This is a genomic window from Rhizobium sp. SVR5-9E (genome assembly GCF_056755095.1).
Genome location: NZ_JBNDHS010000035.1, coordinates 1 through 57,010, shown reverse-complemented (window position 1 = coordinate 57,010; position 57,010 = coordinate 1). Strand labels below are relative to the sequence as shown.

47 protein-coding genes and 2 pseudogenes are annotated in these 57,010 nt (G+C 58.0%); 17 read left to right on the top strand and 32 right to left on the bottom strand.

What is annotated here, in order from left to right:
• From ACPYOJ_RS17135 to ACPYOJ_RS17105, 7 genes and pseudogenes are all read right to left on the bottom strand, one after another.
• Positions 1 to 793 (bottom strand): annotated as a pseudogene (locus ACPYOJ_RS17135) (hypothetical protein); the annotation flags it as partial.
• 40 nt (positions 794 to 833) lie between these two features.
• A complete protein-coding gene (locus ACPYOJ_RS17130; protein WP_481417332.1) occupies positions 834 to 1,979 on the bottom strand; it encodes a glycosyltransferase in 1,146 nt (381 codons plus the stop codon).
• A 346-nt stretch (positions 1,980 to 2,325) separates the two neighbouring features.
• The gene (locus tag ACPYOJ_RS17125) at positions 2,326 to 2,526 is read right to left on the bottom strand and encodes a KTSC domain-containing protein (RefSeq protein WP_481417331.1); all 201 of its coding nucleotides are present in this window, start codon (positions 2,524 to 2,526) and stop codon (positions 2,326 to 2,328) included.
• A gap of 158 nt (positions 2,527 to 2,684) precedes the next feature.
• Positions 2,685 to 3,521 (bottom strand): glycoside hydrolase family 16 protein, encoded by an 837-nt coding sequence (locus tag ACPYOJ_RS17120; RefSeq protein ID WP_481417330.1) that lies wholly within the window; start codon positions 3,519 to 3,521, stop codon positions 2,685 to 2,687.
• A 39-nt stretch (positions 3,522 to 3,560) separates the two neighbouring features.
• Positions 3,561 to 4,685: a glycosyltransferase family 4 protein gene (locus tag ACPYOJ_RS17115; protein WP_168829705.1), complete on the bottom strand. Its 1,125-nt coding sequence runs from the start codon at positions 4,683 to 4,685 to the stop codon at positions 3,561 to 3,563.
• A gap of 242 nt (positions 4,686 to 4,927) precedes the next feature.
• Positions 4,928 to 7,234: a polysaccharide biosynthesis tyrosine autokinase gene (locus ACPYOJ_RS17110; RefSeq protein WP_481417329.1), complete on the bottom strand. Its 2,307-nt coding sequence runs from the start codon at positions 7,232 to 7,234 to the stop codon at positions 4,928 to 4,930.
• 9 nt (positions 7,235 to 7,243) lie between these two features.
• The gene (locus tag ACPYOJ_RS17105) at positions 7,244 to 8,146 is read right to left on the bottom strand and encodes a glycosyltransferase family 4 protein (protein ID WP_481417328.1); all 903 of its coding nucleotides are present in this window, start codon (positions 8,144 to 8,146) and stop codon (positions 7,244 to 7,246) included.
• Between the two features lie 553 nt (positions 8,147 to 8,699).
• Between ACPYOJ_RS17105 and ACPYOJ_RS17100 the strand changes: the two genes are divergently transcribed.
• On the top strand, positions 8,700 to 9,575 hold the full coding sequence (locus ACPYOJ_RS17100) for a glycosyltransferase family 2 protein (protein ID WP_481417327.1): 876 nt from the start codon (positions 8,700 to 8,702) through the stop codon (positions 9,573 to 9,575).
• Here the strand turns inward: ACPYOJ_RS17100 and ACPYOJ_RS17095 are convergent, their stop codons facing one another.
• The 4 genes from ACPYOJ_RS17095 to ACPYOJ_RS17080 all read right to left on the bottom strand — a co-directional run bounded on the left by ACPYOJ_RS17095 (position 9,576) and on the right by ACPYOJ_RS17080 (position 12,764).
• Complete coding sequence (locus tag ACPYOJ_RS17095) at positions 9,576 to 9,872, bottom strand: hypothetical protein (protein WP_481417326.1); 297 nt, start codon at positions 9,870 to 9,872, stop codon at positions 9,576 to 9,578.
• A 98-nt stretch (positions 9,873 to 9,970) separates the two neighbouring features.
• Positions 9,971 to 11,020: a hypothetical protein gene (locus tag ACPYOJ_RS17090; protein ID WP_481417325.1), complete on the bottom strand. Its 1,050-nt coding sequence runs from the start codon at positions 11,018 to 11,020 to the stop codon at positions 9,971 to 9,973.
• Positions 11,021 to 11,114: 94 nt separating this feature from the next.
• Positions 11,115 to 12,074: an NAD-dependent epimerase/dehydratase family protein gene (locus ACPYOJ_RS17085; RefSeq protein ID WP_481417324.1), complete on the bottom strand. Its 960-nt coding sequence runs from the start codon at positions 12,072 to 12,074 to the stop codon at positions 11,115 to 11,117.
• Between the two features lie 489 nt (positions 12,075 to 12,563).
• Entirely contained in the window at positions 12,564 to 12,764 is a 201-nt protein-coding gene (locus ACPYOJ_RS17080) for a hypothetical protein (protein ID WP_481417323.1), read from the bottom strand.
• Between the two features lie 563 nt (positions 12,765 to 13,327).
• Between ACPYOJ_RS17080 and ACPYOJ_RS17075 the strand changes: the two genes are divergently transcribed.
• From ACPYOJ_RS17075 to ACPYOJ_RS17060, 4 genes are all read left to right on the top strand, one after another.
• Positions 13,328 to 14,395 (top strand): NAD-dependent epimerase/dehydratase family protein, encoded by a 1,068-nt coding sequence (locus tag ACPYOJ_RS17075; protein ID WP_481417322.1) that lies wholly within the window; start codon positions 13,328 to 13,330, stop codon positions 14,393 to 14,395.
• A gap of 24 nt (positions 14,396 to 14,419) precedes the next feature.
• The gene (rfbF, locus tag ACPYOJ_RS17070; protein WP_481417335.1) at positions 14,420 to 15,196 is read left to right on the top strand and encodes a glucose-1-phosphate cytidylyltransferase; all 777 of its coding nucleotides are present in this window, start codon (positions 14,420 to 14,422) and stop codon (positions 15,194 to 15,196) included.
• Between the two features lie 31 nt (positions 15,197 to 15,227).
• The gene (locus ACPYOJ_RS17065) at positions 15,228 to 16,574 is read left to right on the top strand and encodes an NAD(P)H-dependent oxidoreductase (protein ID WP_481417321.1); all 1,347 of its coding nucleotides are present in this window, start codon (positions 15,228 to 15,230) and stop codon (positions 16,572 to 16,574) included.
• Between the two features lie 79 nt (positions 16,575 to 16,653).
• Positions 16,654 to 17,757, top strand: coding sequence for a glycosyltransferase family 2 protein (locus tag ACPYOJ_RS17060; RefSeq protein WP_481417320.1), 1,104 nt, complete (start codon positions 16,654 to 16,656; stop codon positions 17,755 to 17,757).
• Here the strand turns inward: ACPYOJ_RS17060 and ACPYOJ_RS17055 are convergent.
• From ACPYOJ_RS17055 to ACPYOJ_RS17025, 7 genes are all read right to left on the bottom strand, one after another.
• Positions 17,702 to 18,781, bottom strand: a complete 1,080-nt coding sequence (locus ACPYOJ_RS17055) for a glycosyltransferase family 4 protein (protein WP_481417319.1) — start codon at positions 18,779 to 18,781, stop codon at positions 17,702 to 17,704. The genes ACPYOJ_RS17060 and ACPYOJ_RS17055 overlap by 56 nt on opposite strands.
• A gap of 200 nt (positions 18,782 to 18,981) precedes the next feature.
• On the bottom strand, positions 18,982 to 20,514 hold the full coding sequence (locus tag ACPYOJ_RS17050; protein WP_481417318.1) for a putative bifunctional diguanylate cyclase/phosphodiesterase: 1,533 nt from the start codon (positions 20,512 to 20,514) through the stop codon (positions 18,982 to 18,984).
• Between the two features lie 368 nt (positions 20,515 to 20,882).
• Positions 20,883 to 22,343 (bottom strand): oligosaccharide flippase family protein, encoded by a 1,461-nt coding sequence (locus ACPYOJ_RS17045; protein WP_481417317.1) that lies wholly within the window; start codon positions 22,341 to 22,343, stop codon positions 20,883 to 20,885.
• 84 nt (positions 22,344 to 22,427) lie between these two features.
• Complete coding sequence (locus ACPYOJ_RS17040) at positions 22,428 to 24,305, bottom strand: FAD-dependent oxidoreductase (RefSeq protein ID WP_481417316.1); 1,878 nt, start codon at positions 24,303 to 24,305, stop codon at positions 22,428 to 22,430.
• 7 nt (positions 24,306 to 24,312) lie between these two features.
• Positions 24,313 to 25,452 (bottom strand): NAD(P)/FAD-dependent oxidoreductase, encoded by a 1,140-nt coding sequence (locus tag ACPYOJ_RS17035; RefSeq protein WP_481417315.1) that lies wholly within the window; start codon positions 25,450 to 25,452, stop codon positions 24,313 to 24,315.
• Between the two features lie 68 nt (positions 25,453 to 25,520).
• Positions 25,521 to 26,948: a mannose-1-phosphate guanylyltransferase/mannose-6-phosphate isomerase gene (locus tag ACPYOJ_RS17030; RefSeq protein ID WP_481417314.1), complete on the bottom strand. Its 1,428-nt coding sequence runs from the start codon at positions 26,946 to 26,948 to the stop codon at positions 25,521 to 25,523.
• 45 nt (positions 26,949 to 26,993) lie between these two features.
• Entirely contained in the window at positions 26,994 to 28,430 is a 1,437-nt protein-coding gene (locus tag ACPYOJ_RS17025; protein WP_481417313.1) for a phosphomannomutase, read from the bottom strand.
• Positions 28,431 to 28,966: 536 nt separating this feature from the next.
• Between ACPYOJ_RS17025 and ACPYOJ_RS17020 the strand changes: the two genes are divergently transcribed.
• The 3 genes from ACPYOJ_RS17020 (at position 28,967) to ACPYOJ_RS17010 (ending at position 32,265) form a co-directional block, all read left to right on the top strand.
• Positions 28,967 to 29,704, top strand: coding sequence for a sugar transferase (locus ACPYOJ_RS17020; RefSeq protein WP_481417312.1), 738 nt, complete (start codon positions 28,967 to 28,969; stop codon positions 29,702 to 29,704).
• A 242-nt stretch (positions 29,705 to 29,946) separates the two neighbouring features.
• A complete protein-coding gene (locus ACPYOJ_RS17015; RefSeq protein ID WP_481417311.1) occupies positions 29,947 to 30,531 on the top strand; it encodes a hypothetical protein in 585 nt (194 codons plus the stop codon).
• A gap of 483 nt (positions 30,532 to 31,014) precedes the next feature.
• On the top strand, positions 31,015 to 32,265 hold the full coding sequence (locus ACPYOJ_RS17010; protein WP_168829722.1) for a polysaccharide biosynthesis/export family protein: 1,251 nt from the start codon (positions 31,015 to 31,017) through the stop codon (positions 32,263 to 32,265).
• Between the two features lie 744 nt (positions 32,266 to 33,009).
• Here the strand turns inward: ACPYOJ_RS17010 and ACPYOJ_RS17005 are convergent.
• The 3 genes from ACPYOJ_RS17005 to ACPYOJ_RS16995 all read right to left on the bottom strand — a co-directional run bounded on the left by ACPYOJ_RS17005 (position 33,010) and on the right by ACPYOJ_RS16995 (position 35,824).
• On the bottom strand, positions 33,010 to 33,783 hold the full coding sequence (locus ACPYOJ_RS17005; protein WP_481417310.1) for a metallophosphoesterase family protein: 774 nt from the start codon (positions 33,781 to 33,783) through the stop codon (positions 33,010 to 33,012).
• Between the two features lie 1,246 nt (positions 33,784 to 35,029).
• Entirely contained in the window at positions 35,030 to 35,296 is a 267-nt protein-coding gene (locus tag ACPYOJ_RS17000) for a DUF2934 domain-containing protein (RefSeq protein WP_481417309.1), read from the bottom strand.
• Positions 35,297 to 35,425: 129 nt separating this feature from the next.
• Positions 35,426 to 35,824 (bottom strand): VOC family protein, encoded by a 399-nt coding sequence (locus tag ACPYOJ_RS16995; RefSeq protein WP_481417308.1) that lies wholly within the window; start codon positions 35,822 to 35,824, stop codon positions 35,426 to 35,428.
• A gap of 183 nt (positions 35,825 to 36,007) precedes the next feature.
• Here ACPYOJ_RS16995 and ACPYOJ_RS16990 point away from each other — a divergent pair, with 183 nt between their 5' ends.
• The 3 genes from ACPYOJ_RS16990 (at position 36,008) to ACPYOJ_RS16980 (ending at position 38,173) form a co-directional block, all read left to right on the top strand.
• Entirely contained in the window at positions 36,008 to 36,652 is a 645-nt protein-coding gene (locus ACPYOJ_RS16990) for a ThuA domain-containing protein (RefSeq protein WP_481417307.1), read from the top strand.
• 158 nt (positions 36,653 to 36,810) lie between these two features.
• Positions 36,811 to 37,968 (top strand): fumarylacetoacetate hydrolase family protein, encoded by a 1,158-nt coding sequence (locus ACPYOJ_RS16985; protein WP_481417306.1) that lies wholly within the window; start codon positions 36,811 to 36,813, stop codon positions 37,966 to 37,968.
• A 52-nt stretch (positions 37,969 to 38,020) separates the two neighbouring features.
• Positions 38,021 to 38,173: a hypothetical protein gene (locus ACPYOJ_RS16980; protein ID WP_481417305.1), complete on the top strand. Its 153-nt coding sequence runs from the start codon at positions 38,021 to 38,023 to the stop codon at positions 38,171 to 38,173.
• Between the two features lie 13 nt (positions 38,174 to 38,186).
• Here the strand turns inward: ACPYOJ_RS16980 and scpA are convergent, their stop codons facing one another.
• From scpA to ACPYOJ_RS16955, 5 genes are all read right to left on the bottom strand, one after another.
• Positions 38,187 to 40,325, bottom strand: a complete 2,139-nt coding sequence (gene scpA / locus ACPYOJ_RS16975) for a methylmalonyl-CoA mutase (RefSeq protein WP_481417304.1) — start codon at positions 40,323 to 40,325, stop codon at positions 38,187 to 38,189.
• A gap of 92 nt (positions 40,326 to 40,417) precedes the next feature.
• Positions 40,418 to 41,620 (bottom strand): MFS transporter, encoded by a 1,203-nt coding sequence (locus tag ACPYOJ_RS16970; RefSeq protein WP_481417303.1) that lies wholly within the window; start codon positions 41,618 to 41,620, stop codon positions 40,418 to 40,420.
• A gap of 327 nt (positions 41,621 to 41,947) precedes the next feature.
• Positions 41,948 to 44,236, bottom strand: coding sequence for a xanthine dehydrogenase family protein molybdopterin-binding subunit (locus ACPYOJ_RS16965; RefSeq protein ID WP_481417302.1), 2,289 nt, complete (start codon positions 44,234 to 44,236; stop codon positions 41,948 to 41,950).
• Complete coding sequence (locus ACPYOJ_RS16960; protein WP_481417301.1) at positions 44,233 to 45,228, bottom strand: FAD binding domain-containing protein; 996 nt, start codon at positions 45,226 to 45,228, stop codon at positions 44,233 to 44,235. Before ACPYOJ_RS16960 ends, ACPYOJ_RS16965 begins: the two co-directional genes overlap by 4 nt.
• Entirely contained in the window at positions 45,228 to 45,701 is a 474-nt protein-coding gene (locus ACPYOJ_RS16955; protein WP_481417300.1) for a (2Fe-2S)-binding protein, read from the bottom strand. Before ACPYOJ_RS16955 ends, ACPYOJ_RS16960 begins: the two co-directional genes overlap by 1 nt.
• A 307-nt stretch (positions 45,702 to 46,008) precedes the next feature.
• Between ACPYOJ_RS16955 and ACPYOJ_RS16950 the strand changes: the two genes are divergently transcribed.
• The 5 genes from ACPYOJ_RS16950 to ACPYOJ_RS16930 all read left to right on the top strand — a co-directional run bounded on the left by ACPYOJ_RS16950 (position 46,009) and on the right by ACPYOJ_RS16930 (position 51,295).
• Positions 46,009 to 46,560 carry a TetR/AcrR family transcriptional regulator gene (locus ACPYOJ_RS16950; RefSeq protein WP_481417334.1) on the top strand — a complete coding sequence of 184 codons (552 nt, stop codon included), beginning with the start codon at positions 46,009 to 46,011 and terminating at the stop codon, positions 46,558 to 46,560.
• 305 nt (positions 46,561 to 46,865) lie between these two features.
• Positions 46,866 to 48,080 (top strand): plasmid partitioning protein RepA, encoded by a 1,215-nt coding sequence (gene repA, locus ACPYOJ_RS16945; protein ID WP_481417299.1) that lies wholly within the window; start codon positions 46,866 to 46,868, stop codon positions 48,078 to 48,080.
• Positions 48,081 to 48,131: 51 nt separating this feature from the next.
• Complete coding sequence (gene repB, locus ACPYOJ_RS16940) at positions 48,132 to 49,178, top strand: plasmid partitioning protein RepB (RefSeq protein ID WP_481417298.1); 1,047 nt, start codon at positions 48,132 to 48,134, stop codon at positions 49,176 to 49,178.
• A gap of 150 nt (positions 49,179 to 49,328) precedes the next feature.
• Positions 49,329 to 50,654, top strand: a complete 1,326-nt coding sequence (repC, locus tag ACPYOJ_RS16935; RefSeq protein ID WP_481417333.1) for a plasmid replication protein RepC — start codon at positions 49,329 to 49,331, stop codon at positions 50,652 to 50,654.
• A 455-nt stretch (positions 50,655 to 51,109) separates the two neighbouring features.
• The gene (locus ACPYOJ_RS16930; RefSeq protein ID WP_481417297.1) at positions 51,110 to 51,295 is read left to right on the top strand and encodes a hypothetical protein; all 186 of its coding nucleotides are present in this window, start codon (positions 51,110 to 51,112) and stop codon (positions 51,293 to 51,295) included.
• A gap of 72 nt (positions 51,296 to 51,367) precedes the next feature.
• On the opposite strand, the gene queE is transcribed toward ACPYOJ_RS16930, so the two are convergent.
• From queE to queC, 3 genes are read right to left on the bottom strand one after another with little or no spacing between them, the layout of a single operon-like run.
• Entirely contained in the window at positions 51,368 to 52,105 is a 738-nt protein-coding gene (gene queE, locus ACPYOJ_RS16925) for a 7-carboxy-7-deazaguanine synthase QueE (RefSeq protein ID WP_481417296.1), read from the bottom strand.
• Positions 52,102 to 52,458: a 6-carboxytetrahydropterin synthase QueD gene (gene queD, locus ACPYOJ_RS16920; protein ID WP_481417295.1), complete on the bottom strand. Its 357-nt coding sequence runs from the start codon at positions 52,456 to 52,458 to the stop codon at positions 52,102 to 52,104. Before queD ends, queE begins: the two co-directional genes overlap by 4 nt.
• Positions 52,458 to 53,168: a 7-cyano-7-deazaguanine synthase QueC gene (queC, locus tag ACPYOJ_RS16915; protein ID WP_481417294.1), complete on the bottom strand. Its 711-nt coding sequence runs from the start codon at positions 53,166 to 53,168 to the stop codon at positions 52,458 to 52,460. Before queC ends, queD begins: the two co-directional genes overlap by 1 nt.
• A gap of 185 nt (positions 53,169 to 53,353) precedes the next feature.
• Between queC and ACPYOJ_RS16910 the strand changes: the two genes are divergently transcribed.
• Positions 53,354 to 54,796 (top strand): FAD-binding oxidoreductase, encoded by a 1,443-nt coding sequence (locus ACPYOJ_RS16910; RefSeq protein WP_481417293.1) that lies wholly within the window; start codon positions 53,354 to 53,356, stop codon positions 54,794 to 54,796.
• A gap of 138 nt (positions 54,797 to 54,934) precedes the next feature.
• Here the strand turns inward: ACPYOJ_RS16910 and ACPYOJ_RS16905 are convergent.
• The 3 genes and pseudogenes from ACPYOJ_RS16905 to ACPYOJ_RS16895 form a co-directional block, all read right to left on the bottom strand.
• Positions 54,935 to 55,140: pseudogene (locus tag ACPYOJ_RS16905) on the bottom strand (FadR/GntR family transcriptional regulator); the annotation flags it as partial.
• A gap of 205 nt (positions 55,141 to 55,345) precedes the next feature.
• Positions 55,346 to 56,338 (bottom strand): substrate-binding domain-containing protein, encoded by a 993-nt coding sequence (locus ACPYOJ_RS16900; RefSeq protein WP_481417292.1) that lies wholly within the window; start codon positions 56,336 to 56,338, stop codon positions 55,346 to 55,348.
• Between the two features lie 46 nt (positions 56,339 to 56,384).
• Positions 56,385 to 57,010 (bottom strand): NAD-dependent epimerase/dehydratase family protein (locus ACPYOJ_RS16895; protein WP_481417291.1); only part of this gene is annotated, 626 nt, incomplete at its 5' end.

The following is a 57,010-nucleotide window of genomic DNA, read 5'->3' as shown; positions in this document are numbered from 1 at the left end:
AGAACACAAACAGACCGACATAGGAGGCCGATGAGGTTGATAGCCAGATAAACACCAAAAGAAGCACGAGGGTAGCCTGTACCCATCCGCTGCGGACGTATGACTGAGGCATGGCGCGCCGGAAAAAGTAGATCGCCGAAAGGAAGGTCAGCGTCATGCCGCCGAAGGCGGATGCTTCGGGCATCAACCCGACGACTCGCTTGCTGCCCAGGATCTCGGCATCGGTCAGAAGCGAATATGTCGCCGTCCGGAAGGGTTCAAGCAGCGGACCGATTGGCGCGTACTGGCTGGCAAAATCGAGGGCGCCGGCGACAACCATGATAGCGCCCCCGATACAGAGCGCCCGAAGAGCATGTTGGCGGGCTGCGCGCTCGCGCAGGACGAAGGTGAAGGCACAAACCGTCAGAACTGAAATCGTCATATAGACCAGTTGCGATATGTTCTGGCTGGTGGGCTCCAAAAAGGCGGCTGTGGAAATCAGATCGACTTTCAGCGGAATGACTTCCACCTGCCGTGCGAACAGCCGGGGCATGAACATCGTCGTCACCAATGCAACGAGCCAGAACAAGAGGAGAACGGTCAAGCGCTGTGGCTTCACCACGATCGATGCCATGAAATCGATCGCCTTGTACGACAGAAATACGCGCGCAATCAGCAGCAGTCCTGCCATGGGCGCGGGCGTGAGGGTCATGCCCGCCGAAAGTGCGGGCGGAACAACCGCGAACGCGCCGAAGGGTAGGGAGATAAAAAGAAGATAAATGATCGCAACCGGGCCGATTGCGATGCAGGTCACGGCTCCGAGCCAGAATATAGCGATCGGAAGACTGTCCAATTCAGTTTAAGCTCTTGGGGTTCGCCGGGACCGGAAATTTCGCGATAACCGCACCGACGCTATCGTCGCGCAACTTGAACCTTTTGACGGGCGCCAGTTCGGAGCGATCCATGGCATTGTTCACGAACATCGTAAGTTCCTGCCGGAACCGCGCGGTATTGAACGACTGCGCGTGACGTTGGATCTCCTCCGGCTCGAACAGGTGCTGGTTTGCCTCGAAGGAAACAATCGCTTCGCAGAGCGAACTGCTTGTTTGCTCGGCGAAGAACCAGCCGGTCTTGCCTTCGATAACCGTTTCGAGAGCTCCACCGCGGGCGTAGGCAATCACCGGTCGGCCGCTCGCCATCGCCTCCAATGGTACAATGCCGAAATCCTCTATGCCCGGGTAGAGCAGCGCCTTGCAGTGCGACAGGTGATATTCCATCGTCGCGTCGTCCACCTTCTCGTGAAAGGTGACGCTGGGGCCGGCTTTCGCTTTCAACTGTTTGGTTGCTCCGGAACCGAGCACGATCAGCTTGCGGCCCAGTTTTGTGCAGGCTTCAACCGCGAGCTCCACTTTTTTGTACGGGGTAATCTGGCCCGCGCACAGATAGTAGTCATCGACCTCGCGGGCGATGCAGAAGCGCTCGACGCTGACCGGAGGGTGGATGACCGATGCATCGCGGCGGTAGAATTTCCGGATGCGCTGCGCGACAAAGGCCGAATTGGCAACGAAATGATCCACTCGCGTCGCGCTCGCCAGGTCCCATTGGCGTAGCATGGGAAACGTCATTTGCATGACGAACCGGGACACTCTTCCTGCATTGTTCTGATACTGCTGGGAGCAATCCCAAAGGTATCTCATCGGCGAATGGCAATAACAAATATGCACGGCATCCGGCCGCGTGACGATGGATTTTGCCGGACCTGCCTCGCTTGAAATGACAAGATCGTAGCCGGTCAGATCGAAGGCCTCGAGGGCGAAGGGCATGAGCGGCAGCATTTTTTGATAATGCTTTGCGCCGCCGATCTTTTGCAGGAATGAAGTTTTTATCGGGTGACGCAGAATTGTCGGCGAGATCGCTTTCCTGTCTATGACAAGGGTGAAAATGTCGGCGTCGGGGAAAAGCCTACACATTTCTTCAAGGACTTTTTCACCGCCGCGCATTCCTACTAGCCAATAGTGAACTAGCGCAACTTTCATCTTCCCCCCGAATCCACGCTACCCGTGACGACCGACGAACCAAAGATTTGTCAGTTTAACGTCTCACAAACAAAGTCTATTAACAAGTACTTTACAAAGCTTAAATTGAATTATTTTCTGCTTTACGTTGCTTTGTTACATTTACGACCGAATGGCTGCTTTGCGTCGTACATGGCAAGAAAGTAACTCATCTAGCGAGATGGCTCGGATATAAATCCGTAATACTTGTAATTATTCCAGAATACACAAGCCATGCACGCGCGATTTGCTTCAAAAGCACGGGAATTGGCTCATCAACGAATCCGCCAAGTTAAAGACTTCGATATTTTCCGCGGATCTCGTTGGAGTAAAAATGACCGGGAGACCTGGCCGCGGCCAATTTTTTCACGACGCTCGCTGGAACGTCCTGATATTCACGCCTTTGTCCGTTGGACATGAATATTCGCAGCCTTTGGGTTTTCTCGTCATATGCGATGGCATCGATGAGTTTCGAGTTGAGGGTTGTTTCCATCTTGCCCTGCAGAGTTCTCTCCATTAACGAGAAGGATAATTCCCGCCGGTTCAATAGCAAGAGGAGATGTTTTAAAAAGAAACTTTTGGCGAATAATATATCCTATCGGCGTACGCCGATATTATTCGACTATAGCGCTAAATACTAGCCTTCATTCTTCAACTTGGCGGGCAAAGTGATCTTTCAGACTCAGACTTGAACTTGTAAGCATGAATATAATCGATCGCCATGACAGACGGGTTCGGCGTCTGATCGATTGGCCAGCCTGAACCGAGCGCCAAGTTCGCCATCAACAGCAACGGCATCTTGTGAGTCTCGGGGGTCTTCACCTTCCAGATCTCCCCTCGATCGAAATAGTAGGTAATATTTTCCGGATCGACCTGGACACCATAGGTGTGAAACTCCTTGGTCAGGCTCTCCGGTTCAACTTTGGTGTGGTGCAACTCGTGATCGCTGCGCACGGGATTTTTGTGCCAGATATGGTAGGCGGATTGGAAGGAGGCGGGATCATGACCGTAGTACTCGATCACATCCACTTCCAAGCTCGGCTCCTGACGATCGCGCGGCTCGCTGGTGCCCAGCCAAAAGGCGGGCCAAACGCCGGGACCCGATGGAAGCTTCGTGCGGATCTCGAAGTATCCATATTGTAGCGCGAAGCCCTTAGTATTGGGGTCTGCCGAAGCCAGGAGCCCGGACCGCCATTTCCCGGTATCGTCCTTGCGGGCAGTGATATAGGCGATACCGTCTTTGAGCGTGAACGGAAAATTCTCCCCCGGATCGGTAAACTGAGCGTCACCGAAGTCCCCGTTCCATGGCGTATGCGCGATCCAGCGTTTGTCCCCGATGTCCCATGCGGCGATACTCAGGTCGTTGAAGTCCTCCATGAATGCCGGCTCCAGCGGACAAAGGTCGAGATGCCCAGCTTCGGCCGACGCGGCAGGTTTGGCGGCAACGATGGATACGGACGCCAGAAACACAAAACTCCCGAAACGCATGTCAGATACTCCCGTTAACTGAAGCGATATGATGGATCGTTAGCTCGCGATCTGAAGCAAATCCTTGGTTAGATCGACGTGGCGACGAATGTAGGAGCCACAGCCGAGCTCAGCCGATGAGGCACGTCTCTGGGCAGCGAGCGCGAGCTCTTCCATCAGTTTTGGCTGTCTTCCGACGCGTGTAACGGCGGATGCTATGGCTGCGGGATCGGACGGCGGGAGATAAACGACCGCGTCGTCGTCGAAATAGGCCCGCAGGCCGCCGGTGTCGGTTGCGATGATCGGCAAACCCATCAGGGCCGCCTCCTGCAGAACAGTGATCCCGCTCGCATGCTTGTTCGGTTTCAACGGAACAAGCATCAGCGTCGCCTCTTCGAAAAGGCGCTGTAGTTCCAGGTTGTCGGCGACCTCGAGGATCCTCACGTTTCGCGTGCCCGGGGAAATCTGCGGACGGGCAGTCGAGGAGACGATCGTCAGTTCCACATCGGATCGGCCGGCAAGTGCGCGAACCGCGACATCCCAATCACGATGCCGGTCGTTACCCAGGCTTAACACACGAATTGGGTGGGCCGGCCTGATCTCGATCGGCATTCGCTTTTCGTTCGGTATCCCGAAAAGCACGACTTCCACGCGCGTGTTGGGAAACAATTCCCGCGCTATCTTTGCGTTTTCAGGAGAATGCACCGTCAGGAGGTCGATCTCACGGATCAGCCACCGGTAAAGCATGCGATGCGGACGCGGAAGCCTCCTCCACCGGTCAAGTAGCCAGACGGCCTGGCCGATGATCTTTGGCCGCTTTTCCGATGGGGGCCTCGTGAATTTCAGCAAGGCCGAAACTGCCAGAAACTGGGACTCGGTATGTGTCCACACAACGTCCGCAGCAAGCATAGCCTTGGCGTTACGCCTGGCATGAATCAGGTCGAAGCCAAGGATTACCCGCAGCGCCAGGCGAAAAGCTTTACTGGCAAAACCCTCTGCCGCCGCGCTCGAGAAGCGGACGTCGCATCCCATGAGGTTTGCCCGGGCATAGCCGTACGGAGAGGGGTCGTTGATCCCGACAAGCGTCTTGTCCTTCCAGCGCCGGTTCCACTCGTGGGCATCGTGTCCTGCAGCCAGGTGTACAAATACGTTAATTCGCTGCTTCTTGGACGCAAGACTTTTCATGGCCACCGCGCTCCTGTTGCTAGCGAGAGAAAAGGCGTTACGCAGGCACACGGCGAGACTCACCTCGCCGTCGTCCAATGAGCCAACGGCAAAGGTGAGCCCCATCCCTCCCCCCGGAAACAAACTAGGCGTCAAAGCACCGGATCCCCTTCCGCATGCATCAACGAAGTCTAAATATTAAGGCGACTGCAAACTACAATACACTTTGATAAAGTCAATGCATACTGTTCCCTATTATCAGATCAGCTTCTGTAATAATTGTTATATCTTGAGTAATAGTATTCCGACGATCCATAAGCGCGATAGAGTTTAAGCCGCTTTGTATCAACCTTATTGAGAACGGCACCAACACATTTGCCGGTAATCTCTGTTTCCGTAAGAAGCGCGCTCTTCACCATGCGCCTTGATGTCCGTCCCCATTCGACAACCAAGACAAAGCTGCTGATACGCGAAGCGATCGCCCGGGCATCGACGACCGGCCCAAGGGGCGGCAGATCGATCACGACATACTCGTACTGTTTGGTCAGTTTGTTGAGCAATGCTGTCATTGCCGGCGACGCTAGCAAGTCGGCCGAATTGGGGATCCGCCGCTTGATGACCGAAGGCAAAAAGGCAAGTCCTGTCTTGGGGTCGGTCAAAAGCGCTCTTTCGATTGGGACGTTGTCCATGACGACGTCCACCAGACCGACTTCCGCTTCGCTGCCGAGAAGCCGGGTCGAGCCGGGGTTGCGCAAATCCGCATCGATCAAGACAACCTTTGTGCCTTGCGAAGCCAGCAGCGACGCGAAATTTATGGCAACGGTTGATTTTCCTTCACCCGGCAGCGCTGATATGAACCCTACGACCTTGCGGATGTCGTTCATGGCAGCAAGATCGATGGCGATTTTTGAACTTCTGAGCGTTTCGGCAAACATCGACATCGGGTTGCTCGTGGCATATTCCGTGATCGAGTTCAGCGATTGGATTTCACGTACCGAGTCTTCGCGGTCCCTCTGGTCGTCAGAGATGGTTCGCGTGACCTTACGCGATGGAATAATGGGCGCCGAGCCGAGATATTCGACGCCCAGTTCCTCACGCACCTGTTCCGCCGTCCTGAAGAAGCGGTCGCGAACTTCGCGGATGGCCCCTACTCCCGTTCCGAAAATGGCCCCTAGGAAGCCGGCGAGCGCGACAATCAGCGACTTTTGCGGATGGCTCGGCGCCGTCGGAACTTCGGCCCGCTCGATGATGCGCGCCTCCGTTGCGGGGAAGGATTGTTCCTGGACAGATTCGTGATACCGCTGCAGGAATGTCTCGTGCAGTTTGCGGTAGGCATCGGCCTGCCGCTCGAGCTCGCGCAGCTGGACCTGGTTCTTGTTTGCTTCCGTGGCAACGTTTTCGGCTTGAGTGACGCTGTTTGACAATTCGCGCTCGCGCGCTTCCGCGACACCCAGTTCGCTCTCATAGCTTTCGGCAATTCGGCCAAGCTCCGTAAACATCAGCCGTTGATACTCAGCCATCTCCTGACGCAGCCGCACTGCCTGGTAGTGGTCTTCCCCAAAGCGGCTGACAATGTCTGCTTCCAGTTTCGAGGCGAGTAGGTATTTTGCTCTGAGATCGTTCGAGATCGGACTTTGCAGGACCTCGGAGACAATCCCCTCGCTATTTCCCTTCGCCAGGATAGCCCTGATGCGCTCGAGGCGAGCTCGCGCCTGGGCGGTGTCGGAACGGGCGACGATCAATGCGCTGTTCAACTCAGACAGCTGCTGGTCGCTGACCAACTTTCCATCCGACGTCACGAGCCCCTTCTTCTCCCGGAACATCTGCACTGCAAGGTCGGAGTCGGTTGCCAGCTTGCCGAGATCCGCGATGCGTTCCTGCAGCCAATCGCTCGTTCGTCTTGTCGCTTCGAATTTCGAGTTGAGTTTGTCGACCATATAGACGTCGGCAAAGGTGCTCGCCACTTTAGCCGCCATTTCGGGTGAAGGCGATGTGTAGTAAAGGGAGAGAACGTAAGAGCGGCCAACGCGCGCAACCGACATGTTCTGTTCTACGATGCCTACGGCCCGGCGACGCCGGTTTTCTATAGACTCTTCTGTCGCTGGAGCAGGATCGAGAATGTGGATCGCCCGGCCAAGCGATACGATCGAGCCAATCGCAGCCCGTGCCAAACTCTCTTTCTGCTGCGCAAGAAATGCCGGATCCTCGGCGAGATCGAGCTTGTCGACGACGGCGTAGGCGATCGCCTTCGATTTTAGGAGTTCGACCTCACTGATGACTGAACTGTCATCTTCGAGCGAGGTGCCGATTGTTGTCAGCTGGCCGACGAGATTGCCCTCCTGCCTGTCGATAAGGACACTCGTGGAGGCGGTAAAGAGCGGCTCTGCCCGCTTAACATAAAAGATGCTGCCGGCCACAAACAACACCGTGAAAATCGCGGCAACGCGCCATTGGCGCCGCACGACGGCAAAGAAGCGCTCGATGTGCGCGTTGTCGTTACTGTCGAGCTCACGCGGCGCAAGCTTTTCGAGGCGCTGTGACAGGATCGATTTGCGGAGGCTCTCGTTCAACCGTGACTCCTAATCTCTACGTTCATCGACAAGAAGGTCCAGAAGCGCCTTGGCGGACGCGTCCCAGGAAAACAGCGCTGCCCGGCGAAATCCCTTTTGCCGAAGCTCCTCAGCCAAAACTGGACTGCCCAGCAACTGCGTAATCTGGGCTACCCACTCCCCAGGCACGTGCGGATCCGCACTCAGCGCAGCATTGCCGCAGACCTCCGGAAGCGCGCCACAGGGGGCGATGATCGCGGCACAGCCAAGCGCCATTGCCTCAAGGGGCATCAGCCCAAATCCTTCCGTCAGCGACGGGCAGGCAAAGGCTGTGGCATTTTTCAGCAAACCCGCCAATTCCCGGTCCGTCACCTTGCCGAGAAAGCGGACATTTGCGGGAATGCGATAACCGCGCCCGGTGAAGTCGGCAGCGCTTGCCGAGCCGAACAAGACGAGAGTGTGCCCGGCGAGCCGCTCGTCCTCAAAGGCCCTGAGAAGGAGACCGATATTCTTGTGCGGCTGGGTATTGGCAAGAGAAACCGTGAAATTGTCTTCCTGGAGCCCGAACTTCTCAAGCACAAACGGATCTGCTTCGAGTGACAGGACATGGTCACAACCGTTCGGAATGCAATTGATCTTGCCGCGCGGGGCAATTTTCAAGGCGACGAGTTCATTGAGTGAAAATTGCGAGACCGTCAAAACACGCCGGTGCAAACGGCCCATGATCGGCTGCGCCACCTTGTACCATAAGCGGAACAATGCGCCATAGGATCCCGGGGCGGTGTAGACTTGAGCATCATGCACCATGGTAAAGGCATCGCGCTTGAGAAGCGGCGCGGCGTTGCAAAGGCTGACAAGCGTGCCGCCTCTGGATGCCTTCAGCAGCTCGATCTGCTCCCAGTACTGGCCGCTTCGTGATCCGACCTCGCGCACGGAAATAAATCGAAAGTCGGGCGCAGCTCTAATACCCGGCGGATGGAGCAACTCAACAGAGAAGTTCGGGCATCCGCCTGCGCTGTATTGTGCCAAAATACGATCCAGCGCCTTGACTAGCTCGACGGCAGTCCGCTGTACACCAGAGAACTGCGCGCCCAGGAACCTACCATTGATATAGATCGGCCGTGTCATGCTGTAACAATCCGTGGCAGCGTCTTTGAGGTGTTTTGGTCAGTAAGGCAAAACAATCGGCAGCTCGTCTTTAGCATTTCATGCAAGCAAGCTCACCCCTAACGCTTGGTGCCGGAGTTTACCTAAGAACTCTCACAAAGGTAGTATTCCGCCATACTTTACCGTCAGCCGCGGCTATTAAGTCTAGATAATCATCATCTACAGAATATGTCCAATTATATTTATTCGAATTATCATCTGACTAATTTATCTAGACTTTTTTATCTTTTGCATTATCAATAAATACAGAAATGCCGACTGCGGCGAGCGATGTCGGAGTGAGTGGAATGTTTTCTGTAGATCTCACTGAGGGGAAGGCATGCGAATTGCCGTAGGTTTTGCCTCATCCAACCGCCGTCATATCTTGACCAAGACAGTTCTCGGGTTGTCGCGTCAAACGCGCCTTCCGGATCAAATTTTGATCAGCCCCGGAAAGCCGGAGGATGTCGATGAAGTGGCGCTGCGTTCATCGGAAATTCCGATTAGCGTGCTGAGCGGCCCGCCTGGCTTGCCCGCACAAAGAAACACAATCATCGAAGCATGCGATGCCGATATCGTGATTTTCTTCGATGACGATTTTTTACCGGCACCCGACTTTGTCGCACAAACGGCGCAGCTATTCGCCAAGGTACCTGGAATTGCCGTGGCAACCGGCACAGTGATCGCCGACGGTATCCTCGGCCCCGGTTGGGACTATGCCGAGGGCGAGGAAATACTCGAGAAGGCACCCACAGCCATCACAAACGAATTTGTCGACGTCCATAATGCATACGGATGCAATATGATCATCCGTATGGAGCCGGTCAGAACGAATTCTCTGCGCTTCGATGAAAATCTCCCCCTGTACGCCTGGTGGGAAGATGTCGATTTCTCACGTCAGCTGGCGCCGTTCGGGCGGATCGTCCGTGCCTCTGCTCTAAGGGGAGTACATCTCGGCTTCAAGCGCTCTGGCCGCACGCCGGGACGCAGGCTGGGCTACTCCCAAGTCGCAAATCGCGTTTATCTGGTTCGCAAGGGGACTGTATCCTCGCGCCACGCCTGGGCCGGGATCCTGCGCAATCTGCTGGCCAACCTTGCACACGTCTTCAGGCCCGAGCCCTGGGTCGACCGGCGTGGCCGCCTTGCCGGAAATATCCGCGCGCTCTGTGATCTCGTCAAAGGCGATATTAAGCCAAGCAAGATCCTGGAGCTCTAGCTAGTCAGGCCCCAGCCTTGAAGCCGAAGTGGCACTCTCTGCCGTTGCGGCAGAAAGATCGGCAACCGTGATCCAGACCCTGCCGTCGAAGGCGACTCCACCCTTCTCAACCTTTCGGCTCGCAATCTGCTCTATGACTTCGAGATGTTCGAGACAGTCGTCGCCCCGGCTTTCGGCGGGAATCAAATGCGCGTCGCCCCATACGCAAACCACGTAACGCGTTCGTCCGTCGCCCATGATGATCAGAGTGTGATCGCCATATTGCGTTATCTTGCCGGGCAAAGTCGAAAGCTGCATTCTAGCCTCCTCAAGCCAAGGGCAGCGTATTTCCGGCGGGATGCGAGATGATCGCTGCCGCTTGAAGGCACGCCCCTGTCCCAGTCTGTTCAGCGCGGTCAAAGCACCGGTGCGTACACGAAGCTTACGACCGACGTCGGATGGGGCGTTGCTTTCCACTGCTTACGCGATCGCACGAGACCATCCCAAGCAGCTTGCCCATGCTGGCGGTAATCATCGGGCCCCATCACGAACTTGCCCCGCCCTTCCCCATGTTCGAACGCTCGCGAGATCATAAGTTTCAACAGGTGCGATGAGGCGGTCGGATGTGCCCCTTCGGCTGCCGATTCCAGGTAGTAGCTGTTACGGCCAAATTCGATGCCGAGATAACGCGCGATCGGCAGCGATTTGTTCGCAAGGCAAACCGAAAACGTATACCTGGCGGTAGCCAACGTACGAAACGCGGAACGGAGCAGCAGACCAGCAAGAGAGGCTCTCACGCCCTTGCGGCAGAAAAGCCGATAGCGCAGGAGTTGAAGAGGAAAAAGGTCGACAAAGACGCCAGCACTCCTCTGCTCGTGAACCACGAGCTGGTCGTAAGTCGCCGCCGCCTTTTTGACATTCCGCCGCGCGTTTGTACTGACGGACTTGTAGTAATCCTCGAATGTCGGCCATTGGGAAAAGTCGATTGCCTGCACATCGACACTCCGGGCGTTCAGATTGCCGACGCCGGCAAGCCCGCGAATTTCCTCGGCGCGGCATGGCGCCAGCGTCCACTCGGATCCATACTGATAACGCCCAGGTCCCAGGTACTGCAATAATGCCTGCATGCATTCCGGCCAGAAGCTCTCAAACGCAGGCAGCAGCTGAATGGTGTCGGCAAATATGATGTGGCTTCGACCTTTTCCGACAGCACATTGGCCTATCTTGATTGGGTGCCGACCGACCTGCAGCATGAGTTCGAAGCGTTCAAGTCTGGAAAGGACATGATGCTCAAGCTGCCAAAGACTGGTTGCGGTGAAGCTGCATCGGAACGAGGCGTCGCAGGCCTTGGCAAAATCATCCCAAGCATCACCAGACGCCGCGAATTTTCGCGCGCATACCCTGACCGGTTCGCCCGATGTCTCCGAACCTTCGAAAGCAGCGGCAGAAATCTGATACTCGAACAACTACGCCCCCTACTACGCCCCAATTAGCTGCGCCTGCACTTCTCCCGAATTCTTGCCACCGGCTCTGCACCTTAAGCGAGAGGTCCCCACTCGCTCAGACGAAAGTGCCCCCTGTTTCCTTCTCCCAGCGAGCCAGAACGGGATCGAGGGACTTTGGAAAATTGAAACTGTTCCCCTCAAGCCACTTGGGATAGATATTCGTTGACCGAACAAGCTTCGTTACTCGGTCGGGATGAATCCCAACGTTGGCCACGCTTACCGGCCTGAGCATTGCTGCAACGACCGTGACGACGCCGCCGGGCAGCAGAAACTCACGCGTCTTCGGAAAGTAATTGCGAATAAGCGTCCCTACGATGTCTTCGAGGGTGTATCTATTTGGATACGCCGCGTTAAACAGGACGTAGCGTTCCGGCCGCCGATGCGCGAACGCGATCGCCTCCAGAAGATCTTCCACGTAAATGCACGCTTTGACCGTATCCTTGCGGCCCGGATAGACAAAAAATCCCTTCCGCAAGAGTTTCGCGAGACGCGTGAAGTTGCCGTCTTCTCCGGGCCCGAACACCACCGCCGGCCGAACGACGGTCAGCTTCCTGGCCTCATTGCGATGAAGCCAGTCTTCATGGACATGTTCAGCAAGGAGCTTGGAATAGCCGTAGGCGGAAACCGGGGCCGGAATGCTGTCTTCTGTTTTGATATCCTCGCTCGGGCCGTAGACCGAGATTGAACTGGTGAACACGATCTCGTCGACGCCGCAGTGCTCCGCAAGTTTTGTAACCTGCAGTGCGCCATTGATGTTGGTGTCATAGTACTCGTGGGTGGGATGCCCGGGCGTCGTGTGAACGGCCGCCAAATTGTAAAAGCGGTTAATCGGGCCCTCGAGCGCGAGATTGGACAGGTCGCGCACGTCAGCAAGCCTGTAGTCTACTCCGTCGAAGACGTGGCGCGGCGGCCTCTTATCGACCGAAATAACATGATCGCCGGCCGCCACGAGATGGCGGATGAGGTGTGTTCCGATAAATCCCGATCCACCGAAAACAACATGCCTTTGCTGCATCACCTACCTCGATCCCGTTTATCTTCAGGATTCATGCGAGTAATGCCCCGCATAAAGACCAACCGTACTAATCTCGAGCGAGACGCCTGGCGGCTAATTAATTGTTAATACAATACCGGTTGAAATGAAAGTAGTATAGATGATTTTTGGTTAAGTAGGCTAAAGTTCAGGATTTGGTTCCTAAATTTTTTTATCTACAAGACTTCATAACAAGATCTGAAATCACCTTCCTTGAAACAAACACACCGAAGTTCTTTGAAGTTCTTTTAAGTTGTTCTATTATCGTTGAAATAGATAAAACACGCAGATCAACGGCTTAAAACTCGCCCGACGGCCTTGGATACCGCGTTTACTTTTACATACGTAAAGACGTGAGATACTCGAAGAACCCGGCCGAGTGAGTGCCGAGTACATCGAACTAAACAACTCGCTAATTAAGTCTGGGGGGTTAGGGCGATGGCATTTACACGGCGGCGGCCGGCCTGCCTCTCAGACGTCGTCATGGAAGTCGGGATAGACATCCGGCCGGAATATGGCCACGATCGCGATGGCAAGGAGAATTGGTGTCGCCAAGATCCGCAGTGCGCGTCCCGACCGGCTGCGCAATGACTCCATCAGCGGATGCCGCCGCGGGACATTCTCTTCACTGGCGTGATGGTGCGCGGCCGATTGATGTTTGGCAGAGGACACTCTCGAACTCCTGATTGGAGTTGCAAGAGTATGGGGCCGGGCCTCCACCGCAAGCGCTGCCGGAAGACGTGGTTAGCAGGATCTTGCCATTCCACGACTGACTGTAAAATCTCACATCTATATTACTCACCGTTTCTAAAAAAACGGGCAACGTCTCAGTTATACAACAATTGACGATATAATCTCCAACAGCACTGACCGTCATGATTTTCACAAATTTCATGTACATAGGATCAGGTTACATACCACTTTCACTGTAGTAAAAAGTTACTACGGGCTCCCGTTGACTAAAATAATGCTGTATGTACTACTATTACAAAGTCTACCCATTACCCAATTTTTATTTGAAGATGGAAAATGGGGTTGGCTATATCTTTTCGACTGACATTGCAGTGCGTTGGGAGTCGTTGCGTCATGACTGCTATAGTCGCCTTCATCGAACAGTTTTCTCACTTGAATGACGTAGCGTGTACTAATGGTCTTCCCCCGCAAACACCGGGGAGCGGCGGCACGTCGATGGATGCTTGCATTTTCACACTTGAGGGCTCGGGAGTTCGGTAACGATGAGAATACTGATCATTGGCAATATGGGTTACGTTGGGCCGGTCGTCGCAAAGTACCTGCGCACGGCGCGTCCTGATGCCGTCATTCACGGGTTTGACAATGCGTACTTCGCCCACTGCCTAACCGGCGTGACGGTGCTTCCCGAACGAAGCCTTGACGAGCAGTTTTATGGTGACGTCCGAGCGATCAGCAAGGACATGCTGAAAGGGTATGATACCGTTATTCAGCTCGCCGCCATTTCAAACGATCCGATGGGAAACCAGTTCGAGGCTGTGACCAAGGAAATCAATCAGGATTCCGCGGTTATGGTGGCCAGATATGCGGCAGAGGTTGGCGTGAAGAACTTCGTGTTCGCGTCCTCGTGCAGTGTCTATGGCATCGCGCAAGGCGGGCCGCGCAAGGAGACCGACGAGCTCAATCCGATTACCGCCTATGCCAAGTCGAAGATCGGTACGGAAAAAGAGCTGGAAAATCTCCGGACGGATATGGTCATCACGTGCCTGAGGTTCGCCACGGCGTGTGGCATGTCAGACCGGCTGCGTCTGGACCTCGTGCTCAATGATTACGTCGCCTGCGCTCTGACTCGCGGCGAGATCACCGTTCTTTCGGACGGTACGCCTTGGCGGCCGATGATCGATGTTGCCGACATGGCGCGCGCCATGGAATGGGCGATCGACCGAGTGGCAGAAAACGGCGGACGTTATCTCGCGGTGAATGCCGGCTCGAACCGAAGCAACTATCAAGTCAAGGATTTGGCAGAGGCAGTCGCCGCGGCCGTTCCTGGAACAAGGATTTCAATCAATCACAAAGCACCGGTTGATAGCCGCTCGTACCAGGCTGATTTCAGCCTGTACGAGCAGCTCGCGCCATCGCACCAGCCTGTGGTCGATCTAAATCAGTCCGTACAAAATCTCATCGCCGGGCTGACACGCATGAACTTCCAGGACGGTGACTTCCGAAGCTCCAATCTGATCCGTCTCGTTGTTCTGCAAGGGCATATCGCCAGCGAACGTCTCAACCGTGACCTGGAGTGGCAGAACGTCGAGACCGTGAGAGCGGCTCAATAAGTGGCGTAGAGGGGTGGGGTTATGGTGAAGGTCGCAATGCTGGCCGGCGGGTTCGGCACGAGGCTCAGTGAAGAAACATCCATCCGGCCGAAGCCAATGGCGGAAATCGGCGGCAAGCCGATCCTATGGCACATCATGAAGATCTATAGCTACTATGGCTACAATGACTTCGTCGTGCTTGGCGGCTACAAGGTCGACTACATCCGGGATTATTTCCTGAGGTATTACGCCAGCATCACTGATTTCACGATCGACCTCGCAACAGGCAGCGTCGAATGGCTTGAGGCGAAAGCGGAGAAGTGGAAGGTCACGGTCATTGACACCGGGATCGAAACCCTGACGGCCGGCCGCATAAAGCGGGCCCGAAAGTATCTCGGCGAAGACACTTTCATGCTGACCTATGGGGACGGCGTGTCGGACGTCAACATCCACGATCTTTTCGCCTTCCATAAACAGCAGGGCAAGTGGTGCACCTTGACGGCGGTGTCGCAGCCGGGCCGCTACGGCGTGCTTCGTCTATCCGAGCATGGAACACATGTTGAGGCGTTCCGGGAAAAGGGCGCCACGGATGGCGGTATGATCAACGGTGGCTTCTTCGTCTGTGAACCAGAAGTCTTCGAGGTTATCGATGGCGATCATCAGATGTGGGAGGACGATCCAATGTCTCGCATGATCAAGGCAGGCCAGCTCGCGAGCTTCCGCCACACTGGCTACTGGGCAAGCATGGATACCCTCCGGGACAAAATGGCCTTGGAGGCGAAATGGCAAAGCGGAGCGCCATGGAAGGTATGGCGCGACTAGGTCAGAAATTGCAGGCTGGGGATCAAGTGTCATGATTATCGTTGATAACGCTCTAAAAAGACGTGAGGCCGAAAACCGTCCGGTCCTTGTGGGCATGGTCGGCGCGGGTGTCCAGGGAAAGGCGATTACCCGGACAATCGTGAATTCCACGCCAGGCATGCGCATGGCGGCGATTTCAAATCGCACGATAGAACATGCTGAGGAAGCCTTCACCGATCTTGGCATCGAGCCGGTCCGGTGCGAGACGCAAGCTGAGCTCGACGCGGCGATTGCCGCCGGGACGCCAGCCATCACGACCAATGCCGACTTCATAGCCAACGCGGCGGGCCTTGATGCCTTCGTTGAGGCGACCGGTTCGATGGAATTTGCCGCAAGGGCGGTCATTGCCGCAATCAACGGCGGCAAACACATCGTACAAGTCAATGCTGAACTCGACGGAACGATCGGCCCGATCCTCAAGAAAAAAGCGGACGAGCGGGGTGTCGTCTACACGGCGGCTGATGGTGATCAGCCCGGTGCGCAGATGAACCTTGTTCGATATGTCGAAGGGATCGGCTTGAAAGCTGTGCTGTGCGGAAACATCAAGGGGCTTTACGATCCGTACCGGACGCCTGCGACGCAGGCCGGATTTGCCGCTAAATGGGGACTGAAGGCCGCCATGGTGACGTCGTTCGCCGACGGCACCAAGATTTCCTTCGAACAGGCGGTGATTGCCAACGGAACCGGCATGAAGGTCGCCAAGCGCGGCATGATCGGGCCGGATTTTTCCGGCGGCGATCCCTATAAACCACTCGTGCCGCTGGAAGAAACGATTTCGGGTTTCAGTGAGTACCTCGACCAGATAGGCGACGGACCGGGCTACGTCGATTACGTCATGGGCGCGCGCCCCGGGCCCGGGGTCTTTGTGCTGGCTAAACAGACCGATGGCGATCAAAAGCAGGCGCACTTCCTCAATTACTACAAGATGGGCCCAGGCCCCTACTACTGCTTCTACGCGCCCTATCATCTCTGCCATTTCGAGGTGCCGGGGTCGATCGCCCGCGCTGTGCTCTTCGAGGATCCGACTTTAGCACCGAAAGCAGGCCCGAGTGTTGGAATAGTCGCGCTGGCCAAGAAGGATCTTACGCCCGGCGACCTCATTGACGAATTCGGCGGTTACGCGGCCTACGGCATGTTGGAAAACATCGAAACGGTCCGCTCCGAAGGGCTCATTCCGATTGGCCTGGCAGTTGGATGTACGGTGAATAAGTTTATTCCGAAGGATCAGCCCTTGACCTTCGCCGACATCGACAGACCCGAAGGACGTCTGATCGATCAGCTCTATGCGGAGCAGGACGCAGTGTTCTTCCCGCTGCCGGTCATGCAGGCGGCAGAGTGAAGTGAACGGAGGGCCTGTCGCCGATCGTTCGACGAGCCCTCGTTTGTGAAGTGTATACGGGTGAAAGGTGAGGAGCAATATGAGCGCGACGACTGCACCTCTGACGCCGGCGAACATGCCACTCGTGGCAATCGTTACCCCGGTTTACAATGGCGGCAAATATCTCGCCAGAGCAATGGCGAGCGTTCAGGCGCAGACCTACCCGAACATCGTCCATGTCGTTCTCAACAATGCCAGCACCGACGATTCCGCAAAGGTCATCGAAAGTTTCAAGGGTCAGCGCATTCCCGTGTTGGAATTTACTAACGAGCACGTGCTGCCGCTGCCGGAAAATTGGAACAAGGCCTTTTCGCATGTACCTGCCGACGCGGTCTATGCGAAGCTTCTGTGTGCCGATGACCTTGTGCGGGCGGATTGCATCGAGCGATTTGTCGACGTCGCGCAGTCCGATCCAGAAATAGAGGTGGTCCTGTGTCAGGATGTCTTCGCCGACCTCGTGAGACGGGCGCGCATGCCGCAGGGCACACTTGTGCACGACGGCAGGGAAATCGTTCAAGGAATGATGCGTGGCAGAACTGCCTGGCTCGCCTATCACCATTTTTTCATACGCATGCATGATGACCTGCGCGGAAATCTCATTGACGACTACTGGTCACCCGATCCGCATGTTGTGGTGCGCTGTGCCTTGCGCGGCAAGTTTGCCTACATTCCCGAGCCGCTGGTCTACAACCGGGCTCACGACGAGAGCGTCACCGGCAAGGAGCTTAAGAAGAAGGGCATAAAACGTGAACTGGTCCACATGCATGTGCTACACCACTACGGGCGCGCAGCATTTGACGATGATAAGGGCTATCGCCAATCCCTGCAAAACTGGCTCGGCCAGATGTGCCGGCTCACGGTCCGCTGGCGGCTGACAGGGCAAAGGGAACGGGCTGACGAGATGTTGGCCACGCTGGCTCAACATGGCTATCGCTTTACATTCATCGACTATGTCAAGAATCTTGCGTGGTGGCCGGTCAACAGTGTGATCTGGCGCATGATCGAAATGCCCACAGGTCCTCACATCGACGAACCGACGTTCATGGCCATGGCAAAGGATCAGCCAGGCACTGCGGAAATCATTCCCATCAAGCATCCTGACGCAAAATATCCAGATAGTCCCTTGCAGCCGAAAGCCATCTGAAACGCTCCGCTGCCACTCGACCGGCGGCGGACAGGCGGGCCTGCTCCGCCTCATCGTTCCAAAGCGCAATGATCTTGTCGGCCCAGTCGGCCGCTGAAAACGGGTCCGCATAAAGGGCGCCGTCGCGGCAATTTTCCGGCATGGCGCCCGCCTTGGCGCAGATCGTCGGACAGCCGAGCTGCATGGCTTCCAATGGCGGCAAGCCAAACCCCTCCGTCGTCGATGGAAACAAGAACATCCGCGCCCGCGCCATCAGCGAGACAAGTTCGACGTCGGAGATCCTGCCCAGGAATTTGACATTCGGAGGGACGGGGATGCCATGGGCATCATAATCTTCCCGCTTGGAGGATCCGAAGAGCACCAAGGGAAAGTCGGATGGCCCCTTGGAAAACGCCTCCAGCAGGGTCTTCACGTTCTTATGGGCGTAGATGTAGCTGTTTGCGAGCGCATAGCCCTTATCAGCCAAGCCATACTTGCCGAGAACGCCCGGATCGGCGGTAAAGCGCAGCACGTGGTCAACGCCGTTGGGCACCACATGGATATCGCTCCTGCGGGTGACATTGAAGTCCTGGATCTCCCGTTTGGCGTAGTTCGACACTGTGATGATCGTCTTATACCGACGCGAGACGACTGTGGTGATCAGATTGTAGAGCACGAAGCTCTTCAGGCTGTGTGATTTGCTGGTCGATCGGAACTGGGCGTCATGCACCACCACGCAGCCGTTGCTTTTGATGAGCGGCGCCGTGCCGGTAAAGTTCAGGCAGTAAGTGCCCTTGGCATACCAGGGAAGGGTGAACTGTTCCCAGAACGGACCTTTGAAGCGCCCCGTTTCGACAATCTTGATGTTGCGATAGCTTGCCTGCGATGCGGTACCCTTAGGGCCGACAAGCTCTATGGTGATATCCTGGTATTCCGGGCGTTCCAACAGCTGATCGAAACCCGTTGTTATTTCCCGCCCGACGCGGGGCATGCCTTCCAGCGCCGCCAGCAGGAACTTGCCATTGATCAGGATTTTCTTACGCATTTTACTCGTGTTCACAGTTGCTGTGAAAAACAATACTTTAAAAGCTTATACAAACACGATGGAAAAGCAACGCGACCAAAGGTATAGCTACCACTTTATTCTCACCCGATCTCAGTCTCCGCATCTCTTCGAAGGGGGCCGCCTGCGAGCGTACCTCGTCGCCCAGGTCGCGTGGTGACAATCCGGCTTTCTCTTGTGGGCTATCCTTGAGCCGCGATCGGCTCCGCCTGGGGCAACGGCTCGGGCTTGCCGAACAGGTAGCCCTGGAAGCGCGTCGAACCAGCGCCCCGCGCCAAGAGCTTGTGCTCGGATGACTCGATCCCTTCAGCGACCACTTCGAAACCGAGCATCTCACCGAGCCTGCCTATCCCGGAAACAAAAACCTGGGCGATCGCATCGTCGCCGAGCTTCTGAACATAGCTCTTGTCGATCTTGATGATGTCGAAAGGCAGTTCGCGCATCAAGGCGAAGCCGCTGTTGCCGGTTCCGAAATCGTCCAGCGAGAGCCGGAATCCCATTTCCTTCAACTGGCATACGGTGTTGATGACCGTCGGGGTCGCGTTCAGTGCCACCGTCTCCGTAATTTCGAGCACGAAGTTCTCAGCGCTGCAGCCGGTTTCTCGCAGAACCTCGCGCAGCATTGGCACGAGCTGATCGTGCATGAGCTGCGCCCCGGAGACATTAACGGCGATCGACTTGAAACCACTTCGAGCGTAGTCTTTGCAAACCCGCCGGAATACCCATTCGCCGAGACTGTCGATGAGGCCGGATTGCTCCGCAATGGGGATGAACTCGCTAGGCGGAATTACCACGCGGCGTACCGGATCGTGCCAGCGCACCAGCGCTTCGGCGCTAACAATGCTATTTTCGTGATCGACAATCGGTTGATAGTAAACGGCAAGATGGTTGAGGAGAATGGCGGCGCGCAGTTCCCGAGCCACCAGCCGCTCCCTGATCTGCGTGCGCTGCATATCTGAATCGAAGAAGGCAAACTGATTGCGGCCGTTGCGTTTGGCCTGATAGAGCGCGATATCGGCGCATGTCAGAAGGGCGTCGGCGAGGCCAGCATGAAGGGGCGCCTGCGCAAGGCCGATCGAGACGCCATCATAGCCGTTCTTCTCATTTTCCTTGCGCAACAATTCCGCTAGTTTTTGCATGAAATTCGTCGTGTCGCCAAGGATATGACGATAATCCGTGTCCTCGATGATGATCGCGAACTCGTCGCCACCAAGACGGCCAACGGTCCAATTCGTCCTTGCTGCCGCCACCTGAACGACCGTTTTGAGCACCTGATCGCCGGCCGCATGACCAAAGGTGTCGTTGATCTTCTTGAAATGATCAACATCGATCAGCATCAACGTGAATTCGCCCGGCGCCTGGCCGGCCATCTGTTGGCTGCGGATTCGTTTTAGCTTCTCTTCAAGAAGCTCCATGAAGCGATAGCGGGAGTAAGCATTCGTCAGGCTGTCTCTTTCGACCAGATGGGCACGCGCCTCGTCGCGCGCCTCGACCTGCCGGCGTGTCCAACCAAGTCGATGGGCGCCGGCGAGAGTGGCAAGCAATGCGATGACCAGGCCCCATGTCTCGACGCGCCACGCGATGGCAATGGCGTTGAGAACTGATCCGGGAAAAATGCCTGCGAGCAGCTGAACCGAGACCGAAACTGCCAAAGCCGCCGCAGCGATCAGATGAAGCGCCCGAATCTTTGCAATCTGGATGCGAAACTGGTGCATGGTGGAAGATCACCGTGAAGAGGATCGCGCGTGGACCGGCCTTTGCGCGAGGGTCGTTTAGCGGCAAAACCTTGCTTAGCGGTAAACGGAGTCGCGAGCGGTTGTTGGGCTCCGGCGCTGCGGCATAAAATTCGCGCCACAATGCGTGCGGTGTTTTGCCGCACGGTTGTATTGGAGCCCTGGAGGGAGCTCGCCGCACTGCAAGAGTGTAGGTTTCGGCGAGCTCCTGCCGACCACCGACGGCTCCCAGGGCCATATCGCTTCGGCTAGCATCCGCTAGAAGAGAACTGTCGCCATACACGGCCATGCCGCCATCCGGTTACGGCTTTGCCTCGCAGTGGCAGCCAGCAAAATGGCAGCCCATTCTTTCATGTTTCAACGCCCGCCACGGGCAGCTTGCCGTTGAAGCCGAGGATCCCAGCAGCCGACTTCAGGTCAGATAATGCCAAGCGAAAATCAAAAAGCAGCAGACTCACGAGGTACACCGGCAGGGAAAGAGCGCCCGCACCGATCAGGCGAAGCAAGCTTGCCTCAGGGCCCGCAAGCACCGCAAAAGCAGCACCGCAAGCGACACTTGCAAGAAGGGGGGATGCGATCACCCGCAAGAGCGGTAGCCGCGGGACTCCGACGATCGGCGCGATGAAAACGATCGTCCCCACAAAGTAAAGGACGTTGGTGGCGGCCAGACCAACCGAGAGGCCGAAGATACCGAACGGCCAAGCGAGCAGAACCACGAGGATCCGAAAGACCATCGTAACCCCCAGGCCCGTAACGACGAGCCCTCCGCGATTCCGGGCGAAAAGAACCGCTGTTTGGAAGGCGCCGAGGTTTCCGAATGGGGTAGCAAGCACCATGATCATAATGGAAGGTATCGCTTCCAGCCACTCGCGGCCGAACAGTATCGGCACGAGCGCCGGCATGGCCAGCGCGAGGACCGTCGAGGCTGGAAACACAATCAGCGAAAAGATCCTGTGCGAGTGAATGTAGTGCGCGCTGACTTCAGCCTTCGATCGGTTGATGGCAATGTAGTAAAGGTTCGCCCAGAGCGGGTTGCCGACGGCGTTTGCAGCAAAATAACCGATCTGGTTGGCGTAACTATAACCGCCCAGCGCTGCGGCTCCGAGCTTGCGAGAAACCTGCGAATTCTCAAACATGCGCGTCAAGAGATCCATAAGACGCGTAGACAGGATCTGGCTACCCATTCCAGTATGGGAAAAAAGCGATCTCAAACTAAACTGCAGCCGTGGCAGGAACGGTGAGGCCGCATTGAGAACAATGGCGCGCGTCGTGTAGGTCGTCACATAAAGAGTGACCATCGACCATACACCGAAGCCCAGCAGGGCCATCGATATGCCGACGACGGCGCCCAGGATGTTACCGGCAAGATCGGCGGCCGCATTTGGGACAAGGTTGCCCTGCCGCAGCAGCCGTGCATTCGGGATAACGCTCACGACGACCATAAGAAGTGTAAAGCTCAGCGCAAATATGATCTCCGGCAATCTCGGCTGGCTGGCGAAGTGGGCGACTGCAACGGAAGCCAACCACACGAGACCCATCAGAACGACGCCGCCCACGAGGAGCGCCCAGAAGGCGCTTGACCAGACGAGGTGGTCATCGGTTTTCTCCCGAGCCAGGCTATCTCCGAGACCGGCGTCAGATAGAAGCATCACAAACGATATGATCGGCAGTGCAAGTGCGTAGACGCCGAGTTCGCTAGGACCGAGCAGATTGGCCATCAGCGGCAGGAGGATCGCCTGTAGACCGATGCGCGTCACATTTGTGAGCACGCCGGAGAGAACATTTACTGCAAGGCGCTTACTCGTTGCCACCCCAACACCTCCGGTCGGAAACAATGCAGTTCTCGAGGTCAGCCACAACTAGGATAGGCGGTATCGCAGCGCACATCTTAGACCTCAACTCCCGGGTGTCAAAGCAGGAGGTCGTCGCGTCCGGCCGATCAAGCTCGTCAAATGCGCCGCCAATCGCAGGGACATTGCAACGGCTGGCAGCGTCGGATTCGCCTGACTCGAGCTTGGAAACACCGAACTGCCGGCAACGAAAAGATTGGCGACGTCATGGGTTCGGCAATCGCCGTCAACGATACCTTTGTGACGGTCCGATGACATGCGGGTCAAACCGATCTGATGATATCCGTCGATCGCCTGGGCGGCTATCCACTCCTCGAGAGTTTCCTCAGGTCTTAAAAATGTCAGCCGCCCCATGCCCGTTTGCTCAAGTCTTTCTCCAAGCAAGCGGTGGGCTCTCATGACCGAGCGAAAATCCTCGGGCGAATAGCGAAAATCGACGTCCAGACGATGGGAGCCATTCGCATCGGTCGCCGGGCTTAACGTGACGCGACTTCGCGAAAAGGGCGAATGTTCAGCGTGATAGCGCAATAGATAAGTATTTGTCGGGCTCACGAACGAGAATTGCGGATATCTCTCGGGCGACAGAAACTTACCAACGAGAAGCCGTGAGCTGCCGTAGAGGGTCTGCATCGGATGTATGGCGATATTCCTGAAATGTGCGCTCGAGGCCTCGCGCGCTGAAATCGAGTTGCGGAAGACCGGATCACGGGAGCGCCTTATTAGGTGACGCGCCATATAAAAGAGCGAGACGGCCCCATTTCCAACAATGACCTCATCCGGACGCAAGCTGTCGGGCCAAAAGGCAATATTGAGCAGGTGGTTCGCCTTCTGCACCCCGGCTGTCGGCACGAAACGCTCGCGAATAACGGTTCCGCTTCGCGAGGATTTGAAGAGGAACTTTGCTGCGCGGGCTGCCGATGCGAATGTGATCGTCGATATCTCTCCGGTCAGGTGGCCCATGTAAAACCGGCCCAGCGGACCATCGAGGCCGCCGAAGAGATCAGGCTTTTCCGTCTGCAGTTCCAGCAGCAGTCTCGTATTCTCGCGGCCGCCTCCCGCAAGCACGAAATGTGGCGCATGGATCAACCGGCTGGATCGTCCGGTGATGGCAGTTAGCGCCCTCAGGCGCCCGGTATCAACGTCGAGGTGCAGCTTGGTTGCGGTGCAATTCTTGACGATTTTCAGCGATGTCTCGCTCTGCAGCCTGTTGAAATTTGCGCGCGCGGTGTTCTGGGTTCGTGTCCAGCTTTCAAGCGAGAGTTCAAAGATATCATCGCCCGCATCATCCGGCCTCTCATTGTGGTCGGCCGTGAGCATTTTACGCGCGGCAGCGTAAAACGGCTTCAATGCATCGTGTCCGATCGGCCAGATGCTGTCGGTGACATAATCCCGTTGCTCGAAATCAATGTCGTTATACTCCACGCACCGCCCGCCCCAGCGAAGAGACGTCCCGCCCAGCGCGCGCACCACAGTCGCCTCCGAAGAGTGATGGTGCTTTTCGTTGTAAGACGCGAGGGAGGACAACTCCCGCGTCCGCCTGTCCGGCCGTTCTGCTCCCGACTCCAGAAGGAGCGTCCTGATCCCATTCGCCGCAAGCGTCAAAGCTACGGCCAAACCGACGGGACCAGCGCCGACGACGCACACTTCGCACCATTGGGGCGGCACACCATTCAGATCGGCAAACATGACCAGGCCCCCATCTGGCTGAACAACAACTTGCATGAAAGACGAGAGTTTCAACGATGCCAGAATATTTAGCAGTGAGAGCCAGACCATCCAAGCATAATTTTGATCATGAAAATATACGATCAAGTATTCTTGCCGCAGGCTGTGGTCAAAAAGCGACCTCCGTCTGATTGTCATGGCAACTATTACGTATCCGTTACAAAAACGACTATGAACGATAGAGTCGCGACCATCCATGACCTAGTTATTCCGCCGCCTCCTTGGTCTCTTGACCCAGACCGAGTTTCGCGGCGACAAGTTCGGCGAGCGCGAGTGAACTGGTCAATCCTGGACTTTCGATGCCGAAAAGGTTCACAAGCCCTGGGACACCATGCTCGGCGGGTCCGTCGATGCGAAAGTCCGGCTGAGACATTTCGGGGCCATGAATCTTGGGCCTCATACCCGCATATGCCGGCTGCAGCGACCCCTCCTGCAAACCGGGCCAATAGACCTTGATCGCTTTGTAGAACGCGGCGGATCGAGCAGGATCCACCGACAGGTCATCTTCGCGCTCGACCCATTCGACGTCCGGTCCGAAGCGGCAATTTCCTTGCATGTCGATCGTGGCATGAACGCCGAGGCCGGCTGCCTCCGGCAGCGGATAGACCAGCCTGGAAAAGGGCTGGCGCCCTGTGAGCGAAAAATAGTTGCCTTTGGCGTACCATTGCCGCGGAATAGCTTCGCTGGAAAGACCCGATGTTTGCGCCGCAAGGCGTGGCGCGCCATGGCCGGCCGCATTAACGACATAGCGCGCGGTGACCTCCATCGCATCGCTGCCGGTCGTCGTGACGGAGATCGAAGTACCATCCGGCTGCAGCCGGCCAACTTGCGTATGCAGGACAAGAAGGCCGCCCGCGGCTTGCAGGTCAGCCTCAAGAGCCTGCATAAAGGCATGACTATCGATAATGCCGGTCTCGCCGGATAGAAAACCGGCAACGCAGGCTACGTCCGGCTCCAGCTCCCGGATCTCTTCCCGCGTCTTCCAGGACAGGCCCTCGACGCCATTTTCAACGGCATTGTCGAAGATTGCCTTAAGCTTGGGGCGCTGGTCGTCCGAAGTTGCCAGCATGAGTTTCCCGCACCGGCGAAACGGCACATTGTGAAGCGTGCAATAGCGGTAAAGCATGCGTCGGCCGTGCACGCATGCAAGCGCGCGGATCGATCCCGGCGGGTAATACAGCCCTGCGTGAATGACCTCGGAGTTCCGCGACGAGGTCTCCATGCCGATGGCGCCGTTGCGTTCAAGCACCAGAGTTTCCAAGCCTGCCATGGCGAGGCGACGCGCAATGGCGAGGCCGACGACCCCGCCGCCGATGACAATGCAATCGACATTGTAGTCACTCATCTGCCTGCCTTCCGTGTTGCTGCCCTCGCGCGATTCCGTCGCCACCCCATAGCCACGTCGGTCGGCCGCTACTGGCGGCCGAACTCATCGACAATGCGGATGATATCGTCCTCACCGAGATAGGAGCCTGTCTGCACTTCGATGAGCTCAAGCAGGATCTTGCCCGGGTTGGCGAGACGGTGCACTTCACCGAGGGGGATGTATACGGACTCGTTTTCTCTCAGCATCTTGATCTCCTCGCCGATCGTCACTTCTGCGGTACCCTTTACGACGATCCAGTGCTCGGAGCGGTGATGGTGTCGCTGCAGCGAGAGCTTCTTGCCTGGCGTGACGAAGATGCGCTTGACCTGGAACCGCTCGCCGTTCAACACCGACGTATATCCTCCCCAAGGTCTGTATGAGGTCGGATGGGTCTCGGTGAGCTTGGCGGTGGGCGACTTTGCGGCGAGCGTCTTGACCAGGCTGCCGACATTCTGGCTGTCCTTCAGCCGGCCCACATAGACGGCGTCCTCGCTGGCTATGACGGCAACGTCTTCAAGTCCCTGCACGGCGAGATGCACACCATGGGTCATGACCAGCGAATTCCTGGTGTTGACCAGCGTGGTGTTGGCGGCCGCCAGATTACCCTCGGCATCCCGCTTGCCGCTTTTCCAGACGGAATCCCAGCTTCCAAGGTCCGACCAGCTGAACCGGGCGGGCACGACCGCCGCGTTTTCCGTCTTCTCCATGATCGCGTAGTCGATCGAGATGTCCGGGCACTGCGCAAAGCTCTGAGCGTCAAGCCGTGTGAAATCAAGGTCTCGCACGGCCTTCTTGACGGCTGCCTCGGCATTACGGAGAACGTCCGGAGCAAACCTGCGATACTCTGCAAGCAGCTTGCCCACAGGGAGCATGAATATTCCTGAATTCCACAGGAAGCGCCCGGCAGCCAGCAACCTCTCCGCCTCCTCGGCGGATGGCTTTTCCACAAAGGTCCTGACCCTGTGGGCACCGGAGGGCAGTGTCTCACCCGTCTCGATGTAGCCGTAGCCTGTCGCCGGCGTGGTCGGCGCGATGCCGAAGGTAACGAGCATGCCGTCCGCCGCCGCCTCGCGCGCAAGCTTGATGGCGTCGAAATAGCTCTCGTCGGCTACGATCTCGTGATCGGAAGCGAGTACCTGGATAATGACGTCCTCGCCATACTCTTCGGCGATCAGGCAGGCGGCTGCGGCGACCGCCGGCGCTGTGTTACGCGCGACGGGCTCCAGAAGAACAGCCGACAACTTAACCCCCTTTTCGCGCGCCTGTTCGGCGACCAGGAAGCGGAATTCCTCGTTGGTCACAACGACGGGCGCCTCGAAAAGTGCGCCGTCGGCGAGCCTTGCGAGCGTATCCTGGAAGAGCGTTTGATCGCCGATGAAACGAATGAACTGCTTTGGTGCACTGGAGCGGGAGAGTGGCCATAACCTGGTTCCCTTGCCGCCTGCCATGATCACGGGCACGACTCTTGCTGACATTGCATTTCCTTCGAGGTTTGATCCCTGGAGACGAGTGAGAATGCGTCACATTCGGGCGTGTCCCGCGCGCCCTTCAGCCCAGTTTCGTATGATATCCAGGCCACGGCTTAACAAGGCGTCGGCCCCACGGTCGGTCTTACTCTCAACGTAACAGCGCATTTCCGGCGCGTTGCCTGACGGCCTGAAATGAATGACGTCGCCGCCCGCCAGGGTTATCCGCAGGCCATCGACGTCGCTTTTGCCTACGCTGGATCCAAGCGGGGCAAGAAAAGCACTAATGGCGTCATCTGACGAACGCAGGTGACGCATCAGTGCGTCGCTGGTCTCCGTCGGAAAATTTTCCAAGCGGTCGGCCTTGGCGACGAAGAACTCGAACTGATCACCTATTTCGGAAAGCTTTATCTGCCGGCAGGCCATGAGGTTTAGAGCAGCCAGAATTGGGACAAAGCTGTCGCGCGTCGGAAGCGGTTTGAAAGGGCGGCCGTTGGCGATAAACGGACTGGCAGTCAGGAAGCCGCCATTCGCCTCGAAACCGACGACATTCCCGTCGCCGGCACGCACGGCCTCGTCCATCTCGGCAATTACATAAGGCGACCCGACGCGAGTGCGCACGACGCGCAGGTCCCGAGCATTCTCGATGCCGGAATTGGAGGTAACAGGTGTAACGACCGTTGTTGCACCAAGGAATCTCGCGGCAACGATCCCTAGCAGATCACCGCGCAAAGGAGTTCCGTCTTCGTCGGCAACAAGCGGCCGATCGCCGTCGCCGTCAGCCGATACGATCGCGTCCAGCTCTAGGCTACTGACCCACTCTCTCAGAAGCGTCAGTGTGTGCGGAGAGAGCGCTTCGGTATCGACCGGAATGAAGCTTTCGAAACGGCCAAGGGGGACCACCGTGGCGCCGTAAGAGGACAGCACATCAACAAGCAGGTCGCGCGCAACGGTACTGTGCTGGTAGACGCCGATTTTCAATCCGGTCAGAGCGCCCGGCGGCAAAAGATCGCGGTTCCGCGCGGCGAACAACGACGTACACGCTTCGGCAGCGCGCAGGTTACTTACAGGCGAAAGTGCTCCGCGCGGGAGTTCCACCCGTGCCGCTTCATCGCCAATCGCCGCCTCGTCGGACTTATCGATCTCTCCGTCCGGGCGGTAGAACTTGATGCCGTTACGGTCCGCAGGGATATGCGAGCCTGTGATCATAAGCGCGGGCGCCCCCAGTTCAGCGGCAAACAGTGCCAGCGCCGGTGTCGGAACCGCTCCACAATGGATTGGAATCAGACCCTCGGCCCGAAGCGCGGCATCGCAGATATTCGCGATTTCCGGACTTGATTGGCGATAGTCCTGGCCAACGAGAACTTCGTCGCCGGCGCCTAGATCGCCCCGATTGAGCATATGTCTCGCAAAACCAGTGGCGTAGATATAGGCGCCGCCGCCAAGCAAGTCTTCGACAAGGCCCCGAACACCACTCGTACCAAACTTCATGCGACGCCCTTCAACACACGACTTCGCCAATGCAACGCAGCAAGCATTGCGGGTACATTTGCTATCTCAGTTCGTTATTTTCTCCACCCTCGAAATCCTAAACAAGTATTACCTGAGCATCAAGTAATATTTTTCTTATCCAAATTTCTAAGGATACAGTCCGCTTTAGGTGATTGATTGTAACGCCTCCGGATGATGGCGGCGCCGATAACTCAGCCGGAGAGCTGCGGCATCATCCAGATGGCTCATCAAAAATGATTATCAAGCAGGATGATAAAATATTTAGCCAATCAATGCATTTATCGTTTTAAGTAGATCACAAAAGCTAGATTTTGCCGATCATGTAACACTTCTGTGACGCGTATCTGGTAATGTTTGTGCTTCTCTCGTGAACTATCCTATCAAGACGTCCATATTTCAGTGCCACAATCCAGTCTAGAAGCGCTTTAGACCAATTTTTAACTAATCATTAAGCAAGCTATTTACTTTTGAACAAGTGTTGCTATGCTTTTTTCTATCACGCATTGGGGATAGTCATGGAGTTCGCACACCGCGTCGTCGGCGTCGCAGTGCCGTTGAAGCGTGAAGAGGGGAAGGGCGCGACCTTTGTCGGGGTCGCGCGGCCCTTCATTCTGCCTCAGAATGTCGCTGCGTTTGCGCCAAAGAAGCGCTTTCAGCTTGGGGTCAAGCGGCTTCTCGATATTGTAGTATCGGCAGCGGCACTACTTGTTTTACTACCCGCTTTTCTTTTGATCGCATTGGTCCTCAGGCTCGATAATCCTGGACCAGTGTTTTTCAGGCAGATGAGATGGGGACTGAACGGACGACAGATCGAAGTCCTGAAATTTCGGTCCATGCGCGCCGATAGCTGCGACAGGAGCGGCGTCACTCAGACGGTTGCCAATGATCCGCGGCTGACGCGTGTGGGCGCAATCCTACGGCGGACGAACATCGACGAGTTGCCGCAACTTTTGAACGTCTTTCGCGGGGACATGTCGCTCGTTGGTCCGCGATGCCACGCAATCAACATGCTGGCGGCCGGGCGGCTCTATGAGGAACTCGTTCCGGAATATCATCGCCGCCACGCTGTTCGGCCGGGCATCACGGGATTGGCCCAGCTCAGGGGGCTGCGCGGACCGACAGTCCGGCCATGCAAAGCGCGCGCCCGTATCGTGAGCGACCTTTATTACATAGAAAACTTCAGTCTGTGGTTTGACATCAAGATTATCGTCGGGACGATCATTAACGAAATTCGAGGCGGCAGCGGCTTCTAGAGCAACGGCAACCCCGCAAGACTAATAGACAGCCCAGGAGCCGTCGGCCCTGGGCTTTCTTGTTTCGATACGCAAAGCGATAGTATCGCGGAAATCGGCTAGACGTTCATCTTGCGTGTTGCCGCTGCAGAATTTCTGTGAACTCAGAATCCGGGAGCTTGTGTATTAACATTTAAACCTGCCAATGATAGCAGGATAAACCCGCGTGGCGGTTCCGTCGATTGCGCCGCAGTTTGGTTCCCATGAAGTCTAACGAGAAACTCGATCTATTCGCAGAGCTGATACGCGGGCATAATGCGCTGCGAACGCGCGACGGGCAGAAATCCGTTCTGCTCGATGAGCTTGCCGATATAGTCGGGCGCCCGCCGGAGGCTTTCGGGCAAGCTGAAGCCCAAACCGCCGCCTGGTTTGTCAGCGGCTATACCCGGCTCTCGCAAAGCGAATCCCTCCCGAGCCGGCATTGGGACCGCCCATTCAGGGACGCGTCCGATCTTTTCCGGTGCCTCAGTGCCTGCAGGTTGCTCCTTGAGAGTGCAGGCGTGGCGCTGCAGGCCGAAAGCAGCGCCGAGGCAATCGAGCGTGCTCTCTACGCGGAGTACTTCCAAGTCCGCTGCAGCCGAGCGGCCGAGAAGCGGTATTATTCGAAGTGGCGGCGACTGATCCGGCGCGGCGCATGGCAGCGTGAGGCCGACCATATTCAGCAGGTCGCGGCGCTGTTCAACACGGATATCGCGACATTGCTTGGAAGTGGCGGCAATCTGGCCCATCCGAAGGCGAGGATTGCGGCTACGGCGCGCTTCTTCATCGCAATTGAGACGTCCCGATAGCCTCCTACAGGGCAGCCAAAGGCGGCGCATAGCGCTAGCGCACTGCTCGCGTGCCTAGCACATTTTCGTATATCAGGCGCCAATACTGCACACCCATCACGGCGATCACCCGGCAACGGTGTAGCCGTCCTCCGAGCTTGGTGACGGTCGCTTCAGACCCACCGAAGATCCAATTCCTTGCGCGCCCCAGGATAATCCAAGCATTATCAATAGACCCGGATGATGTACACGCGGCAAGCAAATATTCAACGCCTTCCTGCAAACAATAGTCTTGTCTATTTGGAAAAATTGACGGCCAAAATCATTGTACTTTACGTTATGAGATATATGCCAAATACATTAATCGTTGCATTTTAGCTTTTTTGCGCCAGAATAGAGTAGCGCGCATCGATAAATAGATGGAAATACTGTGCACACCTAGTGAATGGACGTATCCATAAATTAGATCGAGGCAGCCTTTATTTTGGTAGCGGAGTTCCGGACATGAGAGCAAGTCTTTCCCAGAGTCTGAACGCCACGCGGAAACGTGTTTTGCTGGCATGTGCTGCAATGGTCATGACCATGCCGCAGGTGTGGGGAGCAGATGATTACGTCCTCGGGGTTATGGACAAGGTCACGATCCGCGTGGCCGAATGGCAGACAGCGGAAGGCACGATCCGTGACTGGTCTTCGGTGGCGGGCGTTTATACCGTTGGTCCATCCGGTGCGTTGTCTCTCCCATTCCTCGGCGAGGTGCCGGCAGCTGGCCGGCCCACCAGCGCGATTGCCGAGGATATCGGGAGCGGTCTCGAAATTCTCTTCGGTCTCAAGAACCGGCCTTCCGCCTCCGTCGAATTGGCTGAGTTCCGCCCCATCTTCGTCTCCGGCGATGTCGAGAAGCCCGGGGAGTATCCGTTCACCCCAAAGCTGACTTTGTCTAAAGCCATGACACTGGCTGGGGGACTGCGCCGCACGGATGGCCGGTTTGGGCGGGACCTCATTTCCGCCAAGGGCGAGGTTTCCGTCGACATGGCGCAGAAGGGCCGTCTCTTGGCCCGCCGCGCGCGGCTTCAGGCGGAAATCGCCAACCAGGATGTCATCACGCCTCCGAAGGAGCTCAAAGACTTTCCAGATGCAAAAACACTGCTTGAGAGCGAAGCCGCACTCATGGACTCCCGAAAGAAGCGGCTGGCGCTGCAGCTCGAAGCTTTGGATAATCTGAAGAAGTTGCTCTCGAGCGAGATTGTTTCGCTGCAGAAGAAGACCGAGAGCCAGACGCGTCAGCTTGAATTGGCGAGGGAGGATCTAAACAAGGTCGAGGACCTGGCCGAACGTGGACTGGCGCTCAGTGCGCGCAAGCTGGCATCAGAACAGCGTGCGTCCGACATTGAGTCGACGCTGCTCGACATCGACACAAGTTCGCTTCGTGCCAAACAGGACATAAGCAGGGCCGACCAGGACGAGATTACGCTGCGCAACGACCGTAGCGCCCAGCTCGCTCAGGAACTGCAGGATACCGAAGATGAAATTGACAAAGTCAATCTTCAGATTGCAACGAACAAAGGCCTGGTGTCCGAAGCGCTTGAGCAGTCCGTCGATGCCTCGCGTTTCGATCCCAATATCCAGGGGGCGAACCTTAGCTACGCGATCGTGCGAGAGGTGAAGGGTCAATTCAAGGAGGTCGAGGCCGAGGAAAACACCCTCCTGCAGCCGGGAGACCAAGTTAAGGTAAAAGCTGAACTGCTTGCCCAGTGAGGCTCGGCCCGGCGAGCGGAATCGCGGTTTCCTGAGAGGCTGACCAAGTTCAAGGCAAATCGTTGGGTGTGAGCATGCGGTTGTGAGCGCCCGTGATCTAGGCTTCTGCCAAGGCCTGACTTTTCGAAGTCCTTTCACGACCTGGCATACAAACATCCGCTTCGCGATAGAGAGTGGTTGAGCCACTCCGGCTTCAGGTAAGCCAGAAAACTACTAAGCAAAACTTCTCGATCCGCACTGAGGCCGCGTCAATATAAAGGGCCCGCCGGGGTGTAGACGAGCCCTCGGGGAATAACATATTGGCTTCTAGGGCCCCGACCCGCTAGAAATGTAGCAACAATCCAAATCTTAATCAATATTAATTGACTTTACATATACTAAAATAACCTTTTATCCACAGAAGGAATCTACAGACATCATTTCGGCAATACCTAATTATCGCTTGCTGGCCGTGTATCGCTGGCTGATGCGCTCATCGCTATACTTAAAATAAGCCCATCGCGCCGCCGCAATGGCGCCAGCCCAGATTGCTATCGAAAGAGCCGCCAATGCGATCAAGGATTTGAGCCGTACAGTCATGTCGTATCCTGCCCTCTGGCAGCGGCACTGTATGGGGGACTTCCTAGCAAATGGTTGACGGCAGAGCTTTTGAGTTCCCAGGGTGCAATGCAGATTGCCATTCCGGCGAGCGCCGCAACCGCCGAGCGTCGGCGAGACGGGCGGTAAGAACCGACAGCGTCGGCTCTATGAGGACACCCTGTTCGTGTCAACGAATGAAACTTTGCCATTTAACAGCTTGAGCACCGTAAGGCGACCTGTTTCATAGACCCCCGTGTCAATGCCGATACGCTGACGGCCGAAACTCGGCTCCATGGTTACCGTATGACCGTGCACCACCGTAAACTCGAAGCCCGGGCCCTTCGAGAGAAACGGCTCTCGTATCCACGTCAGGTCGTAATCGCTTTGCTCGTTGAGCGGTACCGATGGCCGAATGCCGGCGTGAACGAAGACGACATCGTCAACTCTTGCGAGGATGGGTAGACCCTTGAGGAATTCGATATGCTGATCAGGAATGACCTGCCGGACAGCTTGGGCAAGACCTTGTGCGCCACCGGCAGACTTTAAAATATGATCTGCATCAATCCCGTAGGACATGAGCGTTTCCCGACCGCCGAAATCCAGCCAGGCTAGCTTTCGGGATGGATTGAGGCAAAACTGAAGAAATTCCTCGTCGTGATTTCCACACAGGAAAACGGACTCGAATGACGAGCTGGACCGACTGCACAGAAAATTCATGACAGACTTGGAGTGCAATCCGCGGTCTACATAGTCGCCGAGGAAGATCACGAGCGACCGGCCACCGATGACAGCAGCGTCTTTCTCAATTGCTGCGTAGGCCGCACGTAGCTGTTCATAGCAACCGTGGATGTCCCCGACTGCGTAAACGGCCGCATAATCCTTGCTGTCAAAACTGAGATGCGAACGTGTGGAGCCCCGTCGCTGCTTGCCAGTCTGCACTTTCGATAGAAGTCGCCTAGCAGCCCGCAGCATATCGCTCGTTTCAAATTCGACCCATTACAAACTTTGAACAGCCTATGGAAGATTCTTGAAAAAACCAAGGACATTTGCCGCTCGGCCCTTTCCGTCGCCTATCGCTCAATGAATAACGGGAGAATTCTATCTCTACCGCATACGCCCTGCACAAGCTTTGAAGCACAAGCTGACATGGCTTTGGAAAGAGAGGCCGATGACACTCCGTCTTAAATGCTTCCTGGCAATAACTGCAGCTTCTCTGCTTACGTGGGCTGGGATGCTGGGTATCGTAATATCGAGAGCATGGATCTGATCTATACTGACCACATCACGCACAGCGCCTCGCATTCTGCTTGAGCGCTCCGGTACGCTTCGCGTTTAACGCGAGCTCAGCGTCGCGTCGACCTACATGCCCTTATCGAAAATGATAACGAAGTTGATCGATGTCATTTGGTTGCCATGGAATGAACTTCTGCCTTTGTCTTGTTGTATTTATCGGATGAAATCTCAACCGTGGCGGTAAATAGCGCGTTCAAAAAAAGATATCGGGCTGAGATGTAACGTACTTGAAGTCATTTTGTGACCACCTTGGTCGTTCAGCTGTGGTACAAAAATAACGCTGTACGAAAAAAGACAATCGCCAATGTCAATAATAAAAACGTATAGAGTTCGCCTGAAGTATGTACTTAATATTGATTGGTTTTTGGCTTTAGGTTCAGCTTTCGCTTTATAATAATTTCTGTGGGTAAAAAGATGGCGCCAATTGACGTAACTTTACGAATCGTTAATCAAGGGCTTGATTGCAACGTATCTTCGGTACACACTCGCGTTAGTCTTCGCGAGGGTTTAAATCCGATGCACCTACTCGATACCAATTTTGACAATGTCAAGTTTACTAAGCGGCTCCTTCACACGCGAGCCGTGTTCGAGCCGAGACTTCTGGAAATTATCCGCTCCGCCCAAGCTCAAGGTTATGAGGCTGCGGAAGTAGCAATGGCCATAGCCGACGCGGCAGACGACCTGATCCTGGCCTTGGCTTCCGAACACAAAGCGCAGCATTAGCCGCGAGATCGGCTAAACTCGCTCCCGTCGCCCTCCCACTATTGCGACGCAGACCGGGCGATTGGCCGGCGCGGTTTATTTGTGCCGCCTTGCCCCTTCCAGAGAAGGACAGCGCACGCCGATACACGGACGGGCGGGGTTTTTCTCACAGACCGCGCGCAGCGTATCGCTAGCGCTTGGCCATGTGACGGAGCGGTTTCCGGACAGCGCCCGCAGTGCAAACCGCGTCATTATCACTGACGCGCATGAGGCGGCCGCTGGCACGCAACCTGTCGATGAGGTCGGTCCCATCGGGAGAAGCCCTTGTCATCTCGAGCTGTTCGAATTCGGCGGCCGCTTGGCCCCAATTCTCCCCGTCGCGTCCATAGGGGCGCCCTTCGGCCCCCCAAATGGCGTACGCCCGCTGGCTGATCCAATCTTCCTTATTACGAACCATGACGCCCCAACCCGAAACGTAAATAGCATGATTAAAAGCTACGAGATTTCGCTTACGGAGTGGTTACTTCCTCAAGAGAATTTTGAAGCGAACTGCTTCTAGGCCGCGTCGAAGAAAACCACCTTTGCTTCAGTCCTTCCTCTCGGCAAGCTCAATAAGGATGCCATCGGGATCGCGCAGAAAAGCGACCTTGTGCAGAACTTCTGAATTGTAAGCGAGACGCGGGCGCTCTTTTACCTCAACGCCCGCCGCTTCAAGCTTCGCAAAGGTTTCGTCGACGCTGCCGAACAGAAACGTCAGGTGGCGTAGACCGGCCACCCCTTCCGGCACGTCCGTCGCGCGTGCTGCCCCATGGAGAGGCGCGAACATTTCCAGCATGCCGCCCCCGGCGTCGAGGAACGCCACGTGCGAGCCGTCCGGCATCACCTTGCGCAAATGCAGGCGAAGGCCAAGCACGCCACAATAGAATCCGATGGCGCGATCCATGTCGCTCACCGTCATGCCGATATGTTCGAAAGATTTTAGCATGCAGACTCCTCCCACAGATAACGCGGGAGCTGACAGCCATGCCTTGCCGCCGTCAACCCCATCCGCGTGTCGGCGCACCGGCGCGTTCGCTTGCGATCCTCGACCACGGGCGTTATCTGGTTTGAGTGGCCGCAACGCCACTGTGCTACGAAATCCTGCGGCATCCGCATAGGGAGACAGAGCATGCGCAAAGCGATCATCGTCTGGGGCGGCTGGCAGGGTCACGAGCCGGAGCAATGCGCGGCCGTCGTCGGCGAGCTGCTGCGCGAAGACCGATTTTCCGTTGACGTGACCAGCGATCTCGACATCTTCGGCTCGCCGGTGATCGCGAAGGCGGATCTCGTCGTTCCGATCATTACCGGCGAAAAGCTGGAGAAGGCCCACGCGGATGCTTTGGCGGAAGCCGTTCGCGGCGGCCTTGGTCTCGGCGGCCACCATGGCGCGCTTGCTACTTCTTTCAAGGAAAGCGCCCCCTTCCGCTATGTCTCCGGGGTCACCTGGGTTTCACATCCGGGTAACATCATCGACTTCCGCGTGAACGTCAGCCGGCAAAACGACCCCTTGATGCATGGCATACCGGATTTCGACTATCGCTCGGAGCAGTACTACCTGCACTACGATCCCTCCGTCGAAATCCTCGCAACAACGACGTTTACCGGCGAACACGACGCTGCGACCCGCAATGTCGTGATGCCTGTCGTGTTCAAACGCCATTTCGGCGTAGGCCGCGTCTTCTATTCCGCGCTTGGCCATGCTGCAGCCGAGTTCGACCATCCATACATGCCTCTCATCCTTCGCCGCGGCCTGGCCTGGGCTGCGCGGCGGTAGCCTCTGCGGCCGATGCCGAACAGCATAGAGTCCCGCGACCGTCGTTCCCGTCGCGGTTTGAGCTTGCCCCGCCGGGAGAGATGTGATCGATATCGCGCGCTGCCGAAGGCGGCAAGATAAGGATCATCTGTAGAAGTTCGATCGCGATGGAGGTTATCATGTCCCAGCTTCTCGACCCCGCCTCATCAGGTGGCTTGTTTGTTGGCCGCGCCTGGAACCCGGAGGCGGCTGGCCCCGCGATCATCACGCTTCGGGATGGACAGATCGTCGACATCACATCTAGGGAAGCGCCGACATTGAGTGCGCTTTTGGAGAAAGCCGATCCGGCAGCTTTCGTTCGTGAGGCCAAGGGCAAGACGCTCGGCTCCGTTGACGCGATTGCGGCAAACAGCACCGGCAGTCCTGACGCTTCAAAACCCTATTTTCTGGCGCCGGTCGATCTTCAGGCTGTGAAGGCCTGCGGGGTGACCTTTGCACAATCGATGATCGAGCGCGTGATCGAGGAGAAGGCTGCAGGCAATCCCGATCGCGCGGCCTCGATCCGCGACCGCGTCGGCGTGCTGATCGGCGGCAGCCTTGCCAATATCAAGGCGGGCTCGCCGCAAGCGGCCAAAGTCAAGCAGGCGCTGATCGATGAGGGGATGTGGTCACAATATCTCGAAGTCGGCATCGGACCGGACGCCGAAGTCTTCACGAAGTCGCCGGTGCTCTCCTCCGTCGGCTGGGGTGCCGATGTCGGCCTGCATCCGATCTCCACCTGGAACAACCCGGAGCCCGAGATCGTGCTCGCGGTCAACAGCCGCGGCGAGATCAAGGGCGCAACGCTCGGCAACGATGTCAACCTGCGCGATGTCGAGGGCCGTTCCGCACTGCTGCTCGGCAAGGCGAAGGACAATAACGCCTCCTGCTCCATCGGTCCCCTCCTGCGCCTGTTCGACGCGAGCTATGGCCTTGACGACGTGCGCAAGGCCGAGCTTGATCTGAAGGTCACCGGCCAGGACGGGTTCGTGCTTCACGGCAAGAGCTCAATGTCGAAGATCAGCCGCGACCCGAGCGATCTCGTCAAGCAGACCTGTGGAGCGCACCACCAGTATCCAGATGGCTTCATGCTGTTCCTCGGTACGCTTTTTGCACCGACACAAGATCGGGACGCTCCCAATCAGGGCTTCACGCACAAGGTCGGCGATGTGGTCGAGATTTCTTCCGCCGGTCTCGGATCGCTCGTCAATACCGTTCGGCTCTCGACCGAATGCCCGCCATGGACGTTCGGCATTTCGGCATTGATGGCGAACCTCGCCAAGCGGGGCCTGCTTTGATTATGCCAGGCGCCAAATGTCCTCAGCGGCGCAATCAGGTTAGGACGCCTTGATGGATGATAACGTCATCAAATTTCAAAGGCCGAAGCCGCCCCGCAAGCCGAATCCGGCGTTGCGAAAGCTTCTCGTGGTACTGACCATCCTTATTCTGTTCGGCGCCGCCTGGGGCTATTTCACATTCTTCGGCGGACAGCCGGCGCCCTGAGCTGCCGGCGGCTTCAGGTGTTTCGCCTGATGCCCTGAAGCAGATCGAGCACCGAGTTTGCCGCGTCGAGCACATGGGTTCCCGGCCCGAAGATGGCGGAAACGCCGTTTTCGGCCAGAAACTGATAATCCTGCCGTGGGATAACGCCGCCGCAGATGACGATGACATCTCCACCGCCGTTTGCTCGCAACGCTTCGACGAGCTGCGGCAGCAGTGTCTTGTGGCCGGCCGCAAGCGATGAGACGCCAATGACATTGACGTTTTCTCCGATCGCCATCCGGGCCGCCTCCTCCGGCGTCTGGAACAGCGGACCGGCAAGCACGTCGAAGCCTATGTCCCCGAAAGCCGACGCGATCACCTTCGCGCCTCGGTCGTGGCCGTCCTGGCCGAGTTTGGCGACCATGATCTTTGGCTTGCGCCCAAGCGCGCCGGTTACCTCCGACATCCGGCTTTTCAATACGGCGAGTTCCGGCTCGTCGCGATAGGCCTCGCCATAGACGTCCTTGATGACCTCGGGTGTGGCGACGTGATCGCCGAAGGCCTTACGCATTGCATCGGAGATTTCACCGACGGTGGCGCGCGCCCGCGCTGCCTCGACCGCCGCAGCCAGCAGATTGCCTTGGCCGCTCCGCGCAACCTCTGAAAGCGTGCTAAGTGTCTGTGCAACCGCGGCGCTGTCGCGTCGCCGCTTTGTTTCCTCGAGCCTTTTTATCTGCGCGCTTCGCACCGCGCTGTTGTCGATCTCGAGAATATCGATCGGGTGTTCATTCTCGAGCCGGTATTTGTTGACCCCGACGATCACCTCGTCGCCCTTGTCCACCGCAGCCTGCCGCCGTGCGGCCGCTTCCTCGATCAGCCGCTTCGGCAGGCCGTCTTTGATGGCGCGCGTCATGCCGCCAAGCGCTTCGACCTGCTCGATCAGCGCCCATGCCTTTTCGGCAAGGTCGTTCGTCAGGTGTTCGACATAATAAGAGCCGGCTAAAGGATCGACGACTTTGGTGACCCCTGTCTCGTGCTGCAGGATGAGCTGGGTGTTGCGGGCGATGCGGGCCGAAAACTCTGTCGGCAGTGCGATCGCCTCGTCGAAGGAATTGGTGTGCAGCGACTGGGTGCCACCGAGAACCGCCGACATCGCCTCGAAGGCGGTCCGGATGATATTGTTGTAAGGATCCTGCTCCTGCAGCGACACGCCCGACGTCTGGCAATGGGTCCGCAGCATCAGCGAGGACGCCTTTTTCGGTTCGAACTCTTCCATGATCCGCGCCCAGAGCAGCCGTGCGGCGCGCAGTTTCGCGGCTTCCATGAAAAAGTTCATGCCGGTCGCGAAGAAGAAGGACAGCCGTCCGGCGAAATCGTCGACGTTGAGGCCCTTGGCGATTGCGGCACGGACATATTCCCGGCCGTCGGCGAGCGTGAAGGCAAGCTCCTGCACCAAGGTCGCGCCGGCCTCCTGCATGTGGTAGCCGGAAATCGAAATCGAATTGAACTTCGGCATTTCCTTCGCCGTATATTCGATGATGTCGGCGACGATCCGCATCGAAGGTTCTGGCGGATAGATATAGGTGTTGCGGACCATGAACTCCTTCAGAATGTCGTTCTGAATGGTTCCGGAAAGCTCGGCCGGCGAAACGCCCTGCTCCTCGCCCGCGACGATGAAGGAGGCGAGGATCGGGATCACGGCACCGTTCATGGTCATCGATACCGACATTTCATCCAGCGGAATGCCGTCGAAGAGGATCTTCATGTCCTCGACCGAGTCGATTGCGACTCCTGCCTTGCCGACGTCGCCGATGACGCGCGGATGATCGCTGTCATAGCCGCGGTGAGTGGCGAGATCGAAAGCGACCGATAGACCCCTCTGACCGGCAGCGAGGTTACGGCGGTAAAAGGCGTTGGAGTCCTCGGCCGTCGAGAAGCCTGCATATTGCCGGATTGTCCAGGGTCTGCCGGCATACATCGTCGCTCGCGGCCCGCGAGTGAAGGGCGCAAATCCCGGAAGGGAATCGAGATCGCTCACTCCTTCGAGATCGGCGGCGGTATAGAGCGGCTTGACGACAATGCCCTCGGGCGTATGCCAGGTCAGCTTCTCCTGCGAGCCGCCAATCTCCTTTTCGGCGAGTGCGGCCCAATCCGCGAGCGTCTTCTTGGTCATGTCATCCTCCGGCATTTCCTTGCGCCGCACGCTATCACTGGAAGAGCATGCCGCGCGATAGGGCCTTAGGATAATTCACGCGTGGCGGCGCGTCACGCCACCCGGTACCTCGGAATGCGCGGCAGGAAGATCGTGAACAGGCCGAGCAGCGGCAGATACGAGCAGATCTTGTAGACGAAGGCGATGCCGTGGCTGTCGGCGAAATCGCCGAGGAAGGCAGCGCCGAGGCCGCCCGCGCCGAAGGCGAAGCCGAAGAACACGCCGGCAATGAGCCCGACGCGGCCGGGCACCAACTCCTGTGCGAAGACGACGATCGCCGAGAAGGCGGAGGCGAAGATCAGGCCGATGACGACGCTGAGCACGCAGGTCCAAAAGAAATTCGCATAGGGCAGCAGCAACGCGAAGGGAATGACGCCGAGGATCGAGAACCAGATGACGAAGCGCGCCCCGAACCTGTCGCCGATCGGCCCGCCGAGGAAGGTGCCGACGGCGACCGAACCCAGGAAGAGGAACAGCATGACCTGCGCCGACTGGACGCTCAGCTGGAACTTCTCGATGACGTAGAAGGTGAAGTAGCTCGACATGCTGGCCATGTAGACATTCTTCGTCGCAGTCAGCAGCACGAGGATCAGCAGCGTCCAGACGACCCGGCTCTTCGGCAGCGGCAGGGCGCGGCTGACGGCCGGCCTGCCGGCGTTCTGGCGGCGGTGGCTTATGTACCAGTTGCCGACGCGCGCAAGCACGATCATGCCGACGACGGCGATGACGGCGAGCCAGGAAACGCTGTGCTGGCCGAGCGGCAGCACGATGAAGGCGGCCAGCAGCGGACCGATTGCCTGTCCGGCATTGCCCCCGACCTGGAAGAAGGACTGCGCGAAGCCGTGGCGGCCGCCGGACGCAAGCCGCGCGACGCGCGAGGATTCCGGATGGAAGACAGCCGAACCGAAGCCGATCAGGCTGGCGGCGACCAGCAGCAGTTCGAAGCTTCCGGCATTGCCAAGCAGCACGAGACCGCAGAAGGTGCTCGCCATGCCGACCGGCAGCGAATAGGGCATCGGCCAGCGGTCGGTCACGATGCCGACCATCGGCTGCAGCAGCGAAGCCGTCACCTGGAACGTCATCGTCAATAGGCCGATCTGGACGAAGTCGAGATCGTAGTTCGCCTTGAAGAGCGGGTAGAGCGAAGCAAGCAGCGACTGCATGATATCGTTCAGCATGTGGCAGAAGCTGACGGCCACAAGGATCGACATCGTCGTCTTCTCGAAACGGGGCGCATTCTCGCTCAACACGGCCATAAGCATTTCTCCTGCGGCCGGTTCAACGCCATGCCGCCATTGCTTTACATAAGATGATTTTGGCGATCGGAGCCTGGGGGCTAGTTTTCGGCGGCGGTCGCGTAAACAGCCTTTATCGCAACCTGCGCGTCAATTACAGGCCTGTTTTCGCAGGATCGGTACGCCAGCCCATTTTTTATGCAGTTGATCCGTGTAGCGAGCCCGTCCGGAGCGTAAGAGTGCGCGCCGCACGATCTCACCCTGGCTCGGCCCCGGAGCGGGAGAGCCTTCCCCGGCCATAGCCGGAGAAGGGATAACGCCTGAATGCAAGTCTTCCGCGCTCAACCGTCAGATCAGCTTTTCCAGCGTGATCGGCAATTCCCGGATTCGTTTGCCGGTTGCGTGAAAGACAGCGTTGGCGATTGCTGGCGCGACACCGACGATGCCGACTTCGCCGACGCCCTTGCCGCCCAATGCCGAGGCATTGTAATCCGGTACGCCGACCGAGATCACCTGGATATCCGGCACGTCCGAATTGGTCGGCACCAGATAATCACCCATGTTGTTGTTGACGGTGCGGCCGTTGCGCAGGTCGACAAGGCCTTCCTCCAGAAGCGCCTGACCGATGCCCATGATGATGCCGCCGCGCCACTGGCTTTCCACCAGCCGCGGATTGTAGAGCCGGCCGCAGTCGAAGGCCGAAACCATGCGGGAAACCCGCACCGTGCCGAAATCCTCATCCACCCGCACTTCGGCAAAATGAGCGCACCAGCTGTGCATAGAATAGTCGCCCATTGTCGGCCCCTGCACCTTGGCCATCGTCGTCCAGGCCTGATGATGCTCCTGGGCGGTGGCGCCATCCGGCAGCGTGTTCCGGCGGATTTCGATCTCGTCGCGGCCGAGCGCTGCCATCAGTTCCGGCAGGGTGAGCGACGGACCTTCGCCGCGCGGTGCGGCAATCCGCCCGTCGCTGAAGGTCAGCGTGTTGGCACCGGTCGCGCGCAGCGGCGACTTTGCGTCGCTGAGCGCCAGCCCGATCAGCTCGTCACGGGCGGCGGTTGCCGCCTTGTGCACGGCGCCGACGATGGAACCCGCCAGCATCGAGCCGCCGGCGATCGCCGAACCCGGCAGACGGGAATCGCCGAGATGGACCTCGACCTGGTCGACCGGAATGCCGAAGACCTCGGCCGCGGTCTGGGCGAGGATGGTATAGGTCCCCTGCCCCATGTCGATCGCTCCGCTGACGACCCCGACGCGGCCATTCCTGAGAATGCGGATGATTGCCTCGCTCGGCGCCTGGATGACCGGGAACGTGCCGCAGCCGATGCCCCAGCCGATCAGGGTCTTACCATCACGCATGGAGCGCGGCGCATGACTGCGCTTCGACCAGCCGAAGGCTTCGGCGCCCTCGATCAAGGCTTCGCGGAGCCGGCGGGTCGCCCACGGCTTCCCGGACTGGTAGTCGTGATCGGCATCGTTCTTCAACCGAAGTTCGAGCGGGTCCATGCCGAGCTTGTAGGCAAGCTCTTCCATGGCGCTTTCGATGCCGAAGGAGCTCGGGTTCTTGCCGGGGCCGCGCAGCGCCCCGGGCGTCACGGTATTGACCGGCACGACGCGGTGCTGCGACGAGAAATTCTCGACCTTGTAGAGGATCGGCGTCGCGGCACCCGTCTGCTCCGGCCAGACAGCGTAAGTCGACGTTTCGCTCGCGCCGCGATGGACGATGGCCTGAAGGATACCATCCTCCGTCGCACCGAGCCTGAGCGTCTGGCGCGTCGCGGCGCGCCCGCCATAGCTGGTGAAGTTCTGCGGGCGGGTGACCGCAAGCTTCACCGGCCGGCCGAGCTTTCTCGCCGCGAAGGCTGCCACTGCGCCGTAGGCGAGCACCGCACCCTTGGAGCCGAAACCACCGCCGATGAAGGGGGAGATAAGGCGGACATTTTCATAGGGGATGTTGAACCATTCCGCATAGGTACGCGCCATGCCGTGTGACCATTGGCTGGGCTCCCAGACCGTCAGCTGGTCGCCGTCCCATTTCACCGTCAATCCGTGCGGCTCCATCGCGGTGTGATACTCGCGGGGCGTGGAGTATTCCGCCTCGATCTGGACGGGTGCGGTGGCAAGCGCGGCTTCGGCATCGCCCCAGTCGGAACTCAGGTGATCCATCACGGTGCCTTCGCCCGCCCTCGGATCGAAGAGGCTCGCGACATGAGGGGCTTCCTCATAGGTGACGCTCACCAGCTTCGCGGCCTCGAAGGCCTGTTCCCGGCTTTCCGCGACCACGGCTGCGATTGTCTCGCCGTTGAACCGCACCTCGCGCGGCAGCGGAATATAGGGCTGGTTTTCCGGCCGGTTGCCAAACCAGTCGGTCGCGACGGTCATGCCAAAATCGTCGTCCGGCGTCAGCACCATCAGCACACCCGGCGCGGCAAGCGCGGCGGAGGCATCGATCGAGACCACGCGCCCGGCCGGAATGGTGCTCTGAACGAGGACGGCATGGGTCAGTCCTTCGACCGGATATTCCAGCGCATAGGTCGCAGCACCCGTGACCTTCAGGCCGCCTTCGAAGCGGGATTGACGGCCGCCGATCATGCCGTCGGAGGCGTCGCCGCGTTTGCGGGGTTCCATGATGGTCATGCGAGGGCTCCCATATTCTGGGCCATTGTCAGGATGGCGCGGGCGACGACGCGCGGCGCAAGTTCGATCTTGTAGTGGTTGCCTCCAGAGGAGACGGCGCCGTCCACGGCGAGCCGGCTCGCCCTCTCGACGCCTTGCGTGTCGAGAACCTTCCCGGTGAGCTCTTTTTCGACGGCGCGTGCCCGCCAGGGTTTTGTCGCAACGCCCCCAAGCCCGACGCGAATATCACGTACCGTCTTACCGTCCGCCTCGAATTCAAGGCCGACCGCGGCGCTTGCCGCGGCGAACTCGTAAGACTGCCGGTCGCGAACTTTGAGATAGGTCGAGTTCCGAGCGGCAGTCGAGGCTGGAATGGTAATGGCGGTGATGATCTCACCGCGCTCAAGCGCCGTTTCCTCGTCCGGTGTAACGCCGGGTATGAGGAAGAAATCGTCGACAGCAACCTTGCGACGACCCAACTCGACCACTGCGTCGAAAGCGACGAGCGCCACGGCGAGATCGCCGGGATAGGCCGCAATACAGGCTTTGCTGGTGCCGAGAACCGCGTGGTTGCGGGTCACGCCGCCAATCGCCGAGCAGCCGGAATCGGGATTGCGTTTGTTGCAGGCGGCAAAGACGCCCGGCTCGCGGAAATAGGAACAGCGGGTCCGCTGCAGAAGATTGCCGCCGATCGTCGCCATGTTGCGAAGCTGGGCGGATGCGGCAAGCGACAGCGACTCCGACACCGCCGGGAAAGCGGCGCGGATATCCTTGTGGTCGGCCACGTCGCTCATTTTGGCGAGCGCCCCGATCGTGGCGCCGGCGGCATCCACGGTGATCCCGCCGAGGCCGGCAAGATGCGTGATATCGACGACCGTTTCGGGGTTGCTCACGCCGCATTTGGCGAGGTCGAGCAGGGTCGTGCCGCCGGCGATGAACATCGCACCCGACTGGGCGACTGCCGCGCTCGCCTGATCGGCCGAGGACGCACGGAGATAGGAAAAGTCTTTCATCAGGCTATCTCCACCGCTTCGCGCACCGCCGCAACGATGCTGTTATAGGCTCCGCACCGACAGAGATTGCCGGACATGTATTCGCGGATTTCCGCGTCTGAACCCGCATGACCCTCGCGGATGCAGGCGACGGCGGACATAATCTGCCCCGGGGTGCAATAGCCGCACTGGAAGGCGTCGTGTTCGATGAAGGCCGCCTGGACCGGATGCAGGTTACCGTTTTCGCCCGCAAGACCTTCGATCGTCGTGACCTCTCGGCCCTCGACCTGCGCGGCAAGCGTCAGGCAGGAAAGGACCCGCTTGCCATCGACATGACAGGTGCAGGCGCCGCACTGGCCCTGATCGCAGCCCTTCTTTGTGCCGGTCAGCCCAAGATGTTCACGCAGTGCATCGAGTAGCGTTACACGGGGTTCGACGGCTAACTCGTGAGACTTGCCGTTGATATCAAGCTTGAGATTGATTGTCCGGGTCATGGTATTCTCCTGGCTCGCCGGAGGGATTGCATCGTCATCAAAAGTTGCCGCTCTTGAGTGGGGAGCTCCTGCGAAAGCTAAGACTGGCCCCACACGCTGCGGCGTTCGTGTTCACCTACGGCGCCTTGTGCAATCGAGACATGACATTTCGCCTCTTTCTGCGATAACAAGTGCACGGCACTCCAGTTAAACGGAGGCGCCTCCGAATAAACTAGCGGCATGCGCGGCAGCGTCAAGCCCTTATCTGCAGGAGAGGCTTTTGGGTGGAAAGGAAGTAGGCGAAGACGACGCAAAGCCCGAAAGGCGTATGCGAGCCGATGCGCTGCGCAACCGCGACAAGCTGATCGCCGTTGCAGCCGTCGTCTTCGCCGATCACGGCGTCGAAGGTTCGCTGGAGGAGATCGCCAGACGCGCCGGCGTTGGCATCGGTACGCTTTACCGGCATTTTCCCACCCGCGAGCATCTGGTTGAGGTCGTCTATCGGCGGGAGCTTGAGAATCTCGCGACAGCTGCAAGCGAACTTCTGGCCGAACATCCTGCCGACGTTGCGCTCGAAGAATGGATGAACCGCTTCGTCAGCTACATTGCCGCAAAGCGCGGCATGGCGCAAAGCCTGCGTGTTCTGCTCAATTCCAACTCCGAGCTTTTCGCCGAAAGCGCCGGGCTCATCTCCGGCGCCTTTCGGCAGCTGGTCGACAGCGCCGCCGCCAAGGGGTTGATCCGGAGCGATGTCAACAGCACCGATCTGCTCCACGCGCTCTCCAGCATCTACTCCATTCCCGACTCCCCGGAATGGCGGGAACGTTCCCGGCGCCTTGTTCGCCTGCTAATGGATGGACTTCGACGGGGTGTAGAGTAAGATCAACGGTGCCTACCGAATCCGATTCGGACCGGTTTGGAGTCGCCGCGGCACTCCGCTAATGCGCTGATATGGTTAATCTTCGCGGCATTACGGAAGAAAACCCGCCCTTAGGTTCCGCAGCTCATACTCGGACTCCAGACACTCCTGAAACTGGCAATGACGCCAAGAATGCCCTCGGGCGCCTCTCAACGAAAAGCGTTAACTCCTTGTTAACCCTAATTGCCTTGCAAGAAAATGAGAATCGGCGTCTAAATGCGCTTTCATAGCCTGCGCGCTGTTTAAATCGCATTTTCGAGATTTCCATGAACATGGCACCCACAATTGATAAAGCAATTTCTGACGTCGATCAGCTGATCATCGGCCAGGCTCAGGAACTGTCAGACAAGCTGAAGCAGCATCGATTGGAAATGTTTCCGCCCCGGGCCATGAAGGGCCTGCGCGAATTTCAGCTTGCGGAGGCTGCCCGCTTTCTCGGCGTCACGAGCGGCTATCTCCGCAACCTCTCCCTCGAAAGCAAGGGTCCCCTCCCCCAGGTGACGCCATCCGGCCGCAGATCCTACACTGCTGCGCAGATGGACGAGATGCGGTTGTTCCTGGATCAGAACGCCCGGGGCAGCACCCGCTACGTTCCGCACCGCAAGGGCAACGAACATCTGCAGGTCATTGCCGTGGTGAACTTCAAAGGCGGCAGCGGAAAGACCACCAGTGCGGCCCACCTCGCCCAGCATCTGGCGCTCACCGGCCATCGTGTTCTTGCGGTCGACCTCGACCCGCAAGCCTCGCTTTCGGCAATCCACGGCTTCCAGCCGGAATTCGATGTCGACGAGAACGAGACGCTTTATGCGGCAATCCGTTACGACGACCAGCGGCGGCCGCTGAAGGAAATCATCCGCAAGACCAATTTCCCCAATCTCGACCTCGTACCCGGCAATCTCGAACTGATGGAGTTCGAGCACGATACACCGCGCGTTCTTGCACAGGGCAAGACCAGCGATTACGGCCGCATCTTCTTTGCCCGCCTGGATGAGGCGCTGTCCTCAGTCGCCGACGACTATGATGTCGTCGTCATCGACTGCCCTCCCCAGCTTGGCTTCCTGACGATGAGCGCAATCTGCGGCGCGACCGCCGTGCTCATCACCGTGCATCCGCAGATGCTCGACGTGATGTCGATGTGCCAGTTCCTGCAAATGTTGGGCGAAGTGCTGAACACGCTGAAGGGCGCCGGCGGCAACATGAATCTCGACTGGCTTCGTTATCTCGTGACCCGCTACGACCCGCAGGATGGCCCGCAGACCCAGATGGTTGCCTTCATGCGCTCCATGTTCCGCAATCACGTGCTCACCAATCCCATGCTTCGAAGCGTGGCGATTTCGGATGCGGCGATGACGAACCAGACCCTGTATGAGGTGGAGCGCAACCAGTTTACCCGTGCCACCTATGACCGCGCGATGGAGGCCATGAGTGCGGTGAATGGCGAGGTTGCTGAGCTCATACACAAGGCATGGGGACGCAAATGAACTATCCCCGATTTACCGCGGTAAACCGCTTGACCGTCCGGAGGAAACCAAATGGCGCGTAAGAATATTCTCTCGGGCCTCATGGACGATTCCAAGACGTTTACGGCCGTAAACCACGAACCCAGCAGCGACGCAGAGAGGCAGCAGATCACCTACAAGGGTATCGGCGCGCTGGGTGCCGTTACCCGCAGTATCGACGCCCTCGCCGCGAGAGCCGATGCCGCACGCGACATCGAAGACAAGCTCGCCCACGGCGAAACTGTCATAGATCTCGACACCGCGCTCATCGAAGATTCCTTCGTCAGCGATCGCCTCGCGCATAACGACGAACAGTTTCGCGAACTGGTGGAAGCCATACGCCTGCGTGGCCAGGATTCGCCGATTCTCGTCCGACCCCACCCTGAGAAGGATGGGAAATATCAGATCGCATTCGGCCATCGCCGCGCACGCGCCGCAAAAGAACTGGGCCGGCCGGTTCGCGCCGTCGTCAAGAAGCTCGCCGACCGCGACCACGTCATTGCTCAGGGCCAGGAGAATTCCGCGCGCGCGGACCTCTCGTTTATCGAGCGTACGATGTTTGCAGACAAACTCGACACGCTCGGTTTCGATCGGGAAACCATTATGGCCGCGCTCAGCGCCGATAAGACCACGGTCTCCAAGATGCTCTCGGTTACGCGACGCATCCCGACCGAGGTTCTTTCGGCAATCGGCGCCGCCCGCGCAACCGGCCGCGACCGCTGGCACGATCTTTCGGTGAAATTCGAAGAGGAAAACGCTCCGGAGCGAGCAAGGCTGTTTGTCGAAACGCCGGAATTCGAGGCCGCAGAACCGGACGCACGCTTCGACATGCTTGTTGCCTTTCTCAGCAGGACGCCATCGTCGCCCGCACAAAGCGTAACACCAGCATCTGCCATCAGCCAATGGCACCGCAAGGATGGCTCCGTGAAGGCGAAGATCAAGGACGACGGAAAGCAGTTCACTATCGCGCTCAAGGCGAGGGAGGCATCAGCCTTCGGCGCCTACATCGCGGACAATCTGGATCGTCTCTACGAGGCGTTCGAGACGAGCAAAGATTCACGAAAGAACGGAGATCAATAGCAAAAGAAAAGGCCCCCGAAACGTTGCCGCCGCGGAAGCCCTCTCTGATCTAGACACCCAGAGAATCACATTTCCGCACAACATAGTCAAGAGTCTCCGGCACCTATTTTCGGTGAGCTGATACCTTTTGCCTTGAAGAAGGCGAAGAAAATGGAAAGCGGAAGTGTGACGACGCCCTTTGGGCGGCGGCCGATGACACTTGGCATGCTCACAAGCCAGGTGACAAGCCGGGACGTCGGGGCAAGTGCCTCGGTCGACAAGTGGAAAATCTATCGCGCCCTGTGCGAAGCAAAGCCTCTGCTCGAAATCTCGGACAGAGCTCTGACCGTTTTGAACGCACTGCTCAGCTTCTATCCGAAGAGCGAACTTTCGGCTGATAACAGCCTTGTCGTATTTCCTTCCAATGCGCAGCTGTCGCTCCGATGCCACGGAATGGCCGAGCAGACGATCCGCCGGCATATGGCCGCACTCGTCACCACCGGTCTCATCATCCGCAAGGACAGCCCCAATGGAAAGCGTTACGCGCGCAAGAACCGCCAGGGCGAAATCAATGACGCCTACGGTTTCTCGCTAGCGCCTCTGTTGGTCCGCGCAACGGAAATCGAGCAGCTTGCCGCAAAGGTCGCCGCCGATCGCCTTTATATGCAGACTCTCAAGGAACGCCTCACGCTCTGCCGCCGCGACATCTCCAAACTCATCAACGCTGCACTCATCGAGGAGCTTCCCGGTGAATGGCTGGGCGCTCAGCAGCGCTTCCATCAGATCCTCGACCAATTGCCAAGGGTCGCATCTACCCGTTTGATCGCGTCGGCCTTGGCCACGTTGGAGACTCTCCGCGAGGAAATCATCAAGCAGCTGGAAATGCTCATTAAAGCTCAAAATCCGAGCGGCAATGACTCACAAAATGAGCGGCACATACAGATAACAGAATCTGAATCTCCTCTTGATTCTGAAGCTGCGAATGAAGCACCGGTATCCGAGTTTACGGCAGTAAACCGCTCCTCCGCCGTCGCGTTCGATGACCGGGTGCACATCCCAACCGGGAACGCCGAAACCCCCATCCCTAGCACGGATGCTCCCGCAGCAATCTATCCGCTTCCTCTATCGCTCGTCCTCCAAGCGTGCCCCGAGGTGCGCAGTTACGGCCCGGCGGGCACGATCAAGACGTGGCAAGACCTCATTGCCGCCGGAACAATGGTGAGTTCAATGCTGCAGATCAGTCCATCTGCCTACAAGGACGCTTGCCGCGTCATGGGCCCGCAGAACGCAGCGACTGTGCTCGCATGCATCTTCGAGAGGGCAGGGGAGATCAATTCCGCAGGCGGTTATCTACGGTATCTCACAAAGCGAGCACAACGTGGAGAGTTTGCGATAAAGCCAATGTTGATGGCTTTGGCCGGTGCAAAGGAAACACGTCACCGACCGGCCGCTCGTACGTCAAAATCCGGTAGCTCTACCTCGGCGTATGGTGATTGAAATGAAAGTGCAGATAATTTCCGTTATCTGGAGAAGAACGAGCAATAACAGGCCATTAAAAATTCGACAAGCAGATCTCTACGCTCTCGCTGTGTGTCCTGCGGTGCCGCTAGACCGGAGATATGAGGGTCGGTGTAACAGACAGACGGGTGAGGGATACCATAGCCTCTAAACCGGATAACGGTGGAAACCTCGCGCTATGAGGCGCCTGTCGTGCGGTGAGGGGAGAGGCTCGGTCGCGCTGTCTTTTGGCCAAGAAGCGCAAACACGAGGCAATACCTTCTTTCGGGGAAGCCGAGCATCAAACAGCTATATAACGGCAAGCGCTGTTTTCTGCGAAAATGACCATTCTTGTCTGAAGATGGGCGCAAGCGCACGGGGTTATCCAATCAAGTCGTATCGCTCCGAACGATCAGGGTTCGTCATGCGTTATCTTCGGCAAAGGAGGAAGAGCCATGAAGAACATGAACAACAGACAGGTACACGTTCCTGGTCCCCACGACCACGATGTTGCCGATCACTGCAAGAAGCTGGCCGTGGACCCTGCGGAGGAGCGCAAGCTGCTCAGGCTCCTTGGCAAACATGCGCCGCTTCACGAGATCCGGGCGAATGCTCCGCCGAAACAGCCACGGTTCCGCTAAGCGAAGTCGCCCGCGAGCATATCGGCACCCTCCATCAGTCTCGGCCGCAGACACGGCCGGGACACTCGATTGTCAGACGCCCCGCTTGTTGCCCCACAACAGCACGTGCAGTTGCGGCAAGACGCGAGCTTCGAACCAGCGATCTTCCGTCACTTTGTTCACGAGCCAGAGCATCCGGTCCATGATACCGTCGATATCGACCACTGCCTCGTCGTCTTCGGGCGGCGGAGGCGTGTGGTTGCCGGGTTGAAGGTAGACCGGAAGGCTGGGATAGCGCGCCGCGGCAGAGCGCGCATAGAGATAGTCGCGCTCGTCAAAGACCACGATCTTCAAGGCGATCTGCGGCTTCGCTCCAGCCGCCCGCAGACAGTCATCGAAAGCACGCCAATCCGTGTTCATCCCGCTTGAGGGTGGCTTCGGGCTCAGCACCAGCACATCGAGATCGGCAAACCAATCCTTGGCGATACTGCCTTGCGTCTCCAGCGCGAACTGATAGCTCTCCTGATGGCCGCGTGCGATCAGCGGTCCGAGCGGCTGGATCGCCGGGTTGCCGCCCGACAACGACACCGTCAGCGGGCGATTACCAGAAAGCCGCGAAACCTCCCGCCAGATGTCGTGAACCGACATCGGAAGCCATTGATCGCGATATTCGCTATCGACGGCGTGCAGCGTGTCGCACCACGAACAGCGGTAATCGCATCCGCCGGTCCTGACGAATACGGTCGGAAGGCCGATCAGGATACCTTCTCCCTGGATCGTCGGCCCGAAGATTTCGCTGACGCGGATCTGCGTCTCGCGAGGCTCGTTCATGGCCGGTACTCCGCCCAGGTCTTCGGCGTTTCGCTGACCCGGACGGCCGAGGTTTCCGGCAGGCGCGCCTTGCACCAGTCGTAAAAGTGCTTGGCGAGATATTCGGAGGTCACGCGGTCATGACCGAAGACCTCGTTGAGATGCCGATGATCGAACCGCTCGTCGATATACTGCTTCAGAGGGGCAAGCTCATGATAATCGCGAACGAAGCCGTTCTCTTCGAGTTCGGCGGCCGCAAGCTCCACGACGACGATGTAATTGTGGCCGTGAAGGCGCGCGCACTGGTGCTCGGCGGGAAGGCCGGTTAGCTGGTGCGAGGCCGAGAAATGAAACTCCTTGGTGATACGGAACATCATTTCACCTCCTCGGCGGAGAAGCCGGCCGTTGCAGCCACCCAGAAGTCCGGATCCTCGTAGTCGGTCGGATCGTTAACACCGGCAAGATGAAATGCCTCGCGCCGTTCCACGCAGGTTCCGCAACGGCCGCAATGGCGCGCGCCACCCTTGTAGCACGACCACGTCTCCGCAAAGGGAGTGCCGTTCCTTGCACCGTCGGTGACGATGTCCGCCTTCGAGACGGTGACGTAAGGCGCGTAGAGCGAAACGCTGGCATAGCCCTCGAGCGCCTGGTTCTGCATCTCCTGAAATGCATTGATGAAGCCCGGCCGGCAGTCCGGATAGATGAAGTGGTCGCCGCCATGCACCGCGACTGCAACGGCATCGGCTTTCTGCGCCGCGGCAAGTCCGAAGGCGATTGCGAGCATGATGGCGTTGCGGTTGGGAACGACGGTCGCCTTCATCGTTTCCTCGGCATAATGCCCGTCCGGAACGTCGACGTCGTCGGTCAGCGCTGACCCCGTGAGATGGCTGCCGATCTGTCTGATGTCAATGATGTGGTGGGCCACGCCCAACCGTTTGGCGCAGGCGGCGGCGAAGTCGAGCTCCTTTCGGTGCCGTTGACCGTAGTCGAAGGAAAGAAGGCTGATGAGCTGGTGTTCCGCGGCGACCTTATGGGCGAGCGAAACGGAGTCCAATCCGCCGGAGCAGATGACGATGGTTTTCATGATTGTCTGGTCCCTTGTTTTGACCGGGTGGGCTGCGACCGGATTACGAGGTGGCATATAGAGCAATCATCCCAACTTGTGAAGAGCAAGTCCGGATTGTGTATTAGCATTATCTTGCGTAAGGCCGGCACGAAGCGCAAAATGCCCCGGCGGTAAATGGGGCGGGCCCGCCGAGGGAGACAATCATGGACAGCTTGAATCTTACGACCCTGCAAAAGGGCCAGAAGGTCGTGGACGACGCGGCCCTTAATGCCTTTGCGGCGGCGCTGCGCGGTACCTTAATCACCAATAAGGACGCCAATTATGACGAGACGCGGGCTATCTGGAATAGCATGATCGACCGGAGGCCCGGCCTTATCGCACGTTGTGCCGGGGCAGCCGACGTCATGAGAGCGGTGAAGTTTGCGCGCGACAACAATCTCTTGCTGTCGGTGCGTGGCGGCGGGCACAACATTGCTGGGAACGCAGTGTGCGAGGGCGGCCTCATGATTGATCTATCGCCGATGAAATCGGTAAGAGTCGACCCCGCCACACGTCGCCTTCGGGTCGAGCCGGGTGCAACCCTTGCCGATGTCGATAACGAAACTCAGGCCTTCGGGATGGTTCTGCCGACCGGCATCAACTCGACGACCGGCATCGCGGGTCTGACGCTTGGCGGCGGTTTCGGCTGGGCCACGCGCAAGTTCGGTCTTACGATCGATAATCTTATTTCCCTGGAGGTTGTGACCGCCGACGGTAAGCTGGTGCGTGCAAGCGAGAACGAGGAGCCGGATCTGTTCTGGGCCCTGCGCGGCGGCGGCGGCAATTTCGGCGTGGTAACTTCCTTCGAATTCCGGCTTCACGATCTGCCGGGCGAAGTGCTGGCCGGTCTGGTTATCCATCCCTTCGATGATGCGGAGACGGTGCTCGGACAATATCGCCAAGCGCTCGAGACCGCGCCGGACGAGCTGACATGCTGGGCTGTCATGCGCAAGGCGCCGCCGCTGCCCTTCCTGCCTGCCGAATGGCACGGCAAGGAAATTCTCGCCCTCGCCATGTGCTATTGCGGCGACATCGAAACGGGCCAGGAGGCTACGGCGAGGCTTCGTAGCATTGGCAATCCCATCGTCGATGTCGTCAGTCCGATGCCGTTTGCCGGCTGGCAGCAGGCATTCGATCCGCTGTTGGCGCCGGGCGCCCGCAACTACTGGAAGAGCCAGGACTTCGCCGAGCTTTCGGATGCAACGATCGCAGTTCTGCTTGATGCCGTCCGCAGCCTCCCGGGGCCGGAATGCGAGATATTCATTGGCCACGTGGGCGGCGCGGCGGGCCGCATCGCGCTCGAGGCAACGGCTTTCCCCCAGCGCAACTCGCATTTCGTCATGAACGTCCATGCGCGCTGGCGCGAGAAGTCGATGGACGACGCCTGCATCAGCTGGGCACGCGCGCTTTTCGAAGCGACAAAAAAGCATGCGATCGGCACCGCCTATATCAACTTCATGCCGGAGGATGAGAGCGATCGTGTCGAGGCAGCCTATGGCGCCAACTACAAGCGCCTGACGGAGATCAAGCGGCGTTACGATCCGGAAAACCTCTTTCGTATGAACCAAAACGTCAAGCCACAGGCGGAAATGCATGCCCCCAGCTGACTGGCGGCAACGTAATGGTCAAAAGCGAAGGGAGCACCACGGCCGGTGGTGCCCCTTTCTGTTTCTTCGGCCGGTTAGGGATGATCGGACTGTTATCGCGGCCGGCTGCTATCGGTGTTCGCTTAGGCTCTCTACTCAGCTACCGATCTTGGGGCGCAAAGCAAGCCGGCCTAGCCATCCGCATGTTTGTCGCTTCGCGCATGGCCGACAGGCTCGCCTTGAACGTTTGCGACCACTTCGCCTCGTTTGGTAGCATGGTCCCCCGGCGACTGGTCACCACGCACGATGCGAAGCACTCTTTTGCCGGCTATGGAGGCATGCACACTGGCGCCGCGCAAATGTATTTCACGCTGTCTGCCTTGGGCGCATGACTGAGGCTCGAAGGCCGTCCTAGCTTCCTGTCCTTCATCGGAGCGCTTTGTTACCCCCTGGGCAGGAACTCAGTTAAAAACCGCCGCCACCATAAGAAGGGCCAGCGAGACGCGTTGTGTCCCATGGAAGGATCGGGGCAGCGGAGCGCCCACTCGCTTGAGCGCTCCGAACCACGCTTTATTTCTGAATGCAGGTGTCGACGGTGTCCTTGGTGCACTCGTCGAGCCCGGTGAACACCGGATCCTCAACCGGCTTTCCGGCGATCAGGTCCATCATCACGGTGGGTGCCTTGTATCCCATTTCGAACGGACGCTGGCCCACGAGGGCGGTTACGAGGCCTTCCCTGGCAATTGCCACTTCGTCGCCGATTGTGTCGGCGGCGCCAATCACGAATTCGTTCTTGCCGATCTTGTCGGCCATCGGCTTGAACAAGTCGCGATAGGGTTGCGGTGCGCCAAACAGCGGCCAGCCGCCCATGATGCCGAAAGCGTCGAGGTCAGAATTGGCGGCGAGGATGTCGGTCATCGCCTGGACACCCGTGGCGCCATTGTCATTGGTGAAGACCGGGCAGCCGGCGACTTCGGTCCAGCCGCCTTCGCCCTTCAATGCGGCGAGTCCCTTCTGCCCGCTGAGCGTGTCGCGCATGCCTTGCGCGCGGCGCAGAATGTTGTCGGCTCCCGGATTGCCTTCGATGGTGCAGATCTTGCCGCCGTTCGGCTTGGCCTTCTTGATGTATTCGCCGATCCGCGCACCCATCAGGTAGTTGTCCGTGCCGAGATAGGTCTTGCGCAAAGCGGCATCCTCTGCCGCGAGATCGGCATCAAGCGTCATCACCGGAACGCTCGGATTGGCTGTCTTGAGCGTCTGGGCGATAAGTTTGGCGTTCGACGGCGAGATGGCGATCGCGGCGGTATCGGCCTTGCCCAGCATATCCTGGACGATCTGCGCCTCTCCGGCTTCATCGGAGGTCGATGCCGGACCGGTGTAGAAGCATTCATAGTCCGAGGATGCGTTTTCCTTATTCCATTTCTGGCAGCCCTGGTTGATTGCCTCGAAGAATGGATTGTCGAGGCCCTTGACGACGATGACGAGCTGCTTTTTCGCGGCCAAGGCCTGTCCGGCCGTGAGCGCGAGTACAGCAGCAGCTGTAAGCAATAATGCCTTCCTCATAGCTTCCTCCCTTTGAAAAAGACGGACACCACTGCCCGCCACGTGATCAACCCGGGTACCAGACGATACGAGGCTCCTCCTTTGATCGCTCGTATTCCCAGGCCGAGTCGATAAGCTTTTCCAGATCGTAGACGGGGCTCCAGTCCAGCAGGTATTTGGCCTTGCTGTTGTCCATCCAGTTCGAGTGGAACTGGCTCGCTATGTCGACGGAGCCGAGCCCTCGCGTGCGAGCGAGGTAAGCGGCGACTTCCCCATAATCCACGGGGCGGTCCATGCAGATGTTGAAGAGCTGCCCTTTGGCGCGAGGATTGTCGAGCGCGGCCAGTATCGCCGAGACCAGATCGTCGACATGCACGAAATTGCGTTTCAATGGCCGCCCGTCCGCGTCATGCAGCAACGGCACCGTGCCTTCGCGGGCGTAACGTTCAGCGTCGGCCGGCCGGACAAGCGTCTTCCAGTCGGGTCCACCGAAGACATCCTCGCCAAAAGAAAGCGTGAACTTGAAGTCGTCCTTCTCCATGATCCAGGGCGCACGCAGGCAGCAGCCGTTGATGCCGTACTGGATGCCAAACTGCTCGAGCATCACCTCTTCGAGGACCTTGGACAGCGCGTAGCTTCCCGGATAGGCGCGATGCGCCGCATTTTCGGTAATCGGCCCATCATGGCGATAGT

Excerpts from the sequence above, each read along its gene's own strand:
- scpA (WP_481417304.1), bottom strand. The coding sequence starts at position 40,325 with ATGACCAAGAAGACGCTCGCGGATTGGGCCGCACTCGCCGAAAAGGAG.
- ACPYOJ_RS17000 (WP_481417309.1), bottom strand. The coding sequence starts at position 35,296 with ATGGTTCGTAATAAGGAAGATTGGATCAGCCAGCGGGCGTACGCCATT.
- ACPYOJ_RS16965 (WP_481417302.1), bottom strand. The coding sequence starts at position 44,236 with ATGACCATCATGGAACCCCGCAAACGCGGCGACGCCTCCGACGGCATG.
- ACPYOJ_RS16910 (WP_481417293.1), top strand. The coding sequence starts at position 53,354 with ATGGACAGCTTGAATCTTACGACCCTGCAAAAGGGCCAGAAGGTCGTG.
- ACPYOJ_RS16950 (WP_481417334.1), top strand. The coding sequence starts at position 46,009 with ATGCGAGCCGATGCGCTGCGCAACCGCGACAAGCTGATCGCCGTTGCA.
- ACPYOJ_RS17035 (WP_481417315.1), bottom strand. The coding sequence starts at position 25,452 with ATGAGTGACTACAATGTCGATTGCATTGTCATCGGCGGCGGGGTCGTC.
- ACPYOJ_RS17010 (WP_168829722.1), top strand. The coding sequence starts at position 31,015 with ATGAGAGCAAGTCTTTCCCAGAGTCTGAACGCCACGCGGAAACGTGTT.
- queC (WP_481417294.1), bottom strand. The coding sequence starts at position 53,168 with ATGAAAACCATCGTCATCTGCTCCGGCGGATTGGACTCCGTTTCGCTC.
- ACPYOJ_RS17115 (WP_168829705.1), bottom strand. The coding sequence starts at position 4,685 with ATGAAAAGTCTTGCGTCCAAGAAGCAGCGAATTAACGTATTTGTACAC.
- ACPYOJ_RS16995 (WP_481417308.1), bottom strand. The coding sequence starts at position 35,824 with ATGCTAAAATCTTTCGAACATATCGGCATGACGGTGAGCGACATGGAT.
- queD (WP_481417295.1), bottom strand. The coding sequence starts at position 52,458 with ATGTTCCGTATCACCAAGGAGTTTCATTTCTCGGCCTCGCACCAGCTA.
- ACPYOJ_RS17100 (WP_481417327.1), top strand. The coding sequence starts at position 8,700 with ATGCGAATTGCCGTAGGTTTTGCCTCATCCAACCGCCGTCATATCTTG.
- ACPYOJ_RS16930 (WP_481417297.1), top strand. The coding sequence starts at position 51,110 with ATGAAGAACATGAACAACAGACAGGTACACGTTCCTGGTCCCCACGAC.
- ACPYOJ_RS17065 (WP_481417321.1), top strand. The coding sequence starts at position 15,228 with ATGATTATCGTTGATAACGCTCTAAAAAGACGTGAGGCCGAAAACCGT.
- ACPYOJ_RS17075 (WP_481417322.1), top strand. The coding sequence starts at position 13,328 with ATGAGAATACTGATCATTGGCAATATGGGTTACGTTGGGCCGGTCGTC.
- repC (WP_481417333.1), top strand. The coding sequence starts at position 49,329 with ATGGAAAGCGGAAGTGTGACGACGCCCTTTGGGCGGCGGCCGATGACA.
- repB (WP_481417298.1), top strand. The coding sequence starts at position 48,132 with ATGGCGCGTAAGAATATTCTCTCGGGCCTCATGGACGATTCCAAGACG.
- ACPYOJ_RS17050 (WP_481417318.1), bottom strand. The coding sequence starts at position 20,514 with ATGCACCAGTTTCGCATCCAGATTGCAAAGATTCGGGCGCTTCATCTG.
- ACPYOJ_RS17120 (WP_481417330.1), bottom strand. The coding sequence starts at position 3,521 with ATGCGTTTCGGGAGTTTTGTGTTTCTGGCGTCCGTATCCATCGTTGCC.
- ACPYOJ_RS17015 (WP_481417311.1), top strand. The coding sequence starts at position 29,947 with ATGAAGTCTAACGAGAAACTCGATCTATTCGCAGAGCTGATACGCGGG.
- ACPYOJ_RS16980 (WP_481417305.1), top strand. The coding sequence starts at position 38,021 with ATGGATGATAACGTCATCAAATTTCAAAGGCCGAAGCCGCCCCGCAAG.
- ACPYOJ_RS17085 (WP_481417324.1), bottom strand. The coding sequence starts at position 12,074 with ATGCAGCAAAGGCATGTTGTTTTCGGTGGATCGGGATTTATCGGAACA.
- repA (WP_481417299.1), top strand. The coding sequence starts at position 46,866 with ATGAACATGGCACCCACAATTGATAAAGCAATTTCTGACGTCGATCAG.
- queE (WP_481417296.1), bottom strand. The coding sequence starts at position 52,105 with ATGAACGAGCCTCGCGAGACGCAGATCCGCGTCAGCGAAATCTTCGGG.
- ACPYOJ_RS16955 (WP_481417300.1), bottom strand. The coding sequence starts at position 45,701 with ATGACCCGGACAATCAATCTCAAGCTTGATATCAACGGCAAGTCTCAC.
- ACPYOJ_RS17095 (WP_481417326.1), bottom strand. The coding sequence starts at position 9,872 with ATGCAGCTTTCGACTTTGCCCGGCAAGATAACGCAATATGGCGATCAC.
- ACPYOJ_RS17030 (WP_481417314.1), bottom strand. The coding sequence starts at position 26,948 with ATGTCAGCAAGAGTCGTGCCCGTGATCATGGCAGGCGGCAAGGGAACC.
- ACPYOJ_RS16970 (WP_481417303.1), bottom strand. The coding sequence starts at position 41,620 with ATGGCCGTGTTGAGCGAGAATGCGCCCCGTTTCGAGAAGACGACGATG.
- ACPYOJ_RS16985 (WP_481417306.1), top strand. The coding sequence starts at position 36,811 with ATGTCCCAGCTTCTCGACCCCGCCTCATCAGGTGGCTTGTTTGTTGGC.
- ACPYOJ_RS17125 (WP_481417331.1), bottom strand. The coding sequence starts at position 2,526 with ATGGAAACAACCCTCAACTCGAAACTCATCGATGCCATCGCATATGAC.
- ACPYOJ_RS17025 (WP_481417313.1), bottom strand. The coding sequence starts at position 28,430 with ATGAAGTTTGGTACGAGTGGTGTTCGGGGCCTTGTCGAAGACTTGCTT.
- ACPYOJ_RS17040 (WP_481417316.1), bottom strand. The coding sequence starts at position 24,305 with ATGGATGGTCGCGACTCTATCGTTCATAGTCGTTTTTGTAACGGATAC.
- ACPYOJ_RS16990 (WP_481417307.1), top strand. The coding sequence starts at position 36,008 with ATGCGCAAAGCGATCATCGTCTGGGGCGGCTGGCAGGGTCACGAGCCG.
- ACPYOJ_RS16960 (WP_481417301.1), bottom strand. The coding sequence starts at position 45,228 with ATGAAAGACTTTTCCTATCTCCGTGCGTCCTCGGCCGATCAGGCGAGC.
- ACPYOJ_RS17055 (WP_481417319.1), bottom strand. The coding sequence starts at position 18,781 with ATGCGTAAGAAAATCCTGATCAATGGCAAGTTCCTGCTGGCGGCGCTG.
- ACPYOJ_RS17020 (WP_481417312.1), top strand. The coding sequence starts at position 28,967 with ATGGAGTTCGCACACCGCGTCGTCGGCGTCGCAGTGCCGTTGAAGCGT.
- ACPYOJ_RS17060 (WP_481417320.1), top strand. The coding sequence starts at position 16,654 with ATGAGCGCGACGACTGCACCTCTGACGCCGGCGAACATGCCACTCGTG.
- ACPYOJ_RS17130 (WP_481417332.1), bottom strand. The coding sequence starts at position 1,979 with ATGCGCGGCGGTGAAAAAGTCCTTGAAGAAATGTGTAGGCTTTTCCCC.
- ACPYOJ_RS16900 (WP_481417292.1), bottom strand. The coding sequence starts at position 56,338 with ATGAGGAAGGCATTATTGCTTACAGCTGCTGCTGTACTCGCGCTCACG.